Source organism: Nautilia sp. (assembly GCF_053994455.1).
On the sequence record NZ_JBMYAU010000093.1, the window covers coordinates 1 to 56,735 of the forward strand.

The following is a 56,735-nucleotide window of genomic DNA, read 5'->3' on the forward strand; positions in this document are numbered from 1 at the left end:
TTATACCAAAACACAAAACAAACCTTACGTCTTTCACCCTTTTTCACCTATGGTTGGTTGGGTAGGTTCACCCTCTTTCACTTTACGATATTTCGGTGAAAAAAGGTGATTAGTGAAAAAAGGTACTAATGTTGTATTATTTATGTGGATTGGTATTATTGAAATAATTATCCCCTAAGATGTATATAAGTAATGATATTAATTAGTTTTATAAAATAATTTCTTCAAATGTTAAAAAAATAAGAGAAAAAAGAGGATTGTCCTAGCTTGAATTAGCCCTTAATCTTGGATATAAATCCGTAAGCGTTATATCTCTTGGAGAAATCTATAAAAATAAAAAACACTTTAATATAACTCAACTCGCTAAAATTGCTAAAGAACTAAACACAGATATCTGCGAATTTTTCGAAGGTGTAGATAAAATTATACAAAATTATTAATTAAAATATTCTAAACTTTTAAATTATTTTTTTAGTTTTTTAAGAGTTTTAATCGGTAAAAACATTTTAGTGAGAAAGGTTTTTGTATCGGTTTTTATTTCTTCAAATCCGTATTTTTTATAAAAATCTACCGCTTTCGGTTTGCTGTCGACCACTATTCCCACACAGCCTAAATTATCCGCGAGTTCCAAAGCTTTATTAATTGCAAATTTCAAAAGCTCTTCACCAAATCTCTGTTTCCGATACTTATTGTCCACTGCAAGTCTTGCTATTAAAAGAACCGGCAGTTCCTCATAAGGTTTGTTTTTATCTATTGAATTTTTCTGTATTGAAGAAACACTCAAAGTAATATAGGCGAGTATATCGTTGTTTATATCGGAAATCACATAAGTAATTCCGACTAAATATCTTTTCTGGTTTTGATAAGCATACCTTTTCAAAAATAAATTTAAAAATTCGTCTCCGCAATCAAAACTTTCTTTATTATGGACTTTTGATAATTTTTCAATTTTAATCATTCAAAAGTCTTTTTAAACTTTCAGTAGGTTTAACTTCTAAATTTTTGATTCTTTCAAATTCTTTTTCGTTTACATATATCGGTTTTATAATATATTCTTCCGGTATTTCCTGCAGTGTATCAAAATACATTTTTAAAGCTTCGTTTATAATAAAATTTTTTTTAAGCCCTTTTAAGGATGACAGTCTGTCTAATTTAATTTTATTTTCTTCTTCGAGCTGTGTATAAAAAGATATCATACTCATTTTAATATCCTTTAATATTTTTTTATATTTTAAATCATAAAACAAAAATTGTCAAATGTTTTTAATAAAAATATAAAACCGGACTAAATAAGCCTATTTCCCCACACAGAAACTTCCGAACATTTTATCAAGCATTTCGTCATACTCAAAAGGTCTTGTAATTTCACTGATTGCCTTTATGGCGTCCTGAATCTGGTAGCTGAAAAGTTCAAGCTCGCCCGTTATTAAAAACTCTTTTGATTCGTTAATGGCATTCAGAGCTTTTTCGACGGCTTTTATCTGGCGGGTGGAAATTAAAATATGCTCGTCTTCGCTTGTATATGAATCTAATATGTTTTTTAGACTCTCTATAAGGGGTGAAATGTCTTCTTTTGCGGAAATTTTAACAATCGGATAACCCTTGAAATCTTCCAAATCAATATTTATACCCTTGTCCGTTTTGTTAATTACGATAATTACGTCTTTATCGGAGTTTTTTATAATATCGAGTATTTCCTTGTCTTCTTCGGTAAATTCGGATGCGTCGAATACACAAAGGACGATATCGGCTTCTTTTATGGCTTCTTTGCTTCTCTCAACCCCTATTTTTTCTATTTCGTCCTTAGCCGCCCTTATACCCGCCGTATCAATTATCCTTATTAAATGAGAGCCGATTTGAATGTCTTCTTCGATGGTGTCCCTTGTTGTACCGGCTATATCGCTTACAATCGCCCTTTGTCTGTTCAAAAGAGCGTTTAAAATAGAGCTTTTACCGACATTAGGCTTTCCGATAATGGCGATTTTATACCCTTTAAGCATACCTTCCCTTCTTTTGCTTACATCAAGAGTATGGTTAAGAAGGGATTCTATTTTTTTAAGCCTCTCTTCTATTTCGTATCCGAGGGTTTCGGGCAAATCCTCTTCAGCATAATCTATAAACACTTCGGTATAAGCCATTATTTCTATCAGTTTTTCCCTTACTTCATCAACGAATTTCCCGAGATCGCCTTCAAGCTGGCGTGAAAGAAGTTTCGCCCCTTCACGTGAGCGTGTTTCTATCAGTTTTGCTATCGCCTCCGCCTGAGATGCATCGATTTTTCCGTTTAAAAAGGCCCTTTTAGTAAATTCCCCCGGCAGTGCCGTCCTCGCACCGTAATCAAGAAGTGTTTCAAGCACGATTCTGCTGACTGCAACACCCCCGTGACACTGAAACTCCACTATATCTTCGCCCGTAAAGGAGTTCGGGGCTTTAAAATAGATTACAATTCCTATATCTATAAGTTCGCCGTTTTTATCATACAGTTTTGAAAGGGTTGCGGTTCTGGGATGAAGATCTTTTTTCGTCAGTTTTTTAGCTGTCTCGTAAGCGTCGGCGCCCGAAAGACGCACAATCGAAATCGCACCCACACCGTTAGGTGTGGATATTGCCGCTATCGTGTCCATGTCTTTCGCCTATAACTACAAATTTCTCTCCGTTTCTGTCTTTTATGGCCACATATCTGTCCGGAAATTCCTCTCTTAAAATTTCCAGAGCGATAAAAGCTAAAATACCGTCGAAAGGCTTGGTTTTGCCGTAACCTTTTTCTTTTACCCGTTCTATAAAAGGAGCCAAAAAACTTCTTAGCATTTCCTCCTGGGTTTTCAAAAACTCGGCGATTTCAAGCCTTACTTTAAAACCGTATTTCTGATTAATCCAGCTGTAAAGCATAAAATTAAGGGCGTTGTATCTGTACCCTTCTTTTCCTATAAGCAGTGCGGCGTCTTTACCGTCAATCTTAATATACACCGTTTCTTCGTCATATTTTTCAACGACAAACGTATCAAGTTCGAAACACGATTTTGAAAAAAGCTTTTTAAGCCCTTCCTTTATAGACGGTATTACGTCTTCTATATCCCTTTGTATATCCTCTTTTACCTCTATAACGGCATTTTTCGCGAAAAGGCCGAAAAGCCCCCTGCTCGGATACTGTATAATGGTTACTTCAAGATCCGTTACGGAACAGTTTAGTTTTTTAGCAGCTTCATAATAAGCCTCTTCCAACGTTTTAGCTTCAATTCTCATTTTTTAACCTTTGAAGCCATAATTTTATTAATCATCCACTGCTGCGCTATAGAAAGGATATTGTTTGTCGTCCAATAAAGCACAAGTCCCGCAGGGAAAGTAGCCATCATAAACGTAAAAATAAGAGGCAGAAATTTGAAAATTTTCTCCTGCATAGGATCCTGAAAATTCGTAGGCGTAAGTTTTTGATGAATATACATACTCACACCCATAAGCACTGGAAGTATAAAATAAGGATCCATCACGCTTAAATCGTGTATCCATAAAAACGAAGCGCCTTTAAGTTCAATTGCATATAATAAAAGTTTGTAAATTCCGTAAAACACCGGTATTTGCAATACCAGAGGCAGACATCCGCCAAGAGGGTTCGCCCCGTGCTCTTTATAAAGTTTCATCATATGCATCTGGAGCTTTTGAGGATCTTTTTTGTATTTCTGCTGGATTTCTTTCATTTTCGGGGCAAGCTCTTTTAATTTGTACATACTCACCATTCCCTTGTATGTAAGAGGGAATAATACAAGTCTTACCAAGATAACTAAAAGTATGATTGCTATACCCCAGTTTCCGACTAATTTATAAAACCAGTCAAGTAAAAAGAACAGGTTTTTAGCAAAAAAAGTACCCACACCGTACTGAACCACATCCACAAGCTCTTTATCTATCGAAGCGAGCGTGTCCACGAATTTAGGACCTATATACCCGGTTAACTCCTCATTACCGACAGCCTTTATATACGCCACCGGATTTTCTTCCTTATCCGGCGCTATAACGACCGTAAAAGGTTTTTTCGAAAACAAAAGCGTAGTGTAGTATCTGTCAAACGCAGCGGCGAATATGGCATTTTCCACCGTTTCGTTTTTAGCATCCGAATCTTCGACTATTGTAAGCGTACCGTCGTTTTTTTTAACCACAAGACCGTGAATGGTGAGTTTGTCAACCGCCACATCGGGTCTGTATCCGGGAGAAACGTAATATACGGCGGGTTTGGAAACGCTGATTTTAACGTTATAGTGCCCGTCCGGATAAAAAGTGATTTTTTTACTCAGAATCAATTTTTTAAGGTTTTGGGTGATTGTCAACGTCTGAGGCGTATCTGAAAGTGTTATGACATTTTTATCGGCTTTTACCGGCACCGAAAACGCAAGTTTGTTTATTTCCTGATCTTCAAACCTTATTTCGAGAGGTTTTGGGAGTTTTTTGTTTACAAGTTCGAGATGTTTCCCGCTTTTCGTATTGAATTTATTCTGCTTTAATTTAAAACTCGATATTCTTCCTAAAGAATCGATTTTTATTTCGAAGTTTTTTGAATTAACAGTGGCAACCGTTTTTATATTTTGAAAAGTCTTTTTATTTTCGGATATCTGTGTATTCGAAGTTTTCTTTTGCACCGTCTGCTTCGGAGTCTGTTTTGAAATTTCTGAAGCCTGCTGCTGCGGGGTCAGAACAAAATAGTCATAAGCCACAAAAAAAACAAATGAAATCACCGTCGCAATCAAAATCCTTCTTAACTGTCCGCTATTTTCCATAATCTACCTTTATTATCATATATTCGTCTTTTTTATCCGTCGGAACAAGCCAGTATTTTATATTGGGCTTTTTAATAAAAAAAACCGATTTCATCTCTTTTTTAACAACCGGAAAATCTATACCGCCTCTAAACAACTGGTTACATGTCAGAAATCTTTTGCCCGATTTATACAAAGCCCTAAAAAACAGATCGTTTTCAAATTCTATTTTAGTATATTCGGAACAACTCGGATAATATCTGCAATTATTCCCTAACAGGGGACTTATGTATAACTGATAAAAATCAATCGATTTTATTATTAATTTTTTCAAACTCTTTTTTAAGTTTATCAAAGTCGCTTTCCGAAATATTTTTTTTCACTACCACGGCAAAGCCGCCACGTTTGAAGACACCGTATGCGATATGTCTTATTCTTCTTTTTATTTTATTTCTTACAACCGCCTTTTTGGATATCCTCTTAGACACCACCGGCGATACTTTAAGTCCGTTTAAAGGAAGGTAGTAAACAAGCACGTTTTCGCTGTTTATTTTCCTTCCTTTTTTAAAAACGGTTTCTATCTCTTTTTTACTTAAACCGCTAATCTTTTTCTACCTTTTGCTCTTCTTCTTGCAAGCACTTTTCTTCCGTTTTTAGTCTTCAGTCTCGCTCTGAACCCGTGAGTTCTTTTTCTTCTTATATTACTCGGCTGATATGTTCTTTTCATTTAGTCTCCTTTTTTGGACGGAATTTTATCAAAAAAATCAATATAATCCTAATTTTCCGTCTTTTCTTCTGTAAATAACCCTTTTTTCGCCTTTTTCATCTTTGAATACCATAAAATAAAGGCCGGATTTTTTAAATTCTTCCTTAGCTTCTTCTATACTCAGAGGTTTTTCGATATCAAGAGGCATTTCGACTATTTCGTCCTGTTCTTCTTCTACGATAAGCTCTTCTATTCTGTCTTTTTTACGATGGTCGGTTATCTTGTCGTGATACCTTCTTAAAAGTTTTTCGAGTTTGTCTTTGGCTTTGTCAAGAGCCGCATACATATCTTTATCTTTATAATGTACTACCGCCGTTCCTTTATCCGGTATATTCATTATTATTTCCACTGTAAAAAAATCTCTTTTGTCTTTTTCGATAGTTACTATAGAATGCAGTATTCCAAGATTATATTTTTCTACTTCGCTTACGACTTTAGAAATGTGATCTTTCATAGCTTCGGTAAGTTCAACATTTCTGCCAACTGTTGTTACGTTCATGTTACTCCTTTCTGTTTAAATAACAACCGGCATAAACCGTTTGTTAATTAAATTATAACCTATATATTAAGGATTTTGAAGGGTAAAACGGACTTTTCTTACATGAAAATTTGGATTTTTGGAAGTAACGGTCACATAAATAAGCACACTGCCGTTGGTGTCCGGAGTATTTATATCGCTGCATTTACAGCCGCTCCATATCGAAGGGTTGCTCGTACAGTCCGTTACGAAATAGTGATACGTAATGTTTATATCGAAAAGATTATCGTTCATATCGATTTTATTAAGGCACTTACTTGTGGAATTAATCTCATGCCCTTGCAAAGCAAGTATTGCGTATTCGGTGGCGCTTCTTAACATAAGTTCGGCCCTTGTATTTATAAAACTTCTTGAAATATGCGTATTGGAAGCCCCGCTAAATTTTAAAATCATAAAACCTATCACCGACATAACGACCATAAAAACAATTGTGATAATCAGACTGAACGATTTTCTCAAAACACCACCTTTTCTTTACATAAAGTCAGATTATAATCGCTTAGTTTCACCTGGGGGGATGTGATACATAAATAAATCCTCATAACGCCGCCCTGCTCTTTAAACTTAAACTGCGTAACATGGGATGCCAACAGTGTCGAATTCCCCTCCATATACATCTGGTGAGGGTTCGGATTCGGATCCGCAGACGTTCTGTCGGAATTAACCGAAACGTTCCAAGGAAAATAATTGAACCTTAAAGTCAGATTGTAATCTTTGTATTTATCGTCGTAAACGGGCACTATCGCCATAGCGCCTCTTACTATATAATACCCTTCGTATACGGTGGTTGAATTGGACTCCGTTATGGCTTTTACCGTCAAATTCGTATCGGACGTGGCATTGATTTCAAAAACCCTGCTCGCATTCGTATCGTAGTATCCGTAAGAATTGTTTATATCTTCAAAATCCCCCCGCCCGTCGCTTCCGCTGAATACCAGCACGTCGAACTTATCATTAAAAACATTGCCGCTTCCGGATACGTTCCATTCGTCAATCCAGGCCTGATCCACCGCATTGACAACAGTGAAATTACTCTCCGGCGTGGTTATGTTGTATTCATCCCCTGACGGATACGGCCGCGTCAGTTTCAGATCCACAAAACCGCTCCAGCCCGGCTGTACGTAGTTTTCACTTTCGTTCCACATCCCCCTTTTGGAATAGTAAGAAACATAAAGCCATTCCAAAACGGGATAGAGGGAGCTGTTTGAAGAGTTTATTTCGTTTACGGAAATGAATTCTTTATTCGCATACGTTAAACAGCTTCCGTCGGAAGTGTTGCATTTTACCGCAATAACACTGTTTTTAATTCTATTACGAAGTTTGGCGGCGATAATGTTCAAAGTCAGATCCGTTTTTAAAGCAAGTTTATTGAGTTCTCTCGTTTTTACATAGTTTTTATATGTGTTTTGCAGAATTTCTATGGATATGGTACCCAAAATCCCCATTATCATAATAACCAAAAGCAGTTCGATTAAAGTAAAGGATTTTTTCATCTGCTTATTTCCTCTAAAGATAAAAATTTGCTCGCCCCTATATTCGAGGCCGGATATCTTATTGTTATATTCGTATCCCCGGCTTTACACCATACCGTAATAAGTTTGATGTTCGACACCGCAGGGGACGAGTTATAATTAAACCTGAAATCTGTTATGTTCTGGTCCGAATATGTGGCGTTGTCGTCAATATATTTTACGTTTACGGTTATATTGTAATCCAGAAACGATTCGGAATACCCGTTAAAATCGTCGATATCGTCAAGGGTTGACGTATCGCTTAAAACTTCCCCGCTGCCGTCCCTTCCTATGCGGGAAAGGGTGTAAGAGCTTCCGCTTCTTAAAATGTTGTTGTTAAACTGAGATTTTCCGATTCTGCTGTGCTCTCCGGCATAATTGGAAGCATATTCGTTCAGTAAAGCGGGATCTCCGCTTTCTGCCCCGTTTGTGGCGTTCAAGTCTTTGTAAAAATTTTCCCCCACCGTATTGTTTTCGTCAAAATACCTTGTATTAACAAGAGACAAAAGCGAAAACTCTTCAAAAAAAACCTCTTCTTTCATAAGCCCCTTCTGTGCCCCCGTCATTGTTTGAAAAATCATGGGAAAAGAGCTCATTATAATTCCGATGATAATTATTGAAATCAGCAGCTCCAAAAGAGTGAAAGCTCTATATTTTTTTCGATTTATCATACGTCCTTCTCACAGCTTTTATAATCTCACCCCTCACACCGTCCTCTTCCAAAGAATATATCCCCTCCGCCGTCGTGCCTTTCGGGGACATTACGGAGTCTTTTATCGAAGAAAATCCCTCTTCCATCGCCGCAAAACTTTTAAAAAGCCCCCTTGTAAGTTTAACGGCGGTTTCCCTTTTAAGCCCGATATAAACTCCGCCGTCGCTGAACGCTTCCGCAATTAGGGCAAGGTATGCCGGTCCGCTTCCTATAAGTGCGGTGGCCATATCTATTTCGTCGTCGCTTTCCATCCAGACGGTTTGCCCTATTTTCGAAAAAATTTCAACCGCCAGTTTTTTAGCCTCTTCATCCCCCGTAAGTGCGGTTACTGATGCTTTGTATTTCGCAGCCACGTTCGGCATAGCCCTGATATAGGCTTTCGCTTTTATTTTTTTCAGTTCCTTAAGGCTTTTTCCCGCAAGGATTGAAATAAGGGTTTTGGCTTCTCCTTTTAATTTTGAAGCCACCTCTTCCAAAGCGTAGGGTTTTACCGTAAGCAGAATGTTTTTTCCTTCAATATCGAAATTTTCGAGTTTATAACCGTCACAGCCGTATTTTTTTGCGAATTTTTCAAGTTTTTCCGTATTCCTGCCTACAACCGCAAATTCCGTTTCGCCTTTTAAACCTTCGGCAATGGCCCCCGCCATCGCCCCGTAACCGATTATATAAACCATTTCACTGCCTTATAAAATTTTTCAAAGGTTCCGTCAGTCCGTAACCGTATTTTTCAAGTATCACCTGTCCCATTATTTTTTCATCGAAATTGAATATCAGAGGCGCAGCGAAATTAACCGTCGATTCTATAAAGGGTTTATTTAAGATCATAATATTCAATACCATAAAGTTCGTGTTTTCTTTAATTTTCAGCAGTTCCTGTTCCTTTTGACTTATTTCGAAATCGTAATCTTTTCTTATTAAAAAAGGATTTATCAGCGTAAAAGTCGTTTCGCCGTTTTTCAGCGTATAAAAATTGTCGTCTATTTTTTCCAGTTCAAAATTCTTTATATTCTCAAAACCCAGTACGGGCAGCACAACATCGAAAGTCATAATCTTCCTTTTTTAAAATTCAAGCAATAAACATTCCTAATTATAACAAAACTTTTAATCATTTTTTATAATTTTACCGGTGTGCATTTTCCGTAAGCTCCGCCGTACTTTTTTCTTTTGACAATACTTTCGCCACTCTCTTGCATTTATAGTATAATTGCACGAAAAAAGGATTTTTTTATGAAAGAATACAATCCTCACGAGATAGAACAGAAGTTTTATAGTTTATGGGAAAACAAAGGTTTTTTTGAGGTGGATTATTCAAAAAAGAAAAATTTCTGCATAGTAATGCCGCCTCCAAACGTAACGGGAAGCCTCCATATAGGGCATGCACTTACGTTTACGCTTCAGGACATAATGGTAAGATACAAAAGAATGGACGGATACGCCACACTCTGGCAGCCCGGAACGGATCACGCCGGAATTGCAACGCAAAACGTAGTTGAAAAACAGATTTTGGCCGAAGGTAAAACGAAAGAGGACCTCGGACGTGAGGAGTTTTTAAAAAGAGTATGGAAATGGAAGGAATTCAGCGGAGGAACGATAACAAAACAGCTAAGACACCTCGGTGCTTCACCTGCATGGTCCAGAGAGAGGTTTACGATGGACGAAGGGCTTCAAAGGGCCGTAAGAGTCGCTTTTAAAAAGCTTTATGATGAAGGCCTTATCGTAAAAGGCAATTATATGGTTAACTGGTGTCCAAAAGACGGGGCGCTCAGCGATATAGAAGTCGAATACGACACACACAAGGGGCAGCTTGTGCATATCAAATACCCTATTAAAAACAGCGATGAATTTGTAGTGGTCGCCACCACAAGACCGGAAACTTATTTCGGTGATACTGCCGTTATGGTAAACCCGGAAGATGAAAGATACAAACACTTAATAGGTAAAAAAGTAATACTTCCGCTCGTAAACAGAGAAATTTCTATTATTGCGGATGAATACGTGGATATGGAATTCGGAACGGGATGCGTAAAAGTTACACCTGCACACGACCCCAACGACTACGAAGTGGGAATCAGGCACAACCTCGAACTTATAAAAGTATTCGACGAAAAAGGTATTTTAAACGAGCACGCGCTTGAATTTAAAGGAAAAGACAGAATAGAAGCCAGAGAAGAGATTATCAAAAAATTAGAAGAAAACGGATTTATCGAAAAAATCGAAGAGCACACCCATCAGGTCGGACACTGCTACAGATGTAAAAGCGTAATCGAGCCGTATGTTTCGACCCAGTGGTTTTTGAAAAAGGAAGTTGCAATCCCCGCAATTGAAGCCGCAAACAGAGGAGATGTGAAGTTTCATCCGAAACAGTGGAAAAACAACTACGACGCATGGATGAGGGAACTAAGGGACTGGTGTATCTCAAGACAGCTTTGGTGGGGGCATCAGATCCCGGTTTACTACTGCGACGAATGCGGACATGAGTGGGCAAGTGTGGAAGAGCCGACGGAATGCCCGAAATGTAAAAGCAAAAATTTCCATCAGGACCCTGACGTGCTTGACACGTGGTTCAGCTCGGCCCTCTGGCCTTTCTCAACGCTCGGATGGGAAAACGGCGAATGGGGCAAAGGAGAAAAATGGAATCCTGAAGATTTAGAAAGATTTTATCCAAATGATTTATTGATTACGGGGTTTGATATTCTCTTTTTCTGGGTTGCGAGAATGATGATGATGGGAACGCATTTTTTAAAAGAAGTGCCGTTTAGGGACGTTTATCTCCACGCCCTCGTAAGAGACGAACACGGTCAGAAAATGAGCAAAAGCAAAGGAAACGTAATCGATCCGCTCGAAATGATCGAAAAATATTCGGCAGACGCACTGAGATTCACCCTTGCGATACTCGCCGTACAAGGAAGGGATATAAAACTAAGCGAAGCCAAGCTGGTTGAGAGCAGAAACTTTACGAACAAACTGTATAACGCCGCCAGATTTTTAAAAATGCACAGGGATAAATTCGAAGATCTGGAAAACACCGAAATCAAAACCGAACTCGGCAAATGGATGCTTTACAAACTAAACGAAGCCGTTAAAAACGTAAGACGCGAACTTGACGAATACAGGTTTAACGACGCGGCCATGACGCTTTACAGGTTTTTGTGGCAGGATTTCTGCGACTGGGGTATTGAGCTCAGCAAAGTGAGCAAAGAGTCGATTGCGGAACTCGGAAGTATCTATAAAGAGGCTATGAAACTGCTCCATCCGTTTATGCCGTTTATTACGGAATTTTTATATCAGGAACTCTCGCTTACCGATGCGGCCGACAATTCCATTATGCAAAAAGAGTTTCCTGAAATTAAAGAAGTGGAAAAACCTGCAGACTTTGATTTGATTATTGAGGCGATCGTGTCCCTAAGAAGAATCAAAGCCCTCACGGGTGCGAAAGAAATCAAAAAAGCCTATGTTTTGGCGGACCTTCCGGAACTTGCAAAAGAATATATAAAAAAACTCGCCCGAGTAAAAGAGGTGGAATTCGTAAATTCACAAATCCCGAACGCAATAAGGGATATCAGCGACAACCTCGAAACGATGGTAAGCAAGGAAGAAGTCGATATTACGCCTCTTATAGGAAGGCTTTCGAAACAGAAAGAAAAATTAGCTAAAGAAATCGAAAAACTCGAAAAAAAACTTTCAAACAAAAATTTCGTTGAACGCGCCCCGAAAGAAGTCGTCGAAAAAAACAGAAACGAACTAAACGAACTTAAAGAAAAATTCCAAAAAGTAGAAGAAGAATTAAGGAAACTGAATGATTAAAAAAGCGCTTTTAACCCTGCCCCTTGTTTTCTTTCTCGGATGTGCGTCAAAAAACGTAAAACACAACGAAAACCTCACCGCCCTTAAATGGCACCAGAAAATATATGAAGACATTCAAAATTCGAACCTTGATCAGGCGGACGACGATTTTTTATCGCTCGAAGCGGAACATCCGTCTTCGATTTATATTAAAACGGATCTTCTCACGCTTTTTCTTGCCCATCAGCAAAACGAAGAATATGACCTCGCACTTTTTTACCTTAACGAATATGAAAAAAGATACGCAAGCGGAAGCGAAATTCCATGGATTGAATATCAGAAAATAAAACTCGGATTTTTCAAATACGACAATGCGTATACCGACCAGGAAATGCTCTTGAATCTTATAGCGCAGTGTAAAAATTATCTATATAAATTTCCCGCGTCCAAATACACTCCCGAAGTAAACACGATACTTGCAAAAACGGAGTTGACAAACAGATATTTAGATGATAAAATAAGTAAACTGTATAAAAAGCTCGGAAAAGAAAAAGCTTCGAAACTTTATGAAACCAAAATTCCGAAAAATTCCAAACCGCCCGTTATTCCATGGTATAAAAAATTATTTTACTAGTAAGGAGAGACATGACATTAGAAAATTACAGCGAACTGCCGAGTATCATACCGGTGCTTAAAGAAAAAGAGCTTATTTACCCTTTTATGATAATACCTATTTTTCTTGAAAACAAAAACGACATAATAGCCGTTCAAAAAGCGATCAACGACCATTCCCTGCTTTTCATTTCCGTAAACGACGAAGCGGGCACATACGGAACCATAGGAACAATCATAAGAAAGGTAACCCTTCCGGAAGGAAGGGTCAAAATCCTTTTTCAGGGGCTTACAAGAGGAAAAATCCTAGAAATTACGGATAAAAACCCCACCCTCGCCCTTATTGACAAAGTGGAGCCTTTTACCAAAGCCGAACAAAAAGAGATAAGCGCCCTTCTTGAAACCCTTAAAGAACACATCATAACTCTGAGCGAACTGAGTCCATTTTTCCCTAAGGATTTTATAAAAATAATAGACAACAACTCCGACGCCGACAGAATCATAGACATAATAGCAAGCTCGCTCAAACTGCCCGTTGAAAAAGGGTACGAACTGTTCAAAGAGACGGACACGCATGAAAGGCTTATAAAATTAATACATTTTATTCTCGAAGAGATAGAATCGATAAAACTTAAAAACGAACTTTCAAAAAAAGTTATGGAACAGGTCCAGGAAGCGAACAGGGAGCATCTTTTAAAACAGCAGCTTAAACTCATCCAGCAGGAGCTCGGTATAACGAACGAACTCGAAGAGGAAATCAAAGAGTATTATGAAAAATTGGAAGAGCTCAAACCCCATATGCCCGAAGACGCTTATGTGGAAATAAAAAAACAGATAGACAGGCTCTCAAGAATGCACCCGGACAGTGCGGAAGCGACAACAACGCAGAATTATATAGAATGGGCGCTTGAGATACCTTTCGGAAAATACGCCAAAGAGGATTTCAGTATCAAAGAACTCCAGCAAAGACTCGATACGGATCACTGGGGTCTGAAAAAGCCGAAGGAAAGAATCGTAGAATATTTCGCCGCTAAAGAACTTGCGAAACTCAGGGACAATGAATTCAACGGAGCGATACTCTGTTTTGTAGGACCTCCGGGAGTGGGTAAAACATCCCTTGCGAACTCCATTTCAAAATCCCTCGAAAGGGAACTTGTAAGAATAGCCCTCGGGGGACTCGAAGACGTAAACGAGCTGAGGGGACACATAAGAACATACATCGGTGCAATGCCGGGGCGTATCGCACAGGGGCTTATAAACGCAAAACAGATGAACCCCGTAATGGTTTTGGACGAAATAGATAAAATCTCAAGATACAGGGGCGATCCCACAGCCGTTTTACTTGAAATATTAGATCCCGAACAAAACAGCGAATTCAGGGATCTGTATCTTAATTTCAACCTCGATTTGAGCAAAGTGCTTTTTATTGCGACGGCGAACGATCCGAGCACCATCCCCGCACCCCTTAAAGACAGAATGGAGATGATTTTCGTGGGAAGTTACACTCCTCAGGAAAAATTCGAAATTGCAAAAAGATACCTAATTCCACAGGAGATGAAAAAACACTCGCTTAAAAAAAGCGAAATAGTGATAACCGACAAGGCGCTAATCGAGATCATAGACAAATACACCAAAGAAGCCGGAGTGAGAAACCTAAGACGCGTAATTGCAAAAATTATGAGAAAAGCCGCTTTAAAAATAATTCAGGGGGAAAAACAGGTTCGGGTGAGTATTAAAAACCTTGAAGAGTTTTTGGAAAAAGGATATTTCGGAGTCGACACCATTGATAAAAAAGACAAAATCGGAGTCGTAAACGGCCTTGCCTGGACACCGGTAGGCGGTGACGTCCTTAAAGTCGAAGCCGTAAAATACAGGGGAAGGGGCCAGGTGATTCTTACGGGACAGCTCGGCGACGTTATGAAAGAGAGCGCACATATAGCATATACGCTTATTAAAGTTTTAATAGACGGTAAAAAATTAAAAGTAGCCGAACGCTCAAAAGAGCCGGTATATTCCAAATACAACATACATATCCACGTACCGGAAGGCGCCATTCCAAAAGACGGTCCGAGCGCAGGTATTACCATGACCACCGCAATAGCGAGTCTGTTTACGAACAAAAAAGTAAAAGCGGACGTGGCGATGACGGGGGAAATAACCCTAACGGGCGACGTTCTTCCGATAGGAGGGCTTAAAGAAAAACTTATTGCGGCTTTTAAAGCAAAAATAAAAACCGTGCTTATCCCTCAGAAAAATTACGAAAGAGATTTGGACGACATTCCGGACGAAGTGAAAGAAGGGCTTGAGATAATACCCGTTAAAAGAATCGAAGAAGTGCTAAAACACTCGTTAATTAATTGAAAATGGAGAATGGAGAATTGAGAATCATTGTTTTTTTCATTCCTCTTTTTCTTTTTGCTTCCGTCAAAAAAGAAATAATAAACTTTTACAAAAAACACTATCCTGCAATAAAAATCGAAAAAATAACCTCAAACAGGCCGTTTCCCGAAAAATACAAACATATAAGTTTTAAACTTGCAAATTACAAACTGCCCTCCTCCACCCTGATAATAGACGGAAAATACTATTTTTATACGATTAAAGCCAAAATAAAGGTTTTTACGGCCCGGAAAATAATCCGAGTCAACGAACCCATCAAACCGAATGTGACGCTTAAACTGATAAATTTCAGAACCTTTTACTCAAAACCGCTTGATAAAATACCTGAGAACCTTATCGCATCGAAAATCATTTCTAAAAATTCGGTCATCAATGAATCGAACACCAAAATAAGACCGTTAATACTAAAAGGCGAAACCGTAAACGTCGTTTTTGAAAACAAAAACATCGAGATCTTTTCAAAAGGGGAAGCGTTAAACGACGCAAACGCGAACGAAACCGTAAAAGTTAAAATAAACGCCAAAACATACACGGGAATTGCAAACAAAACGAAAGAAGTGGTAGTAAAATGAAAAAAACACTCGTATGTATAAGCGGGGCGAGCGGGGTCGCCCTCGGTCTTAAACTTTACAATTTAATCCCGCCGAATTACGAAAGATACCTAATCGTAAGCGAACACGCGAAAACCGTGTTCGAAAGGGAAGAAAACATATTCTTAAACAGCGATATCGCCGCCCCTCCGGCAAGCGGGAGTTTCGGTATAGACATCACTTTTATGGTGCCGTGCAGTATGAACACGCTTGCGAAAACAGCCCTCGGCATTGCGGACAATCTGATTACAAGAAGCGCGCAGGTGGCAATCAAAGAGAAAAAAAAGCTTATCATAGCGCCGCGGGAAATGCCTTTTAGCGAAATCCATCTCGAACATATGCTAAAACTCTCCCGTCTGCAAAATGTTATAATAGCACCTCCGGTATTCGGCTATTACAACAAACCAGAAAGTATAGAAGATATTGAAATGTTTTTAATCGGAAAATGGTTCGATTTGGCGGGAATTGAAAATAATCTTTTTAAAAGGTGGAAATAAATGTATACAAAAGCTATATACCCGGGAACGTTCGATCCCGTTACAAACGGTCATCTCGACATTATTAAAAGGGCATGCAAAATGTTCGATAAAATAATCGTGGCCGTTGCCGACAACAAAGACAAAAAAACAATGTTTTCCCTTGAAAAACGGGTGGAATTTATGAAAAAAGCAACGGCTGACCTGCATAAAATAGAAGTGGAAAGTTTTAACTCCCTGCTTGTAGATTTTGCAAAAGAAAAAGAGTGCAAAATCATAATAAGGGGGCTCAGGGCGGTAAGCGATTTCGAATACGAACTTCAGATGGGGTATGCGAATAAAAGTTTAGACAGTGAAATAGACACGATTTATTTAATGCCTAATCTTGAAAACGCCTTTATCTCCTCAAGCGTGGTAAGAAGCATTTTGAAATACAGCGGCAACGTTTCACACTTGGTACCAAAAGAAATTATTAAGGATTTATAATGTACATTGCAATCGAAGGCATCGACACCGCCGGTAAATCGACCCAGATAGAACTTTTAAAAAAAGAGGTTAAAAACGTTCTGTTTATAAAAGAGCCGGGATTCACACCTTTCGGAAAAAAAGTGAGAGAAATTATTTTCAACGACGAAATATCTAAAAAAGCGGAACTTTTTATGTTTCTCGCGGACAGGGCGGAAACTGTTGAAAAAATCGTCAAACCCAATATCGGCAAAAACATAATAACGGACAGAAGCGTCATAAGCGGCATAGCGTACGCCATGGAGTTTTTCGATTTCAATATGCTCGTAAACCTGAACAAATTCGCCACGGACGGCATTTTCCCCGAATTGGTGATAATTTTAAAACTTGACGAAAACACCCTCAAATTCAGACTTTCCCAAAAAACACACGACAACATAGAAAAAAGAGGTGTGGAATATCTTCTAAGAATTCAGGACAATATGATTGAAGTGTGCAACAGACTTGAAATTCCCTATCTGCTGTTAAACGCATCCAACAAAGAAGACGAAATACATTTTCGGATAAAAAAGGTTATCGGTGAGTATATGGAAACTTATTAAAAAGGATTTTGCCGCGGTAAAAGACAGGGACCCGGCTTTTAAAGACAAAGCGGAACTTTTTTACGCCTACCCCGGAATATGGGCGCTTGTCAGTTACCGAATCGCAAACACCGTATATAAAAAGGGTTTTAAAAGGTTTGCGCGATTTATAATGGCGCTAAACCAGTTTTTTACGAATATGGACATACATCCCGGTGCTACGATAGGCGAAAACGTATTTATCGACCACGGCATAGGCGTAGTTATCGGTGAAACGACAGTCATAGGAAACAACGTAACAATTTATCAGGGTGTCACCTTAGGAGGGGTCAGCCTCAATCCCGGAAAAAGGCACCCCACTATAGAAGACGACGTAACAATAGGAGCTGGTGCCAAAATACTCGGAAACATCACAATAGGCAAAGGAAGCAAAATAGGTGCGAATTCCGTCGTCGTAAAAGATGTACCGCCATATTCCACCGTAGTCGGCATTCCGGGCAAGGTGATAAAAAGAAAAGACTACTCCCCGCTCGGACACGACAAACTGCCCGATATTGAAAAAGAACTTTTCGAATATCTGATGGACAGAATAAGAATACTTGAAGAAGCCGTCATAAACAGCGACAAAAATATCATCGAAAAAGACGAGGAGATAGAAAAAAAATACAGAGACTATCTCGAAGCCCTCAAAAACCGTTAATCGAGCTGAAGATTTTTTCTGTGATATCTCTGTACCACATCCGGATCCGGATGTAGTGAAACTTTCGCCTCTTTTTTACCCTCATAAGGTATTTGAGACAGAACGTACCTGATACTTTCGAGCCTCGCCGTTTTTTTATCGTTGGAATTGACTATTATCCATGGCGAATAGCTCGTGTGAGTACGGCTGAACATCTCCTCTTTATAATGGGTTATTTCATCCCACATTTCCTGCGCTTTCTTATCAACCGGTGAAAGTTTCCACTGCTTAAGAGGGTTTTTCATTCTCTCTTCAAATCTTTTTTTCTGTGTTTCCTTTGAAATGCTGAACCAGAATTTAATCATTATTATACCGTCGTCTATAAGCGCGTGTTCGATTTCCGGAACCTCCATCATAAATTTTTCATACTGCTCGGGCGTACAGAATCCGAAAACCGGCTCCACTATCGCCCTGTTGTACCAGCTTCTGTCAAAAAAAACAATCTCCCCGGGATCCGGCAGATGTTTGAAATATCTTTGAAAATAAAACTGTCCGCTTTCAACTTCCGTAGGTTTCGGAAGCGCCACGACCCGATATTTTCTCGGATTGAGATGCTCCGTAAAACGTTTAATCGCTCCGCCCTTTCCTGCGGCGTCCCTGCCCTCGTATATAATCATAACCCTTTTTTTGTTTTCAAACACCCAGTTTTGAAGCTTTATAAGTTCAATCTGCAGCCTTATAAGTTCTTCTTCGTATTCAACGTCTCTTAAAACCTTTCTGAGTTTTTTTCTTCTTACCAGACCTTTAAGCCCCGTTTTAGTCCGCAGTTTTCTGAACGCATCTTCTAAAAAATCGAGCTTTTTAAGAAGTTCTTCGTTTTTAATCTCTTTTTTTAATTCCTCAATTGTGTTAAACAGTGTTTTCATATATATCCTTTTTTTAACCTTCATATAATAAATCGGCAAAATCGAAAAAATATTATATAATTATGATAAAAATATAAGGGTAAGAAATGTTAAGCAAAAGAATTGAAAAACTCTCCCCCTCGCTGACAATAGCGATATCTCAAAAAGCGAGAGAACTTAAAAGTGCGGGAAGGGACATTCTGGCGTTCAGTGCCGGGGAACCCGATTTCGACACACCCGAAATAATAAAAAAAGAAGCCGTAAAAGCCATAAACGAAGGATTTACGAAATATACATCCGTAGCCGGAATTCCGGAACTTTTGGAAGCGGTGAAAATCAAACTCAAAAGGGACAACAACCTTGAATACTCCACGGACGAAATAATCGTCAGCAACGGAGCGAAACAGTCGCTGTTCAACATTATGGCTTGTCTGATAGAAGACGGCGACGAAGTTATTATTCCGGCGCCTTACTGGGTAACCTATCCGGAGCTTGTGAAATACCACGGCGGTGTTCCCGTAAGCATTGAAACAACCGAGAAGACATATTTTAAAATCACACCGGAAATGCTCAAACAGGCAATAACTTCCAAAACGAAAATGCTCATTTTGACAAGTCCGAGCAATCCGACAGGGGCGGTTTATTCAAAAGAAGAACTAACAGCGCTTGCAGAGGTTTTAAAAAATACGGATATTTGGGTCGTAAGTGACGAAATGTACGAAAAACTGATTTACGAAGGCGAATTTACGGCAGCGGCAAGCGTAAGCGACGATATGCTTCAAAGGACGATAACCGTCAACGGCCTGAGCAAATCTCACGCAATGACCGGATGGAGATTCGGTTACCTCGCAAGTAAAAACAAAGAACTTGTAAAAGCTATGATAAAACTGCAGTCCCAAATGACTTCCAACATTAACTCAATCACCCAGAAAGCCGCCATTCCGGCACTTCTCGGAAAAGCCGACGCGGATGTGGAAATGATGAGGAAGGAATTTAAAAAAAGAAGGGACTATGTATACAAAGCCTTTAACGACATAGAAGGCTTAAGCGCGGCAAAACCTCAGGGCGCATTTTATATATACGTAAACCATAAAAACATAATGGAGGAATCAATGGCTTTTGCCATGACGCTTTTAGAAGACAAAGGCGTGGCCGTAGTGCCGGGTATAGGCTTCGGAAGCGAAGGATACTTCAGATTTTCTTTTGCAACAGATATGGAAACAATCGAAAAAGGGATAAAAAGAATAGAAGAATTCGTAAAAGGTCTTAAATGATAAGGCATGTGGTTCTTTTCAAAACGGAAAAAAACGCGCCCTTGCAGGAGTTTAAGGAAAAAATAGAAAATTTAAAAAACCTGATTGACGAAATCGTTAAAATAGAAGTTGGAATAGACATAAGGTTTGATCCGGATTCTTCCGATTTCTGCGTCATTACGGAAGTAAAAAGTTTAAACGATTTAAAAATTTATGCACAGCATCCGGAACATCTTAAAGTAATTTCTTACGTAAAACCTTATATAAAAGAAAGGAAAGTGGTAGACTTCAAGGTATGATATGTTATTAACAAAACGGAAAAAGGTGGGGGTTTCAAACCATATACTCGTATTGCTCCTTGCCATACTGGGTATAATGGTGTTCAACGTTTATCTTCTGATAAACAAATCGGTATTATACAACGAAACCTGTCTGCTATACAAAATAAACCAGATAAAAGCGGCTGTTCAGAAATATACAAAACTGAAATTTATTGACAAAGAAACGGAATATTTAAAAAACTCGATAGACAACGATATAAACATCGTACACGAACTTATGCTTAAAAAATTAGAAAAAAACGGCACGAAGCATTATGTTTTTTACTATAAAAGCATCCTTAACAGCTGGAAGAAAATCAAAAACTCAAAAGACAAAAACGAAGTTTTAATTTACAGCGAAAAAAACTGGCGCAGCATAAACAAACTTTCCTCCCTTTTACAAAAAAACTATGAGTACCGGAATAACGAAATTATGAAAAAAATATCGTTTATCACCATTGTGATTACACTTTTGATTCTTGTAATAATACTAATCGTATACTTTCTGATTAAACACGGCCTTGAAAAAGAAAAAATAACCGACCCCCTTACAAAGTTATACAACCGAAGGTTTTTTATAGACAATTTCCACTATTTCGTCGAACTTTACGACAGATACAAAAGAACGTTTTCGATTATATTCTTAGATGTCGATAATTTTAAAAAAATCAATGATACTTTCGGACATCAAAAAGGCGACGAAGTTTTAACCGCCATCGCCAAACAGATAAAATCCCAGCTCAGAAAAACCGACCTGGCCTTCAGATACGGGGGCGAGGAGATAGTCGTCATACTGCCGGAAACGGAACTTGAAAAAGCGTATAAAATTGCAGAAAGAATAAGAAAAATAGTAAAAGAAAAAATAATAATAAACTCAAAGCCCGTAACAGTAAGCATAGGTGTAGGAACATACAGGGGAGAAGGGATGTTCGAATTTATCGAAAAAGTGGATTCGGCCGTTTACACCTCCAAAAAAGCAGGAAAAGACAGAGTCTCCCTCAGCGGTTAAGTTTGGTTTTTCTCAAATCCAAAAACACATAAACGGAAGCGATAATTATAACTCCCCCGAGTAAAAAAAGGCTTCCGTATACGGTTTCTTTGTGTGCGTGCTCCCCCGCACCGAAGAGATACCCAATCATTATCATAAAACCCACCCATATCAAATTGGCACTGAAAGTCAGCGGTACGAACCATCTAAGAGGCATATGAGACATTCCCGCAGGTATGGAAATATACTGTCCCAATCCAGGGGTAAGGGGGGCTAAAAACGCGGAAATTTTTCCGTGCTTGTTCCAAAAAACGTTTACCTTATGTAAAACCGGCTTGTCTTTTAACAGCTTTCCGGCCAGGTATTTCGCCAGAAAATAGTTAATTAAAGCACCGCTTAAAGAGCCGGCCGCACCGCAAAGCCATAAAAAAAGCAGATCTTTTTCCCCTTTTGCGGCGAGATATCCCGCCGGAAGCAAAACAAGTTCACTCGGTACGGGAATAAAAGTACCGACTAAAAGCATATAAAAATAAACTCCCGCATAACCTATGGAATTACAAAAATTAACCAGAAAATTCGCTATTTCGTTAAGCATAAACCGGCCTTACAGTTCCAAAACAACGGGTACGTGATCAGAAGGCGTGGGTTTTCTTTTTCTCCTTAAGGAAGTGAGAATTTTTAAATCCTTGACATTCCCGGCCAGAGCGGAAGAGAGAAAAATATAATCGAGCCTCATTCCTTCGTTTTTATAAACCTTAGCACCCCTATAATCGTAAAAAGTATAAACTTTTTCATCACCGTAGAATTTTCTTATAACATCAACAAACCCCATATTCAAAAGCCTGTTGATCATAGCTTTTTCCTCCGGCAAAAACGTAACTTCACCCTCCCAGATTTCCGGATCCCATACGTCAAGGTCGCTGTAAGCTACGTTCATATCCCCGCAAAGTATGACTTTGTCTTTTTTTAAATCGAATTTTTTAAGAAATTCAAAAAGTTTGTTGTAAAAATACATCTTATATTCAAATCTCTCCCCGTAATTGTCTCCTAAAGGAACATATACGTTTATAATGTGAATATCATCGATTAACGAATATATAAACCTTGCTTCTTCAAGCTCGCCTTCAAAGCCCTTTTGATATTTTTCAATAGGAAGTCTCGAGCAGACGGCCACACCGTTTAATTTTTTCTGTCCGTGAACTATGCATTCGAATCCGTCATCTATTTTGGGAAATTTTTCCTCCTCAACCTTGATTTCCTGCATACACAATATGTCAATGCCGTACTGGGCAATCAGATTTTGAACAATTTCAAGCCTGCTTCTTATCGAATTTACGTTAAACGTGCATATTCTCAATTTTCAATTCTCCATTTTGTATTTTTAAAGCCCCATTTTTCCGGGGTTCAGTATTCCGTTCGGATCAAAGGCGTGTTTTATTTTTCTAAAAAGATTCAGCTCCGCTTCGCTGAAAGCAAGTTTCATAAAAGGGGCTTTGCTTAAACCTATACCGTGTTCGCCGCTGAGTGTTCCGCCGAGTTCTATAACAAATTTGAAAATTTCCTCAACAGCCCGATAGCCTCTTTTCACCTCGTCTTCGTTGTTTCCGTCAACCATTACGTTTACGTGAATGTTTCCGTCCCCCGAATGTCCGAAACAAGGTGCCAGCACATCATATTTTTCGGCTATTGCGTAAATACCTTTTAAAGCCTCCGGAAGTTTGCTTCTCGGAACGGATATGTCTTCGTTGATTTTCTTACTGCCGTACATTGTAATGGAAGGCGATGCGTTTCTTCTTGCATACCAAATTTCATTTGCCTCTTCCTCGTTTTTAGCAATTCTGAACTCTTTCGCACCCTCTTCTTTAAAACTTTTCTCAAGTATCGAAAGCTGGTAATCAATCTCTTCTTCCACGTTTCCGTCAACATCCCCCACAAGCAGCGCCCCGGCCCAATCAGGCAAATCCACCCCGAGTTTCTCCCTTAGGGCTTTAACGACAAGGGCGTCCATAAATTCCATAGCGACGGGCATAGCCCCGCCTGCAAGCGACTTATAAACTGCATTCATCGCCTGTTCTACGTTTTCAAAAATTCCCATATATGTCTTTTTAAGCTTAGGCTTAGGAAGAAGTTTCATAGTGATTTCAGTAATTACCGCAAGCGTCCCTTCGCTCGCAATCAGTATTCCGGCCACGTTATAGCCCGCCACGTCTTTAATCGTTCTTTTTCCGGCTCTTATAATGTCACCGTTTGGCAATACAGCTTTTAAACTCATTACATAATCTTTCGTAAGCCCGTATTTAGCCGCTCTCATCCCGCCTGCGTTTTCACTGACATTACCGCCTATCGTGGAATAGTCCATACTTGCCGGATCAGGCGGGTAAAAAAGGCCTTTTTCCTCAACGGCCTTTTGAAGATCCGCATTAATAACACCAGGCTGTACCACGGCGACCATATCTTTTTCGTCAATTTCCAAAATTTTATTCATATACTTTTCAAGCGCTAAAACTATCCCCCCGTTTACAGGCAGAGCCCCTCCGGTAAAACCGCTTCCGGCACCCCTCGGAACGATTGATATTTTATTGTCGTTGCAGTATTTTAAAACTTCGCTAACCTCCCTTTCATCGGCGGGAAACACCACCGCATCGGGTTCGAAATGCTCTTTTGTGGCGTCATAAGAATACGCCCTCAGGTGCGGTTTGTCAATTTTCACGTCTTCTTCACCGACAATTTTTTTTAAAGCCTCTATATGTTTTGAATCAATCATTTTATTCCTTTATAAGACTTTTGTAATATTTGATCATATTTTTGCCATTTATACCCAATTTAGGATAAGTTGTAAAGAATACACCCTTGTATTTTACCCCGTTTCGGCCGTATTTTTTTACAGCGTAAAAACTAAAAGCATCCGTTTCGTAAATTTTGTCAAGAACAAAAACAATTCTGCCTATGTTAAGTTTTTTGGCAAAATTGACAAAATCCTTTTTTGTCGGAACTTCTTTTAAAAAAACGGCGAAAACGTCAGGATTTACAACCGTAAAGTTTTTGTATTTTTCCCTTGTTTTTAAATATGTCTCCTGATTAGGGGCAATTATCAAAACTCTGTCGTAGTCTTTTTCAAAAATTATCCTGTCGCCTTTTTTAACATGTACGAGAGGCAGGGCGAAAGCATTGTTTTTCAAATCGTCATAAACATACAGCTTCGCCGAATTACCGAGGCTTACAGCCCTTGCACAAATTATTTCTTTCCCCTCATACGGGCACATTACCACGCCGCTTACGCCTTTTTTGACGTATCCGTCCAAATTAACCGTATTGCCGTTTACGTTTTTCACCTTAACTTCATAACCGCTCAGCAGCACCGCTGCAAGCACCAAAAACAACCATCTCATAAGCATACCTCTTTTTTGGTACAATTATATCAAAAAGGACGTTAATGAAATATGATATTTTGGTAATAGGAAGCGGTATTGCCGGAATGATGGCTGCAATCGAAGCAAAAGAACTCGGCAGCAATATTGCGATAGTTACGAAAAAATCTCCGATGGCAAACAACTCGTTTATGGCAAAAGGCGGAATTAACGCCGCTTTAAACAATATGGAAGACGGAGATTCTATCGAACACCACATTCAGGACACGCTAAAAGGCGGGGTCGGAATAGCCGACGAGGAAGCGGTGAGGATTTTCTGTGAACAGGCCCCCCAGGTTGTCAGGGAGCTTCACAGGCGTTTTAAAGTACCTTTTAACACTCTTCCGAACGGAAAACTCGCGCAAAGACCCTTCGGCGGGACAAAATTCAAAAGAACGGTTTACGCTGCGGACGCAACGGGACCCGCAATTATGAAAGCGTTAAACAAAGCTCTCAAAGATCTCGGTATCGACGTAATCAAAAACCATCTTGCAATAAACCTGCTTGTTAATAACGGAAAAATTGCCGGTGTCACGTTTTTGGATGAAAAAACAAATGAATTAACGGTAATTCAGGCAAAAGCCGTAATTGTGGCCACCGGGGGATACGCCGGACTTTACAAAAGTTACACCACAAACGTAAACGACGCTACGGGCGACGGCGTGGCAATGGGGTTAAGAGCCGGACTCGAGGGGATGGATATGGAGTTTATACAGTTTCACCCTACGGGACTTGAAGGAAGCAACTATTTAATAAGCGAAGCCGCAAGGGGAGAAGGGGGAAAACTAATAAACAGCGACGGAAAGGAATTCGTAGACGAACTGAACACAAGGGATTTCGTAACGCGTGCGATTGTAAAACAGCTTCAAAGAGGCAAAAAAGTGTATCTTGATCTAACGGATATACCGGAAGAAATTATAAACACAAAACTTGTAAACCTTAAAAAAAGGGTAAAATCACTAAAAGGCATAGACATAGCAAAAGAACCCATCCCAATCACCCCTCTTGCACACTATACGATGGGAGGAATTAAAACGGACACATACTGTTTCACCAATATAGAAGGACTTTTTTACGCCGGAGAAGCCGGAAACAACGGCGTGAACGGGGCAAACAGACTCGGAGGAAACTCCTTAAGCGAAGGTGCGGTGTTCGGTAAAATAGCCGGTTATCAGGCGGTAAAATATTCCCACAGGCAGCGGACGTTTGCAGATCTTCCGAAAGAACAGATAGAAAAAGACAAAGAGCTGCTAAACAGACTTAACACCACCAGAATAGACGCTAAAGAACTTAAACACAGACTCGGAGATCTGCTCTTTAACAAAGTCGGAATAATTAGAAACGGATATCAGCTTAAAAAAGCAATCGAAACATTAAACGATATAAAAAACAATCTCGAAAGCGACAAAGATTCGTCAATTCAGGAAAAAATCGAACTTATAAACGGAATAGACATCGCCACGGCCATCGCAAAAGCCGCGCTTGACAGGGAAGAGAGCAGAGGGGCGCACTTCAGACTCGATTATCCGGAAAGCGACCACGCGTTTTTGAGGCACACTTATACGAAACTCAATTGACAATTTCCCTTATCCTCTCCTCTTTTTCTACCAAAAGTTCTTCAATTGTTTTGGGCATGGAAAGATAATACCCCTGAAGCAGATCCACACCGGCGTTTTTTAAAAATTCGAGAGTTTCTTTGTCTTCTACGAATTCGGCCACAAGATGAAGGTTAAATTCTTTTCTGAAACCAACTATAATTTTAACCGCTTTTCTTAGGTATTCGTCGTTTTTTATACCTTTAACAAGCGTCCCGTCTATTTTCAAAACCCTTATCATATTTTTTCTTAAAAGATTTATAACCAGAAGAATAGAAGAATATCCGCTTCCGAAATCATCCACCGCAAAATAGCTGTTCGTGTTTTTGTTTATATTCTCTATCAGTTCCAGGTTTTCAACAAATCTCTGCTCCGTCAGTTCCAAAACGATATCGACTTCTATTTTTTGAATAATGGAATTCAGCTTTTTTATATAATCATCGTTTTTTAACGCTTCAAATGAAATGTTTAAAAAAATTCTTTCCGTAATCTGTTTGATTAAATGTTCTTTTTCCAGAATTTTATCTAGTACAATCATATCGAATTCGGCTATTTTATCCATCGCATATATATGGTCTATAAACATACCAGCGGGAATAAGCTTGCCTCCGTCGTTTATCCTTCCTAAAACTTCGAGGGAGAAAATTTCATTGTTATCGGCTTTAAAAATAGGCTGAAACATTATGTCTATTTCTTTTTTTTGAATTTTTTTCTTTATAAATTTAATGTTTATCTGATTTTTTATCCACTCTTCAAGATGGTTTTCCTTATTGTTGAGTATTATGTTTTTATGTTCTTTTTTTGCCGCCTTTTTTAAAAACCTGAAATAATTTATCAGATCTTTTATCTGTATCTGTGAGTATTTGTCAAGTTTTATTCCCAGTATTACGGCATCGAAATTTATTTTTTCATCGTTGATTTCAATCGTTTCCCTAATCATTGAATAGAGGTTTTCAACCTCTTTTTCAAACATACCGAAATCTATATCGATTCCTATAAAATAAAAATCGTTACTCGAACCCTGAATAATAAGATAATTTTTTTTATCCTTATAAACATTGTGCAGTTTATGGTAAAGTATAAGTTTGGCATCCGTTACGGTGTTTTCGTTTATGAGGCTGTTCATTACTTTAAGACTTTTCAAATCTATCACCGCGACATAAAGGGTTTTGCTTTTTACGAGTATTTCTATAAGTTCGAAAAAACTCTTTTCCACGTTCGAAAACGTTGCTATATAAAGTTCGTTTAAAGTATTGTAAAATTTCAGAACCTGCTCTTTTAAATCCCTGAAAACAAAATATGATTCCGCATAATAGCCCTTTTTATAAAAAATATAAAAGGAATTGGCAAGCGTGTGTATCAAATTATGCAAATCGTGAATGTAAATGCATAAATTCACGTCAAGACATATCATTAAAGATTCAAGATACGAAAGGTATTTTGAAAATTTGCAGTTTTTCGCCTCTATAAGAGGATATGTCTTTAAATCGTCGTTTTTTACGGACGAAATTATATTGTCAATCCACTCTTCATGTGCTTTAAAAAGCATAAAATCGTGTTTTCGTTTTTCCAGCAGCAGCGTTTTTAAAGAGGAAATTTCCTTTTTTATATAAACCTTAGCGGTGATGTTTAAAAGTTTGTCAAGTTTTTTATTTAATTTTTCATCCCTGATTTCGGATTTTATAAGACCGAACGACCTGTAAACTACAGAATAAGGTAATTTCATCCTTTTATAAAAATCGTAACATACTTTTTCGTCAACCGTTTCCGTTGTTAAAAACTCTTCCACTATTTCCGCAATACGTTCTATATCGTTTCTGCTAAACGAATCTTTGACTATTTCGTCATTTAACAATTTTTTGCTTAAAAGTTCCTTTATATTCATAATTACCACCTATATTGAGTTACTTTTAATTATTATACACCTTTTGAGAACTTTTTACAAATAACGGTTTTATCGGTACTAACTAAATACGCTCAACAAGAGTGCAAATTATTTAACACTTAGAAAAAGCTAAAAAGTGCAAACGGGAGAGCTGTTAAAAATAACAACAACTGCTTGTAGTTTTTAGGCTCGCACAGCAATGAAAATGTGCAAACTTGCACTTCATACGCCCGTAGGTTAAGTATACTTTTTTTAACGCTTTTTCTCCGTTTAAATTTGCAATTGTTTCACTTTATTTAACCAGTACCGTTTTATCATATGTTTTAAATTTTGAAAATTAAAAGAAAGAGAAAGGTGAATCAAATCTGTTCTATCTTGATTTTGTCCGTTTTAAAGTGTTTTCTCATTTCGTCTTCTATGGCAAGAAGTGTGACTCCCCCGCTTGCACAGGTCGCACAAGCACCCATATATCTGATATATACTTTCGTAATACCGTCTTCTTCTCTTATATCGAGAAGTTCCAAGCTACCTCCGTCCATTGCAAGCATAGGCTTGATTTTGGTATCCAAAAACTCTTCAATGGCTTTAATTTTTTTAATCAGGCTCATTTTTTCAAAATCTTCAGTTTGACTGGCATTTTTGAGGTTTTCTTTTTTCATCTGCTCCTGAACCTCTTTAATTATATCCACAAGGTAAACGGGTTTTTCCTCATGCCCGCCGGGTGCCACGCAGCTTTTGCAGTATTTTCCGGCATCCGTGTATTTTTGAAGTTCTTCAACCGTTTTTACGTTATGCTCTCTTATAATATCCTCTATTTCTTTTCTCGTAACCCTCGCACATTCGCACACGATTTCACTGTCTCTCAGTTTTTCAGCGTCTTCACCTTTGTATTTAGCCGCAGCTTCTATAATTACGTCATAAGCCATTACGCTGCAGTGCATTTTCTGCGGCGGAAACGCAGGGGTGTTGGGTTCATCCCTCAACGCCTTTTCAACATCGAGGTTTGTGATTTTCATAGCCTCATCCACCGTTTTTCCGATGGTAAGTTCGGTCATCATATCCGAAGACGCTATCGCCGTTCCGCACCCGAAACTTTTGAACCTCGCATCGACGATTTTATCGGTTTTCGGATCCACAAGCCAGTACAGCCTTACGGCATCCCCGCACGCCTCGCTTCCGAAATCGGCGACCACAAGTTTAAGCCCTTTTTGTTTTGCGTCTTCTTCGGTAAATTCCCCTAAATATTTCGGATTATTCATTCTTTCAATTACCTTGTTCGAATACTGCTCCCATACGTTTCCCGTTATCAGGTCGTTTCTTCCCATTTTATCTCCTTAGTTAATTTGTACATTAATGTATTAATATATTAATATATTTTGGTTATTATTGAATAATTCTTAATTCTCAATTCTACCTCAATTTATTTAGGCGCCACTTTCGCGTATGTCATGGATATGTCTCTTAATCGTTTAACAATTCCCGGCAGTTTTTCTATAACATAGTCTATTTCCTCTTCCGTTGTAAAACGGCTTAATGAAAATATAATTCCGGTATGGGCTATTTCCGGATCTTCACCGAGCGCTTCAAGAACCTCGCTGCCCTCAAGCCTTTCGCTGCTGCAGCTGCTGCCCGTTGCAGCGTATATGCCGTTTACGTTAAGATCCCAAAGCATCGATTCGCCTTCGATTCCCCTGAATGACGCAACCACCGTATTAGGAAGTCTGTATTTTTTGTCCACATAGCTTTTCGTATCCGGGATACTAAGTATCGCCTCTTCAAGTTTGTCTCTTAATTTTGCGACCCTCGTATGCATTTCCTCAAGATGTTCGTTGGCAAGTTTTACAGCCTCGGCCATTGCAATCATTCCGTTTAAATACACGCTTCCGCCTCTTTTGCCGCCCATCTGGTTACCGCCGTGTATCAGGTTCACATAAGGGGCGCCTTCTCTTACATAAAGGGCGCCCACACCTTTCGGTCCGTGAAATTTATGCGCTCCGAACGTAAAATAATCAACTCCGAGATCCCTTACATCCACTTTCACCTTTCCGACCGCCTGTGCCCCGTCGCAGTGAAAAGGGATACCGTGTTTTCTCGCTATTTCGCTTATCTCCTTAATAGGCTGAATCGCACCGCTTTCGTTGCTTGCGAACAAAACGCTTATCAAAGCCGTATCTTCCCTTATGGCGCTTTCAAGTTCGTTAGGATCAATCCTTCCGTTTTCATCGGTGTAAAGATATGTAACTTCCATTCCTAACGTTTTTGCATAAGCGCACGGCGCTTTTATTGAAGAGTGCTCACTTACCGTGGTAATAATATGTTTTTTACCGCTGCCTTTTAAAAAAGCGTCTATAAACGTTTTAATTACGGTATTGTTTCCTTCGCTTGTAGAAGAAGTAATGATAATATCGTCTTCATCCGCGGCGCCGATTCCCGGGTATAAAATGTCATAAGCCTCGTTCATTGCGCGTCTTGCGTCTATACCGAGCTGATAAATAACGTTTACGTTACCGAACAAATCGGTACTTTTACAATAAATATCCCTTACTTTTTCATCCATAGGCGTTGTGGAATTGTTATCTAAATATACTTTCATTACCGGCCTTTATGTTTATTTTGATTAATTGTATCGAAAGAGGAGAAAAAAAGATTGATTTATGTCAAGATTTTTTAAGAAGTCTGCTTAAAAGCCCCTGGAGTTTCAGCCACTGTTTATGCGGCATAATAGGAAACCCTCCGTATACACCGGGTTTCTTGATACTTTTGCTCACCCCTCCCCTCGCGGCTATCGTCGTCATCGGCGCAATTTCGAGATGTCCGGCCGTCGCGCTCTGACCGCCCATTATTACGTGGTGTCCTAATTTAGTACTTCCGGCGAGCCCAACCTGACCCGTCAAAATGGAATACTCTCCTACCTCGCAGTTGTGGGCTATCTGTACAAGATTATCTATTACGGCTCCTTTTTTAATTACGGTTTTTCCGAACACTCCCCTGTCAACGGCCGTATTGGCTCCTATTTCCACATCATCCTCTATTTCCACATATCCAAGATGATAAATTTTGATATGTTTTCCGTCTTTGGTGTGAGCATATCCGAAACCGTCGCTTCCTATAACCGTCCCCGCATGTATTTTAACCCTGTTTTTGATTTTAGTATCTCTGTAAACGGTTACATTAGGATATATTACACACCCCTCGCCTATTTCAACATCGGGGCCTATTACACATCCGGGCATTATTACGGTATTTTTACCTATTCTCGCACCTTTTCCTATCCTAACGGAAGGATCCACATCGGCACTGAACGCAATCTGATATCCGCCATCTTCCCACGGCTCTTTCGCAAAAAGCTCTGTTAAATAAGCCAGTTTTAAATAAGGTTCGTCCGTTATAAGCGGTATCACCCCATCGGGCAGTTTGTCGGCGTCTTCTTTTCTAATTAAAACGGCCGCCGCCTTCGTATCCGTAAGATACTTTTCATATTTAGGATTTTCTAAAAAGCTAATTTCCCTCTCACTTGCATCCTGAAGCGTATTGATTCCCGTAATTTCAATATCTTTATCACATTGTAAATCCAAATATTTTGCTATTTCTTTTAATGTGTATGTTTTTCCGCTCTGATTTCTCTCGCACATTATAAACCTTTATGATTTTTTTTATTATACAATAAATATAATTACGAATTATCCTTACATATGGGATTTTGAAAAAGAATGAATAAATTATCGGATATTTAACTTATACCAATTCCAATACATTTATACCTCATCTTTTCCCTCTCTCTTCCTCATCTCTTCCTTATTTTTCCCCCTCTTTTCCCATTTAAAGGCTGCGAATAAATTAACTTTGATATTATAAGCGCCAGACACCAATATCAACAACAAAAAGCAAAACGTTATCTTTCGATAACGCTCGCCCCGCTTCTGACTATTTCAAGAGGTTTGTATTTTTTTATGGCTTTTAAAAAGTTATCGATTCTCACGGGTCTGTCCACTACGCTTACAATTACGTGTTTTTCCCCTACGTTGCTTATGCTTCCGTTATAGCACCTTGCGAGGGCGTCTATGTCGGCTAAATGGTTTTCAATAGGAAATTTGACCATCGCCATCTCTTTTTCTATAAAATCCTCGCTTTCTATAACCTTGTAAACCGGTATAAGTTTGTGAAGCTGTTTTACAATCTGTTCGAAAACCTTCGGATCACCCTCACTGACGATAGTCATCCTTGAAAATTCACTGTTCGGAATCGGAGCGACGGTCAGGGATATTATATTATACCCCCTTCCGGCGAACATATTGACTATTCTGGCCAGAACCCCGTGTTCGTTTTCCACTATTACGGATATTATTCTTTTCATTTGTCTTCCTTAAATATAAGCATATTTTTCAGCGGCGAATTCGGCGGAACCATAGGAAGGACGTCTTCCCTTCTGTCAATCTGTACATCTATAAAAGTGACTTTTTTGGCATCGAGCGCTTTGTTTAAAGCGTCTTCAAACTCTTTTTTGGTGTGCACCCTGTAACCGATTCCTCCCATGCTTTCCGCAAGTTTGACGAAATCGGGCTGCACGTCGCTGAGATCCGTTTCGCTTAGTCTGTCCTCATAAAACATCGTCTGCCACTGTCTCACCATTCCGAGATAATTATTATTCAGAATAATGTTGATAACCGGAAGATTATATCTGTAACCGGTAAGTATTTCCTGTATATTCATCATAATGCTTCCGTCGCCGGTAAAATTTATAACCGTTTTATCTTTTACGGCTTCTTTAGCACCCAAAGCCGCCGGAAAACCGAACCCCATCGTTCCGAGACCACCGCTTGTCAGAAGCTGTCTGGGATACGTAAACGGATAAAACTGCGCCGTCCACATCTGATGCTGTCCCACATCCGTAGAAATAACGGCGTCTTCCGGCACCATTTCCCCCGTTTTTTTTATAACCCACTGGGGTTTTATAACGCTATCGTCGTCGTTATATTTCAAAGGGTAAAGTTCCCTGTATCTGTCTAATACGGCTCTCCATTCCTCATATTTTTCAGGTTCTATCTCTTCAATAAGCAACGGCAGCATATCTTCAAGGACGTTTTTCAAATCACCCACAATGGGATATTTCGTAGGCACCACTTTTCCTATCTGGCTCGGATCTATGTCTATATGAACAATGTCCGCGCGTTTTGCGAATTCGTCAAGTTTACCGGTAACCCTGTCATCGAACCTGGCACCGAGGGAAATAATCAAATCGGCGTCGTTCATGGCCATATTCGCCGCATAGGTACCGTGCATCCCAACCATTCCGAAAAGATAAGGGCAGTCGTATCTCATAACACCTCTTGCCATCAAAGTTTCCACGACAGGTATGCGGGTTAATTTAACCGCTTCCCTTACAAGTTCGTAAGCACCGCTTAATACGGCCCCTCCGCCTACATAAAAAACGGGTCTTTTTGCTCTTTTTATAGCGTCAACCGCTCTTTTTATGGCCCTTTTGTTACCTTTGTACGTAGGCTTATACGTAATCAGCTCTATAGTTTCGGGATATTCGAATTTAGCCTTATCAATGGTTACGTCTTTGGGAATATCTATATGAACCGGTCCGGGTCTCCCGCTTTTTGCAAGATAAAAAGCCTCTTTCATAATAAAAGGCAGATCTTTTACGTCTTTTACAAGAAAATTATGTTTCGTTATGGGCCTTGTGACACCCACGGCATCAACTTCCTGAAAAGCGTCTGTTCCTATCGCCGTTGTGGGAACCTGTCCGGAGATTACGACCAACGGAATCGAATCGGTATAAGCGGTGGCGATGCCCGTAAGTGCGTTTGTAAGTCCGGGGCCGCTCGTAACCATTGCCACTCCGACCTTACCGCTCGCCCTTGCATAACCGTCAGCCATATGAACCGCCCCCTGTTCATGCTTAGCCAAAACGTGTTTGAAATATTTCTGTTTGTAAATTTCATCGTAAACATTCATAATCGCACCGCCCGGATATCCGAAAACAACTTCCACATTTTCTTTAATCAGACTTTCAATTACAATTTGAGCACCGGTCAATTTCATAAAAAACCTTTTTGTCGGAATTATAGCAAATTTAAAAAATTTATTTTTACGTTAAATTTTCACATTCGCTTATGGCCACACCTTCTCTCAGTCCGTCATCGCATACTATACACTCTTTGTACTTTGCAAGTTTGAATATTTCTTTAAAAATATAAATCCCGCTTATTATCAAATCGCCTCTTCCCACACCGACTAACGACTCTCTTTTTTTCATTTCCATTTTCATAAGTTTTTCCGCCCAGTAATCCAAATCCTCAACGGTTACTATCGTCCCGTTTACTTTTTCTCCGTCGTATGTCGAATAGTCCATTCCGAGTTTCAACGCGGCTATCGTGGTGGGCGTGCCGCTGCTTGCAACGAAACGTTTAGGTTTTCTTAATGTGTTAAAAGCAAAATCAAGAAAGTTTTTAATCTCTTTCCCTCTTTTTTTTACGGCCGTTTTAATGGCTTCGGGAGTTTTGTGTCTTTGCGTAAGCGTTACAATACCGAGCTTAAAGCTTTCGCTTAATATGTTCTCTTTGTTTTTGATCGTAACTTCCGTACTTCCCCCTCCTATATCGACCAGCAGAAAATGGCTAAAATCCCCGAATCCGCACTTTTTTAGACAGTGTTCGACGGCTATTGCCGTATATTCGGCTTCTTCGGCGGGCGTTATGATTTCAAATCCGATACCGGTTTGTTTTTTGATCGTTTCAATAACCAAATCCCTGTTTTCAGCTGCCCTCAGCGCTTCCGTAGCAACGGCTTTTATTTTTTCATTTTCCGTTATGTTAAACCTGTTTTTCATATCGTTGAGGGCGTTTATCACCCTTTTGAGCGCCTCATCCGTAATACCGTCCGTTTTTATGAGTTTGTCCGCAGTTTTTACTATTCTTTCGAACTCGTCTATCTTGGTATTTGTAGCACAGTCGAATTTTACCGCCCTTAACGTATTGCTGCCTAAATCTATAGCTATCACTCGCTCTCCTTACATTCGTTTATTTTCCGGTTTTCACCGTTTATTCCCTGATTTGACCGTTTCCGTATATTTTATACTTATATGTGGTTAAATCGTCTATTCCCATAGGTCCCCTCGCATGAAGCTTATTAGTGGAAATTCCGACTTCGGCTCCGAATCCGAATTCCCCCCCGTCCGTAAACCTCGTCGAGGCGTTAACGTATACGCAGGCGCTGTCGACCATATTTAAAAATTTTTCCGCCGTTTTATAATTATCGGTGATAATAGAGTCACTGTGCCCCGAACCGTATTTTTGAATATGCTCTATTGCCTCGTTTACGTTCGAAACCACTTTAACCGATAAAATTTTATCCAAATATTCGGTGTTCCAGTCATCTTCCTTAGCCTCTTTTATCTTTATTATTTTAAGCGTTTTTTCACAGCCCCTAAGCTCCACGCCCTCCTTTTCCATTTCATCTTTTAACAGAGGCAAAAACTCTTCGGCTATTTCATCGTCCACAAGAAGCGTTTCAACCGCATTACACACTCCGGGGCGCTGAATTTTTGCATTAAGCGAAATTTTGAGCGCCTCTTGCTTGTCCGCGTCTTTGTGAACGTATATGTGACAAAGCCCTTTATCATGTTTAACCACCGGAACTTTCGAATTTTCGCTTACGAATTTTATAAGTTTTTCACCGCCTCTGGGTATTATCAAATCCACATATTTATCTTCCTGTATAAGTTTAGACACGCCCTCCCTTGAATAATCGGGCAGTAAGGAGACCGCTTCTTTGGGCAGCCCGTTTTTTTCCAATACTTCCTGTAAAAGATTTACAATGGCTATATTCGAATGCATAGCCTCCTTTCCGCCTTTTAATATACACGCGTTTCCGCTCATAAAACAAAGCCCCGCGGCGTCGCTTGTAACATTGGGCCTGCTTTCATATATTATTCCTATAACCCCTATCGGTATTTTTACCTTTTCAATCCTAAGCCCGTTGTCAAGCATCCATCCTTCTATAACCTTTCCCACCGGATCGTTTAATTTTTCTATGGTTTTTAAGGCGCCTGCCATTGCCATAACTCTTTTTTCGTCGAGGTAAAGCCTGTCAATCAGGGCTTCGGAAAGATTTTTTTCTTTAGCGAAATACATATCTTTTTTATTTTCACTTATTATATAAGAACTGTTGTCAATGAGGGATATGGCCATTTCCCTTAAAACTTTTCTCTTTATGCCGCCGTTCAAAGCCGCAACCGTCCTTGAGGCTTCTTTTACTTTTTGTAACACTTCAACCATAATTTTCCTTTTTTATATATTATTTTACCAAATTAAATAAACAATGACAAAAATATCGGATTTACCGTGAATAAATATTCATTTATAATATCTCCCGAAACATCTTTTTTTTCAAGTGTTACTTTTTTACACGTATACGCGTATGAATAAAGACAATATGTAACAAAAGACGAACATATAACTTCCGCTGCGTTATAATACAAATAAAAAAGGAGAAATAATGCCTTGTGATAAATTACAGGATTTAGTTATAATCGGAGCCGGTCCGGGAGGAATCGCAGCAGCGGTTGAAGCAAAAATAGCCGAACTTAACAAAGTACTTATTTTAGAAAAAGCCGACAATCATAATGATGTGATTAGAAAATTTTACAAACACGGAAAAAGAGTGGACAAAGACTGGCAGGGTAAAAAATTCGAATTTAAAGGAAACGTAACTTTTGATGAAGGAACAAAAGAAAGTTACCTGCAACAAATGGATAATTATATTGAAAAATACGGATTAAAAGATCACATCCATTACAATCACCATATTTATGCCGTAAAACCTGTATGCCAGGGGGTTTTTGCAATAGCGAGTGATCATGAACTCGGTGCCGTATTGGCAAAAAAAGTTATAATTGCAATAGGAAGAATGGGCAAACCGAATAAACCCGCATATAAATTCCCTCCTAAAATAAGGCCGAGACTTAATTTTAATCTTGACAAAGTACAACCCGGAGAAAAAGTATTAATAGTTGGCGGAGGAGACACCGCCGGAGAATACGCATACGGGTTAGTAGATATGCATATTAACTGTGACGTTACATTAAACTACAGAAGAAGTGAAATATCTAAAATGAACAATATTAATAAAAAAATTGTTTTAGATTATGCAGATGAAGGAAAACTTAAATTAAAATTAGGGTTGGATATTGAAAATGTCGAACCTTATGAAGAAGATGGAGTAACACCGCCTAAAGTAAAAGTAAACTTTAAAGACGGTACAAGCGAAATATACGACAGAGTCATATATGCGCTCGGCGGAACCACTCCTGTAGATTTTCTTAAAAATGCGGGAATAGAACTTAACGAATGGAAAGAACCGGTTTATAATCCGGAAACATTTGAAACAAACATTCCAGGACTTTATGTAATAGGAGACGTTGCGGTAAGCAGCGGAAGCATTGCCCTTGCGATGAATCATGCATACGATGCGGTAAAAGATATTGCATCAAAAAAATAAACAACCCTTTTTCTCTTTTCTTTTACAGCTATAAAACGGTAAAAAAACCGGACGCCTCTTTATAATTCGACTCAGGTTTTAATGTTCACACCACAGCGGTTTAACATACCCGCTTTCAAAATCTTCTATATATGAAATTAAAATATGTTAAAATTATTTCAAACAAGTATAAAAGGGTATTTATGAACGCTACATACAACAAAGCCGCACTGTTAATAAAAAACTCTAAAAAAACGGTCGCGTTTACGGGCGCCGGAATATCGGTGGAAAGCGGTATTCCCACTTTCCGGGGGCCTGAGGGTCTTTGGAGCAGATACGATCCGGAAATTCTGGATATCGATTATTTTTTAAAAAACCCGAAAAGCTCGTGGGAAAAAATAAAAGAAATTTTTTATGATTATATGCAAAACGTCAAACCTAACAGCGCACACTATTTTTTAGCCGAACTTGAACAAGCAAACCTTCTTAATGCCGTAATAACACAAAACATCGACAATCTACACCAGGAAGCCGGAAGCAAAAATGTCATCGAGTTTCACGGAACCGCAAAAAAACTCGTATGTATGAACTGTTTTAAAAAATATGACAAAGAGGAGATAAATTTAAACGATTTACCTCCGGTGTGTCCTAAATGCTGGGGTCTTTTAAAACCGGACTTCGTATTTTTCAAAGAACAGATTCCCCAAAAAGCCCTTGAAAAATCTCTCGAACTCGCCCAGGAATGCGATCTGATGATAGTAATAGGCACAACCGGGGAAATACAGCCTGCAAGCCGTATACCATTTATTGCAAAACAAAGCGGGGCTAAAATCATAGAGATTAATATTGAAAAATCCAATTATACCGATTCCGTTTCGGATATTTTTCTGCAAAATCGTGCTACAATTGTCTGTGAAAACTTAAAAAAAGAATTAAAAGGACTGTAATGAAAACGGCATTCCCTACTTCAAACGAAAAAACTATCTGTGAATACATTCCGTTTTGCAAATACTTTTTAATATACGACACCGAAACGAGAGAAAAACAATTAATAAAAAACCCTATGTTTGAAACTGTTAAGGAAAAAAACATAAAAAAAAGGGATTGCGGGGAAAACGCCCTTCACACGGGGGAAATCATTCCTCCGCTATTAAAAGATTACGGCGTTACTCTTTTAATAGCAAGGAAACTCGGTGAAGGAATGCTGGACAATCTTGAAATATACAATATCAAATACAGACTCACCGACGAAATGCATATAGAAAAATTCCTTTAACTCTCGGTACTTCTTTTTATTGACATATGTTCAAAAAAGTTGTATAATAACATTGAACATATGTTCAAGGAGTTACTAATGCCAAGACGTGTAAGACGCAGAATCAGGGGAAAATTCAATCATTTATGCTTTAAACCGTGCGGTATTCCGGGACACAGTCTCGAAGTTGTCGAACTTACAAAAGACGAAATGGAAGCGATAAGACTTGCCGATTTTGAAGGTATGTATCAGGAAAACGCGGCCGTTGAAATGAACGTGTCACGTCCGACATTCGGCAGGATACTTTCAAATGCAAGGGCGAAAATTGCAGATGCCCTTATAAACGGAAAATCAATAGAAATTTTAAATTAAACTTTTAAGGAGGGTAAAATGAGAATAGCATTTCCGACAAACAATCAAAAAACCTTATCACCACACATCGGATTGGCAAAAGGTTTTTTAGTCGTGGATACAATTACAAATGAAAGATTTTACATTACAAATCCCGTAATGGAAAAAATTCAGGAAGAACACATAAACCTAAAAGATCTTCCCGAAGGTAACAGGGGTTTCGGAACGGGAAGAATTATACCGCCTCTTCTAGCGGAAGCCGGAGTTGATGTTTTGGTTGCCGACGAATTCGGTGACGGAATGGCAAGAAATTTGGAAGCCGAAGGTATTTCTTATTATGTCACCGATAAAAAAGATATAGAAGAAATATTAAAAGAGATTAAGGAGGGTGATATGCAAACAAACAGTGCAAGAGAATTTTCAAGAGGTTACGGATTCTCAAGAGGAGCCGGGTTTGGCAGAGGCAGAGGATATGGTTTTGGAAGGGGACAAGGTTTCGGACGAGGTCTTGGCAGAGGATATGGAAGAGGCGCAGGATGCGGAAGAGGCAGAGGATTCGGAAGAGGTTTCGGTTTCAGAGGCGGATGGGAAGATTAATCCCTCTTTTTACCGCCTGTTTTTACTTTAATTAATAATAGTGTCTGTCACTTTTATTTAAACCAAGAAGGCATTTATTATGCCTTCTTATTAATTATTCCGGAACACAAACCTGTCTGTTTAATGCCGCAATAACAGTTTTATACGCTACAAAAACGATAAGTGCGGTCGTAAACCATAATAGTCCGTTTGCTATATAGTAAAAAACTACGTCTTTTTGAATACCGAAAACATAATCGATTTTCATTATTCTTTTTTCGATAGCCACTTTGTTTAAATGGTAATTAAGTATAGAAGCTATTGTCATAGCTGCCATAGGGAATGTATATGCCCACCATGTAATCGCATAAGGAACTTTTACAAACAGTCTGAACATAAAAAACACAAGCAGTGTAAAAAAGAATCCCACGTCATATAAAAAGTGCGCGAAAAAATCAAAAAGTATATACTGTATATGAACGACTCCGCCGGTTATTTTTTCAATTCCCTCCGCAATTTTTACGTAAGAAATAAAACCTACCGCCGCAGGCGCTATAAAAATGAATAATGTTGGAAGAAACTTAGCAGGGAACTGATGATGGAATATTATTCTGTATAAAACTATGGTAAATAAAATCACCCAGAAGAATATACCGATTGAAAAATAAAACTGGGCGACTTCCACCCCTCCGTAATAAACCCCCGTAATCGGAACAAGCACGTTACCTACGATAGGAATAAACCATGCGGGATTGCTGTGATGAATTTCAAGGTTTTTTACGATCCAGTATCTTATTACGTAAAGCGTGAAAAACAGATGCAAAGGCGCACCGATATACCATAATATTTTTGATGCAGTTGGTGAAATTTTGTGAAGTGCAATCGAAAACAATAACAAACAGATTGAAATAGCCGGGAAAAAGTTAATTCTGATAGGATGGGCAAACTCATGTTTAACCGCATCGGGATACTTAATCCATTTTAGTAAATAAGTGACTGCGAAAACTGTAAAAACGGCAATTGCAAAATATACGAGAGACGTTCCTATTATTTTAGGATATCCGAAAAAGTGAGCAGCCTTCTGATATGCGATTGCAAGGCCGGTCAGACCCATAACGACTGCAAACAGAGGTGCCGGAAAGTGTTTAAGTCTGCTTTCCATTTTAACTCCTTTATTATTAAATTTTGCGGAAGTATAACAGAAATTTATAAGGTGTCAATAAATATAAGATAAAATTATAGTTTTTATGTTACAGGTTTAAAGTCGTGTTCTTTTTATATAAACCAAAGTGATTACAAAAACACCCACAAGTATAAAAAATGTCAGTTCTTTTATATATTTATGCACGAGATACCCTTTTTCTCCTATAAAATAACCGGTAAACTCCAAAACAAAAACCCATATGCCGGTCCCTAAAGCCGTAAAAAGCGTAAATTTTAAAGGATTCATATTCGCAAGTCCGGCCGGGAACGAAATATACTGCCTCATCCCCGGAATCAGTCTTCCGTTAAACGTTGAAATTTCTCCGTGCCGTTCGAAAAATTTTTCAATTTTTTCAAGATGATGTTTTTTTAAAAATTTCAAAACAGCCTTCCTTCCAGCACTCTTTGCAATAAGATAATTAAACCATGCCCCCGCCACAGAACCTAAAACACCGCTTAAAAAAGCGGCGGCGAAACTCATTTCCCCCCTGCTTGCGAGATAGCCGGCCGGCACCATTACTATTTCACTCGGAAAAGGAAAAAAGCTGCTTTCAAGAAACATCATAATAAAAATACCCGCATATCCCCATTCCCCGACAGTATTTACAATAAAATTTACAATATCCCCCATCAGGTAGCCTTAAGCCTCGTTGCAAAAAAGAGACCTGTCAAAAGCATACAAATCGTAAATATATACAATACGTTATAGCCGAATTTTTCAAGTATGAAGCCCCCGGGTATTGCAAAAAACAGCCCTATTGAGGTAAGATTGTTCTGAAGAGCGACATATATCGGCCTTTTATCTTCCGGAGCTATTTCAAACAGCAAATTCAAACCGCTTATTTTAAAGCCGTCCATTGCAAAACCTATCAGAAAAAAAACAAATCCGTACATTACCGCACTGTTTGCAAAAAAAGCGGTTATAAACGCCAAAATTACGCTTACAAACGAAAAAATGATTATCTTTTTATACTGAGGAGCCAATTTTTTCCAAAAAAGGTTTCCTATCAGCGCCCCGAACATCTGAACGGTAACAAAACCCCCTATCAGCCATCCGGTTAAATGAATACTTTGATTCGCTTTTAAAATCACAAAAGGAAACGCAAATAAAAAAGAATAACTAAAAAATATAGTTAGTATCTGTATCTGAAGCGCCTTGTCTGTTCTTAAAAATTCAAAAGCGTTTTTTAAAAACTTCCAAAAACTTTCCTCTTTAACCCTTACCTTTTCCTTTACCGGTTCTTTTATTGTGGCGAATGCGAAAAGTCCGAGTCCGAGAAGAAACGAGCTTATCATAAAAAGATACGCGTAACTCTTAGGAGGTTCGAAATTGCTTAAAACCCATCCTGCTATCCCACCGCTGATTATGGAAGCGATTGCGGCGAAAAACTGTCTGTTAGCCATTGACTTTCCGCGTTCGGTTTTGTTAAAAATCTTCGCCACTATTTCACTGAAATAAATACTTCCGAAACCTGCGGAAAAACTGAAAACAAAAAGCCCTATTCCGAAAACCCAGAGAGTAAGAGCGGGATTTTTATCCCCTACAAGCAGTATGGCAAGCCCTATCATAAACCAGCTTACAAACCTTGCCAAAAAAACTTTTCTCATATAAGGCATAACCCTTTTATACCCCTGGGCGTAAAAAGCCGCAAAAAGCTGCACTGCAATAGCCCCTCCCCTTAACAGGGAGGCAAAAACACCCACAAGTATTACGCTGTCGCTGAAATGGTGTACGATAAGCGGCAGAATGGTGCTCGGTTCCGCAACCGCCATCGCAATTGCAAGAAAAAAACCGTGAAGAATGTTTTTTAGATTGTTTTCTTTATAATTAGGAGACAATATAATCCTTTTTTTGGAGCGAATTGTATCATAAATACACTATTCTTTACCGCTGCGTTATTATAAAACTCAACTTATTTTTTTACAATTTCCACAACAACTCTTCCAGCCGTGCCCGTTGTGAAATAGATCGTCGCGTCCTTTGCCGCCACAGCCGTTTTTACAGCTTTTCCGTTAATTTTAACAATATATTCACCTTCTTTTAAATCCGCAACGAGATGATTAAGATTAACCGGTGCGTTATTTAACGTATATACGACCGTATCTCTTAATAATTCGTCCCCGGCAAACATAACAGCCCAGTTTCCTATCATAAGACCGTTACTGTCATTATTTTCCACAACTTCCAAAGTGTCAAAATCGTTTAAAGCACCGCCGCCGGTTTGCATTAGATTTAATATGTTCAGATTTTTTCTTGCTCCGAAATCTATAACGCTTTGCCATTTTCTCTCTTCCGGAGGGACTTTCCAATCCGGAAGGTTTTTCCATAAATCGGTTTCGTCAACTTTCGTCACGGTAATATTTGAAGGTATGACTGTTTTGTGAAGAAGTCTGGAATTTCCGCTTACAGAATTCTGCAACAACATATTTTGCCTGATTACGGGTTCGGTCAATGATCTGATCCGGTATTTGATATCTGCCGGATTTTTTAATCTTATTCTGTCAAAAACAACAAAATATTCCCCGGTATGAAAAAAATGCCTCCTGTAACTTATTACATTCAAATTGGCGGACGTCTTATCCGGATTATCATTCCACTGACCGTCGGCATTCATCATAACATAGGCGAATTTCGGATTAAAAGATATCCTCACTCTCGTGATTTCCGCAGGTTTTTGGGAATCGAATATGGGGGTTCCCTTGCAGGACTCGCCGTTAACCTCGCAGCCGTTTTCAATTGACAGAATGTTGTAAAAATCTCCGTTTGTTAAAGAATCGTAATTCCTCGCCCCTTTTGTAAGATACTCTCCGTTTCTGTATATGGAAAAATGCCCCTGATCCATACCCTGCTGATCCAGAGGTACCGTGCCGTCCCCTCTAAAAACACACCAGCTCGAATTCTCTTCCCAGCTCTGTCTGTATAACAGAAAATCAGGGTTTTTTGCAAAATACACCGAAGGCAGATTTTCATAGGAAACCGCCTTTTCATACTGATCAGGCACATTAAAAAACAGTTCCAAGAAAGGATCGTTTTCATATCCCACATTTGTGTTGTCGCGAAAATATTTTCCGTAAGCGCTTCGTGTATCGCCAGCCGTGTAGGCAAAATATTCGGCGATACTTAAGGCTCTGTAAAACCAGGGCTGAGTCGAAAGTGTGCTCGGATCCTGCCATGAACCATAATCTTCAATTATTTTCTTTTTCGGATCCGTCAATGAAATAAACGCCTGTATCAAATTTCCCCAAAAAGCTTTAAGATCCGTTTCGTTTTTTTCAAAATCATAACCGCACCCCGTTTCCAGTGAAAGCTGATTTTCGGCAATCGCTTTAATATCTGTGGAAGCAAGATAGGCCATACCGGTAAAATAAACTCCCCCTATTCCGGCTTTTATAATGTCTCTGTTGCTGATCTTGGAATTATAACCGTTATTCCATCCTTTCCAGCCCCTTTCCAGAATTACTACGGCATCTTCATAATCCCCGTATAACGCTATTCCGTACATTAAATGCAAAGCTCCCGTTAAAAGATTTAAATCGCTGTCAGTACCGGATGCGTTTATATTGTATCCGTTCCAGAACTTATCGCTTATTTTTTTCATAAGGGAATGAAATTTGTCCCTGACATCTCTGTTAAACCCGCCGTACCCGTAAAGCCAGTCGTAGGCAAGGGCCAGCATTTCGTATCCTTTATGATCCGGATCACCGTAATGGGAAAAATCGTCACTGCTTTTTTCCATTAACTCTATGGATTTTTTCGCATATTTTTCATCCCCCGTCAGATAATACATCAAAGCAAGAGGTGCCGTAAACTGCTGGGGCACGTAATTAGCCCTGTCCGATTCATCAAGTCCGTACGGATCATTCGAAGGATCTCCGTCCGTTATCGAATCGCACATGCGCTTAAATTCAACCCATTTGCGGGTGTTGTTTGCCCTATGGAATTTAAGCATATTCAAAAGATCGTTTCTAATCCACAGTCTCGGATGTTCCTTTTTTTTACAGTAAGGCGTTATATAAATCTCGTTGGAAGAGTTGTCAGAAACGGCGGTTTCATCTGTCTGTGTCCGGGAACCGCCGCCCCCGCAACCGGTAAATACAAAAAATGTTACAATTAAAAACAGATATATTTTCATATCGGCTTGCCTTAAAGTTACGGTTATTATTAATTATAACATATTTAAACAATTACAAACACGTTAAAACAAGTCCGCATTAAAATTTTATTCTTTTATTCTATAACCGGCTTCATATAAAAACCTGCTGGGCTCATACGTTAAATTTCTCATCCTGTCGTTTTTGGCAAGACACAAAAAAAGCCTGTCTTTGGCCCTTGTGACGGCCACATAAAAAAGACGCCTTTCCTCCTCGATGCCTCCGGCCGGTTTGGAAAGCTTGATATTAGGAAACCTCTTTTCCATAAGATCCACAATATAAACCTCTTTAAATTCAAGCCCCTTGCTTGCATGGACGGTAAGAAGATTCACCCCTCTGCCTTCGCTCATCTCATTCGCACCCAAAACCATAGCGTTTAAAAATTTTTCCAAATCACTGTAATGTTTTAAAAGATTTCCGAGAACCTTTACTTTGTTTTCAATTTTCTCAACGGATTGAAGATATTTCTCCTCTACGATTTTACCGTTTTTATCCCTGCTTCTCTCTTTTGCTATATTGGAAATTATATGTCCGAACGTTTTACTTTCAATGATTTCATTATAAATGGAAACAGGGTTTTTAAGCCTGTTAACCCTTTTTAAAAGTTTGTAAAAATTGAATAAAAACTCCCCTCCCTCCTCGGACAGTTTGGGATGTTTAAGTACCGGATTCGACAAAAACCCCTCTTCTATATTCAGATGTTTGAATTTGGCGACACTTCCAAGCTGTGAGAAATCCTCAAAAAGTCCGAGCTGATAAGAGGTTTTTTTCTTTGTAAAAATTTTTTTCGAAGTGTCGGGGTTTAAAAAGCCCTTTTTCACATCTCCGTCCCCTAAAATTAAAAGCGCTTCAAAAAGCTCGCCCGCAATCGCGCTGCCTATTCCTTTTGCATATTCGAATATATGGATAAAAGCCATAATATCCTTAGGGTTTACCATAAAAGTAAGCAAATCGAGGGTGATTTTAATCTCTTTCGAATCGAAAAAACCCACGCCTCCTTTTCTTTTGCACTCTATTCCCTTCTCCCTCAACATCGCCTCAATGGCGTCCGCACTCGAATTGTTCCTGAAAAGCACCGCTATTTCGTCTCTTCGCACCGGAGAGTTTAAAATTCTGTTCGCCACGTCCCTGTATTCTTCAAACGTGTCGTTATAATAAAGCACCTTAGGCCATTCACCGGAAAAACCCCTCGTTACTTCAAGGTTTTTAGGATAAATACGCGGGTTGTTGGCAATCACCTTATTGGCGATTTCAAGTATCTCCCCGTAACTTCTGTAATTTTTGGTTAGGGTAAACACGTTCGCATCCGGATATCTTCTATCAAATGTGGAAATAATGCTTATATCCGCCCCGTTAAACGCGTAAATACTCTGATCATAATCCCCCACACAAAAAAGCGACGTTCTTTTTATATTTTCAATAAGTTCGTTTTGAAGAGGATTCGTATCCTGGTATTCGTCAACCAGCACCTCTTTAAAAGGCACGTCAATCCCGTTTTTAAGCTCCTCTATCATTCTTATGAGCAGTGAATTGAAATCGACCAGTCCGTGGGCTCTTTTAATTTCTTCATATTCGTCGAATATGCTTTCGTAAACCAAAGCGTACTCTTCTTGCAACGGCGCCCTTTTTACAAGCCATTCCCCGAAATCTTTTTCGTTCGAATTTAAAAACAGGGAATAAACGTCGAAAAGATAATTCGCACCGTAAGGTTTTTCCTCCCCCCTAAGTCTTAAAAAATCACGTTTGTCATACACCGATTTGAATAAAATTTTTAAATCTTTCGGCTGCTTTAAAACAATGTTTTTATTGAGTTTTTTAAGCCACCTGTAGCTTACCGCATGAAACGTTCCGGCTTCGATGTGCCTCGCTTCGGGAAGCACCCCGGCAACCCTCTCTTTCATCTCATTAGCCGCCTTGTTTGTAAAAGTAAGAAGCAAAATTTCCTCGGGTTTTATACCTTCTTTTAAAAGATATGCGATTCTTCCGACAATGGTGGACGTTTTGCCCGTTCCCGCGCTTGCAATCACAAGATTGTGTCCCAAAGGGGCCGTAGCCGCCCGGAGCTGCTCTTCGTTTAGTTTAGAAAGCGGCAATATTTTTTCCTTTATAATTTTTTTGAAAGCGTTATTTTACCCAAGAAGAAAAAAAAGGGGAAGTTATTTCAAAAATTCTCCGAGTTTCGCATATCCTTCGTCATCGAGAATAACCTGTGCACACGTACCGTTTTCAAGATTAAACAAAAACGGAGCCTTAAAATTAACAACCGATTCCGTTACGGGTTCTTTCATAACAATATTGTTATACACCTCTATTTTGGATTTTTCGTTAATATCAAGAAGCGCTTTTACATCGGCCGGCACGTCAAACGAATATTCCCTGAGAACAAAAGGGTTTATAAGGGAAAACAAAACCCTTCCGTTTTCGTCTTTCAATACCGCTATGGACTCGTCAACCTTACTTAGCTCGACCGTATTTAAGCTTTCAAACCCCGGGATAGGTTTTTTTACCTTAAAATGCATTCTCTCTCCTTTAAACGTTTGCTTTATTTTAACATATTATTTTCTATTTCCAAGATATATCGGTTTATACCATTTTAACAGGGTCGGTACGGAAATGTTAAGTAAAAACGTGGTAAACATCAAAATATAAAACTCCTTTTGAGTAATAAGGCTGTTCTGAACGAAAGCGATGTTTATCACAATAAAGGCCAGTTCGGCCCTCCCGAGCATTCCCAAACCTATTAAAACGGAATCCTTCACGGAATACCCTCCGGTAAACCTGGCGGCTGAGGCGGCCGAAAGAACCTGAAGCACAAGCACGCTTGAAAAGAGCATTAAAGTAGGAAAAAACACTTCTTTAAACATATTCAAATCAAAAAGTATCTTACCTCCGAGAAGTATAAAAAACACGGGTCCGAAAACCGTATACGCCATTACGGATGTGATTTTTTCAACTTCTTTAGCCCTGTTCTGGTTTCCCACCCCGAAATATTCCGCTTTTAAAATAAGCCCCGCAAAATAAGCGCCTATTGCTGGATGAAAACCGAGCGTATGCGCTACGCTGCCAAATAAAAACACGAGTATAAAAACACCCAAAACCGCATAATGCCCTTTGTTTACGACAAACAGGTATCTTATCCCCTTTTTGTGGGGAACGATAAATTTGGCGACGAGAAACACAAAGCCGAAAAACAAAACGACATCAAGCATCGTTCTTACAAGTTTTGCGATATCTATATTGAGTTCTTTTTGGGTGCCGTTTAATATTATCGGCAGTAAAACGGCAACACCTATTAAACTCAGTACGTCGTCGACAACAGCACTTGTCATAATTCCGGTTGCGGCCGGCGTTTTTTCAAGTCCGAGAGACTTTAAACTGACCATGGTCAGGGAAACGGCCGTCGCCGTCATCGTAAGGCCCCATATAAGGGCGGAAGTGGTGGAAAAACCTGAAATTTCGGCACTGAAATACCCTGCCATAAAAGGAAAAACCGCCCCTATTACTGCGATTCCCCACGCTTTTTTCACGCCTTTTAAAAAATTGCCGAGATCTTCTTCAAACCCCAGGGCAAACATAACCAAGATTATCCCTATCTCACCTAAGAACTCTATCCTGTGATCACCGCTGAAAAGCCCTATGTTACCGAGAACCGCCCCGAAAATTATAAACCACAAAACGTCAACGCTTTTGGTTTTTTTAGCCGTAATTTTTGAAACGAAAACCGTAACGAAAAGAATAAAAAGCTCCGTCCATATATAATGCATTATCCGTCCTTGATTTCGGTTCCTATACCCTCGCTCGTAAGGAGTTCCAACAGAATCGAATGTTCTATTCTTCCGTCGATAATATGCGCTTTTTCCACACCTCTTTTCACCGCTTTTAAAGCCGCATCCACCTTAGGAATCATACCCCCGGCTATAGTACCGTTTTTTTTAAGCGTTTGTATTTCATCTTTCGTAAGGGAACTTATCAGGTTTTTTTCCCTGTCAAGCACCCCAGGAGTATCTGTCAGGAAAATCACCCTTTTAGCGTCTATGGCTGCGGCTATTTCGCTTGCGGCCGTATCGGCGTTTATATTATACCCCGGATGAGTGGCGCTCTCCCCCGCCGCAATAGGGGCTATTACCGGAATAAGACTCTCGCTTAACAGTTTATTGACAAAAACACCGTCTATCGAAGTGATTTCCCCCGTATACCCCACGAGGGATTTGGCTTTCATAAAGCTCATATCCTTTCCGTTAATCCCTATCGCCTTAGCACCGTGCTGATTTAGCATATTTACGATTTCTTTGTTAATTTCTCCACTTAAAACCATCTCCGCTATTTTGATTGATTCTTCGGTAGTCACCCTAACACCGTCCTTAAATTCCGTTTTTACGTTAAGGGCCGTGAGAATCTCCGTTATCCTTTTGCCTCCCCCGTGAACGATTACGGGCTTTATCCCGACCATATAAAGCATTAAAATGTCTATTGCGAAACTTTCTTTGAGTTTTTCATCTATCTGCGCAGCCCCGCCGTATTTTATCACTATCGTTTTTCCGTAAAATTTTCTTATAAACGGAAGGGAATCAAGCAGTGTTTTTACTGTTTCTATCTTTTTTTTCATATTTCTCCTTTTTTTTAAAAATTAACCGGATACCGTTTCAGTTAACATAACATTATTTCTTTTTATAAGGTATTTTGTCTTCAATGGCCGCCTTTTCGAAACCTTTGAGTCTTAGTCTGCAGCTGTCGCATACCCCGCACGCCTCATCTTCGTATTTATAGCAACTCCATGTAAGATGAAGCGGCACGTTATATTCAACCGCGGTTTTTACGATGTCTTCTTTTTTTAAATGAACAAGAGGCGTTTTTATCTCAATATTCGTCTCGGGTTTTGTTCCGGAATTGATCGCCTTTTGCATATTTTGAATAAAATCCTCCCTGCAGTCCGGATACCCGCTTGAATCCTCTTCAACCACGCCGATGTATATCGCTTCGGCACCCTCCTTTTCAGCTACGGCAGCGGCTATAGAAAGAAAAATACCGTTTCTAAAAGGCACGTATGTTACGGGTATACCCGGTTTAACCCCGTCAATAGGCACATCGATGTTTTCATCCACGAGAGCGCTTGCACCTATCTGCTTAAAAAAAGGTATGTTGATTATGTATCTGTTGTCTAAATCCAGATAAGAGCATATGTCGTTAAACGCTTTTAATTCCTTTTTTTCGGTTCTTTGGGAATAATTAAAATGCACGGGTATTATTTCGTACCCTTCGCTTTTGGCTATAAACGCGGCCGTTGTGGAATCCATACCGCCGCTTAAAATCACTACCGCTTTTTTCATCTGACGCCTTTTTATATTAAAATTAAAATAATTGGCATTGACTAAATAATTTTTTATTATAATTTTACTAAAAAAGGCTCTTTAATGATAGATTTCGACAACAGAACGTCTTATGAACTTGACATAAACAAACTAAATGAAATATATAATCTGCTCACAGACAAGGATATAGAGCTTATTTTAACAGATGACGAAGAAATAAAAAAAATAAACAAGCGGTTCAGAAACAAGGACAAAGCAACAGACGTACTCAGCTTTCCACTCGAAGATATGCCCGGAATGCCGCTTGGAAGTATAATAATATCAATCGATACGGCAAAAAAAGGCGCCGAAGAATTCGGCCACGGCACGGATGATGAAATAAAACTTCTTTTTCTGCACGGACTTTTACATCTGCTCGGATACGACCACGAAACGGACAGAGGGGAAATGAGAGCCAAAGAGGAGGAAATTATAAAAAAACTGAATTTACCGGAAAGTTTAATAATAAGAAACGAAGATTAAAAACCGATTTCCCCTCCGACTTTATAAATCCTTTTTCTTTCCCTGCTTGTAGGGATTTTAAGCTGGTCCCTGTATTTCGAAATGGTGCGCCTCACAAGGTTCAGGCCGTATTTTTTGTTGATGATTTCCGTGAGTTTGTCATCGCTTAGAGGTTTGTTTCTGTCTTCGTTTTTTATAAGCTTTTTAATTTCCTCTTTTATCTGGTTCGAGGACGTTTCCTCGTCAAGGGCAATTGAAAAAAAGTTTTTTAGGGGAATTATCCCCCTGTCACAAAGCAGGTATTTATTTGAAATGGCCCGGCTGATGGTGGACGGAGCATATTCGAGCTCATCGGCTATATCTTTTATTTTCATCGGCTTTATCACTCCGCCCTGAAAAAACTCATATTGCAATTCAACAATCATAAGCGCTATTTTTTTAAGTGTGGCTTTTCTCATTTCAAGCGCGTCTACGATGTTTCTCGCTTCTTTAAACTTTTCTTTAGAAAAGCCGTTTTTGTTCTCGGGATCTTTTATATTAACTTCCGGATAATGTTCGTCGTTGATTCGTATATCAAGCTGTCCGTCTATATTCAAAACGATTATTTCGGGAATAATTTCCTCGTCTTTTATATATTCCGCCGCAGGAACGGTTTTTAACTGTTTTATTATTTTCATAGCCTCCGTATACATCGGTTCGTTTACAAACCTGTCTATATTTTCAAGATAGGTTACCATTTCTTTTGCAAGTTTATAAACGTTTTCGGGCATATCGATGTTTTGAAGCTGGAAAATCATACATTCTTTCAAATCTTTCGCTCCCACCCCTGCCGGGTTTAAATACATAAACCTCTCCCTTACCTTTTTAACTTTTTCGGCCGTTACCCCGAGTTTTGCGGCTATGGTATCTTCATTCCCCTCAAAAAAACCTTCGTTGCTGATATCCTCTATTATCTCAAGGGCTATCTTTTTTGATTTTTCCGTGGGGAAAAGATTCGAATTTTCAATCTGTTTCAAAAGGGATTCGTATAGCGTCTCCTCACTTAACGTAAGCGCCTCTATTTCATCCGCATTGGCGTTTTTAAGGTTGCTGATTGTTACAAACCTTCTGTTTCTGACCTCAATATAAGGGTTTTCCTTACTGATTTCCTTTATCTCTTCAAAAAGTTCGTCCACCCCCGCTTTAAGTATGGGAAGAAATCCGAGCAGTTTCGTCGAAAGTTTGTTCGCCGTTTTTACTTTCAGCTTCATAATTTAAAATCTTCCCCGAGATAAGATTTCTTAACTTCCGGATGATTTACTATAAATTCGGCGCTTCCCTCCGTTAATATCATTCCGTCTTTAAGTACGTACGCCCTGTGACATATCGAAAGAGTCTCCCTTACGTTGTGATCGGTGATTATAACCCCTATGTTTTCCTTCGCAAGCAGTTCGACCAAATGTTTTATATCATTTACATTCACAGGGTCAACCCCAGCAAAAGGCTCGTCTAAAAAAAGAAACTTAGGATTAGGCACAAGGGCCCTTGCAATTTCCACCCTTCTTCTCTCACCCCCGCTTAAATTTATCCCTTTTCTTTTACGTATGGGCTCTATATTAAACTTTTCAAGCAGATCCTCAACTATTTCGTTCTGTTTTTTTTTGTCGTAATACTGTTCCGCCACTATGTATAAATTGTCTTCAACACTCAAATCCCTGAATACGGAACTCTCCTGCGGCAGATACCCTATACCGAGCCTCGCTTTCTTATGAAGAGGCAGTTTCGTTATGTCTTTTCCGTCCATTTCCACTTTTCCCTCATCGGGCTGAAGCAGTCCGCAGATAAGATAAAAAGAGGTGGTTTTCCCCGCTCCGTTCGGACCTAAAAGCCCCACGACCTCACCTCTTTTCACAGTCAGCGAAACACATTTTATTATAAGTGTTTTTTTAAACGCCTTTTTTAAATTTTCGGCAACTAACTTTGACATTCGAAAATCCTTTTTTCACCTTCGAGCGTAATTTTTATTTTAAGATATTCAAACCCGTACATATTAAAAACATCTTCGAGCCCTTCTCCCCATTCGATAAAATGGTACCCCCTCTTTTCAAGTTCCTCAAGCATTCCGAGGGCTAAAAATTCATCCGCACCTTTATTATACAAATCGTAATGGTAAACAGTCTGCCCGTATATGTTCTGAATTGCAAAAGTGGGAGAGGTAACCCCATCTTTTAATCCGAGTGTTTTGACGAATTCCTTAACAAGGGCTGTTTTACCGCTTCCGAGCGTACCGCTGAGTATTATTATGTTTTTTCCGCTTTTTTTTATACAATCTATTACTTTTTGTAAATCTTTAAAACTTTTCACCTCAAAACGCATACTTCTCCCCGTTTTTTTGTTATTATAAAATTATATCAAACAAAGAGGCCGTATGAAAAAAGCGATTATATTTCTGTGGGTTTTTCTGTTTGCCGACATAAAAGACTATAAAGCGGTTTTTTACTGTATAAACCCTTCCACGGCGGTTATAAGAACGTTTGTAAAAAACGGTGAAAAAATGCAGCTTGAAGTAAACACCCGTACGCTTCAAACAAAAATCACCCCCTTTCAAAACGTCGAGCATATAAAATGCCACCCCGATTCGAAATACTTAAAACTTCTTGCATTAAGCGCAAAACCTCCTTATCCTTTGCAAAACGACGGTATAACCCACGGCAAAAAAGGAATGTATATAACAACCGACCTATGTCCGTCTTCAAAAGAAGGTTTTGAAAAAAAAGCGTACGAAGAAATTATAAAAAGTTTTAAAAACCCCGCCCCCGTAACCGTTTTTATAACTTCGGGGTGGATTAAAAAACACAAAAAAGAATTTTTTCAGCTGATAAAATGGAAAAAAGAAAAAAAGCTGGATCTTAACTGGGGCAATCACACCGCAACCCATCCGTACAAAAGAAGTCTTCCTTTAAATAAAAATTTCGTTTTAACAAAAGGCTACAACCTGAAAAAAGACACACTGAATCTGGAAAAAACATTAATAAAATACAACCAGACGCCTTCGGTGTTTTTCAGATTTCCCGGACTTGTAAGCGATAAAAAAGCGATAATGACGGTCAAATTCCTCGGACTGATCACAATAGGCGCTGATGCATGGCTTGCAAAAGGAGAAACACCGGGAAAAGGCTCAATAATACTTATTCACGGAAACAAAAACGAACCGAAAGGTATAAAAATATTTTTACAGATGATAAAAGAGGGAAAAATAAAAAATATAAAAAACCTCAATTTTATTTAAAGGAATTCGAAACCTCTATTATTTTTTCAAGATGTTTTATCGCCCTGCCGCTGTCTATCACCTCAGCCGCCATTTTAACACCTTCTTCAATAGAGCTAACCTTACCGTCGACGAACAGTGCCGCACCCGCGTTTAAAAGTACGGCGTTTCTTTTATCGTTTTTAATCTCACCGCTTAATATTCCTCTTGTAATTTCGGCGTTTTCTTCCGCATCGCCTCCTATTAGGTTCTCTTTTTTCCCTTTAAGTCCGAAACTTTCCGCCCTTATTTCCATATCTTTAAGATTCACACCGTTAAAATAAACGGCTTTTGTAGGGCCCTCCACGCTTATTTCATCCATACCGTCAAGCGAACTTACCACCAATGCGCTCTTTACATCCATTAAAGCCAGCGCGCTCGCTATTTTTTCCACAAAATCCGGTGAAAACACCCCGAGCAGATATTTTCTCGCCCCCGCAGGATTTGTAAGGGGCCCTAAAATGTTAAATATCGTTCTGTGGCTTAGAGACTTTCTGATAGGCATAATATATTTCATTGCCGGGTGGTGGTTAATTGCGAATATAAACGTAAACCCCGTCTCTTCAAGCATTTTTACCTGGTTTTCAGGGCTTAAATTAAGATTGATTCCGAGTGCCTCAAGCATATCGGCGCTTCCGGATTTACTTGTAATGCTTCTGTTTCCGTGTTTTGCCACATAACTTCCGGCAGCCGCAAGCAGCAGGGCGGCAGTTGAAGAGATATTGAAACTGTGGCTTTTATCCCCGCCCGTTCCGACTATGTCTATAAGTTTGTCTCTCAGTTCTTCACTGACGGGCAGTTTAACGCTGTATTCCCTCATTACATCCGCAGCGGCCGCAATTTCAGCAGCCTCTTCACCTTTTTCATATAAACTTACAAGCAGCCCTTTTGCTTCAACTTCGCTCATTTCGTTATTAAAAAGTTTTTCAAATTTTTCTTTTGCTTCATTGTATGTCATTTTTTCTCCTTAAACTTTTCAAAAACATTATTAAAATTTATTCTCAAAGGACATTTTATATCAAATTCAACCTGTTCTTCCCTGAAAGTACCTACTTTTTCATAATTTTTACCGTGAAGTCTGTAAACTTTTGCAATCAGTTCGTTTGGAAATATAATAATATAATATTTAACCTTTTCTTCTTCGTATAGTTCGAATTTCAAGTTAAGATCTTTATGCAGCGTTGAAGGAGAAACAACCTCAACCACAATTTCAGGCGTTTTTGTAATTTTTTCACTGTCATCGTCACATATAAGTGCCACATCCGATCTTAAAACGGTTTCATCGTCGATTATGTAATCCGTATCGATGGTAACTTCACAGTTTTCGCATTCCAAATTGTTATCCATCTCTTTTGCCATAATAAAAATTATCTGCTGATGTTTTTTAACGGGACTCGGCGCCATGGCAAAAGGAACGCCTTTTATCAATTCCCACTCTCCCTCCCATCTTTTGTAATCATCAATCTTATATCTCGGAAGATATTCGTATTTTATAGCCGCCATTTCAACTCCTTAACTCACAAATTTTCCGCTTCTTATCCTGTCGGCTTCCATTATTTCTATTTCCCTCGCGCCGCTTACGACTATCCCGTCATCAGGTACGTAATCAAGCTCTTCGTTTCTGTCCGGGTAATCCACGGCGTTTAAAATCACCTTCATCGCATTTAAACGCGCAAGGTGTTTATTGTCGCTTCTTATCACCGTCCACGGTGCGAAATGGGTATGCGTGGCCTTTAACATTTTATATTTCATTTCCGTAAACTCGTCCCATTTGTCCTGTGCCTGAAGATCTATTTCACTCAGTTTCCACTGTCTGAGAGGGTCCCTTCTTCTTTTGTCGAATCTCTTCGCCTGTTCCTCTTTCGAAATGGAAAGATAAATTTTTACGAGAATTGATCCCTCCATTACAAGAGATTTTTCAAACATAGGCACTTCCTGCATAAACGTTTCATACTGTTCGAGCGTACAGAAACCGAAAACCGGTTCCACCATTGCACGGTTGTACCAGCTTCTGTCAAAAAGCACGACCTCGCCACCTCTCGGGAGCTGTTCTACGTATCTTTGAAAATACCACTGGGTTTTCTGTACGTCGCTCGGTTTCCCGAGTGCGACTACACGGTAATGTTTTTCATTCATATATCTGACTATTCTTCTGATTGTCCCGCCTTTGCCGGCCGCATCCCGGCCTTCGAAAAGCACAACCATTCTTTTTTGATTGTCCTCAAGATATTTTTGCATTTTTATAAGTTCCGCCTGATAAGGCTTTAGCTCCTGCTCCTGGAGGTATTTTTTTACGGCTTTTTTATTTACCTTTTTTAAATTTATATATTCGTTAATCAAATCGTTTAAAACCATTTTTTTATTGCCGACAAGCACATATTCCGGATTTTGAAGTTCGTTTATGT

61 protein-coding genes (1 of these 61 running past the window's edge) are annotated in these 56,735 nt (G+C 39.2%); 19 read left to right on the forward strand and 42 right to left on the reverse strand.

Annotated features, from left to right (window positions below):
- Positions 1-463: 463 nt before the first annotated feature.
- From ACXJIE_RS06785 to fliW (ACXJIE_RS06850), 14 genes are all read right to left on the reverse strand, one after another.
- On the reverse strand, positions 464-958 hold the full coding sequence (locus tag ACXJIE_RS06785) for a GNAT family N-acetyltransferase (RefSeq protein WP_456480209.1): 495 nt from the start codon (positions 956-958) through the stop codon (positions 464-466).
- A complete protein-coding gene (locus tag ACXJIE_RS06790; protein WP_456480210.1) occupies positions 951-1,202 on the reverse strand; it encodes a hypothetical protein in 252 nt (83 codons plus the stop codon). The genes ACXJIE_RS06785 and ACXJIE_RS06790 overlap by 8 nt, the downstream gene beginning before the upstream one ends.
- A 93-nt stretch (positions 1,203-1,295) precedes the next feature.
- Positions 1,296-2,624: a tRNA uridine-5-carboxymethylaminomethyl(34) synthesis GTPase MnmE gene (mnmE, locus tag ACXJIE_RS06795; RefSeq protein ID WP_456480211.1), complete on the reverse strand. Its 1,329-nt coding sequence runs from the start codon at positions 2,622-2,624 to the stop codon at positions 1,296-1,298.
- Entirely contained in the window at positions 2,593-3,243 is a 651-nt protein-coding gene (locus ACXJIE_RS06800; protein ID WP_456480212.1) for a Jag N-terminal domain-containing protein, read from the reverse strand. Before ACXJIE_RS06800 ends, mnmE begins: the two co-directional genes overlap by 32 nt.
- The gene (yidC, locus tag ACXJIE_RS06805) at positions 3,240-4,769 is read right to left on the reverse strand and encodes a membrane protein insertase YidC (protein WP_456480213.1); all 1,530 of its coding nucleotides are present in this window, start codon (positions 4,767-4,769) and stop codon (positions 3,240-3,242) included. Before yidC ends, ACXJIE_RS06800 begins: the two co-directional genes overlap by 4 nt.
- Complete coding sequence (gene yidD, locus ACXJIE_RS06810) at positions 4,759-5,082, reverse strand: membrane protein insertion efficiency factor YidD (protein ID WP_456480214.1); 324 nt, start codon at positions 5,080-5,082, stop codon at positions 4,759-4,761. The genes yidC and yidD overlap by 11 nt, the downstream gene beginning before the upstream one ends.
- The gene (gene rnpA, locus ACXJIE_RS06815) at positions 5,054-5,284 is read right to left on the reverse strand and encodes a ribonuclease P protein component (protein ID WP_456480215.1); all 231 of its coding nucleotides are present in this window, start codon (positions 5,282-5,284) and stop codon (positions 5,054-5,056) included. Before rnpA ends, yidD begins: the two co-directional genes overlap by 29 nt.
- A gap of 56 nt (positions 5,285-5,340) precedes the next feature.
- Positions 5,341-5,475 carry a 50S ribosomal protein L34 gene (gene rpmH, locus ACXJIE_RS06820; RefSeq protein WP_456480216.1) on the reverse strand — a complete coding sequence of 45 codons (135 nt, stop codon included), beginning with the start codon at positions 5,473-5,475 and terminating at the stop codon, positions 5,341-5,343.
- A gap of 37 nt (positions 5,476-5,512) precedes the next feature.
- A complete protein-coding gene (gene hpf, locus ACXJIE_RS06825) occupies positions 5,513-6,013 on the reverse strand; it encodes a ribosome hibernation-promoting factor, HPF/YfiA family (protein WP_456480217.1) in 501 nt (166 codons plus the stop codon).
- A 66-nt stretch (positions 6,014-6,079) separates the two neighbouring features.
- Positions 6,080-6,511 (reverse strand): hypothetical protein, encoded by a 432-nt coding sequence (locus ACXJIE_RS06830; RefSeq protein ID WP_456480218.1) that lies wholly within the window; start codon positions 6,509-6,511, stop codon positions 6,080-6,082.
- Positions 6,508-7,545 carry a prepilin-type N-terminal cleavage/methylation domain-containing protein gene (locus tag ACXJIE_RS06835; protein WP_456480219.1) on the reverse strand — a complete coding sequence of 346 codons (1,038 nt, stop codon included), beginning with the start codon at positions 7,543-7,545 and terminating at the stop codon, positions 6,508-6,510. Before ACXJIE_RS06835 ends, ACXJIE_RS06830 begins: the two co-directional genes overlap by 4 nt.
- Positions 7,542-8,234, reverse strand: a complete 693-nt coding sequence (locus tag ACXJIE_RS06840) for a prepilin-type N-terminal cleavage/methylation domain-containing protein (RefSeq protein ID WP_456480220.1) — start codon at positions 8,232-8,234, stop codon at positions 7,542-7,544. Before ACXJIE_RS06840 ends, ACXJIE_RS06835 begins: the two co-directional genes overlap by 4 nt.
- Positions 8,212-8,949: a pyrroline-5-carboxylate reductase gene (locus ACXJIE_RS06845; RefSeq protein WP_456480221.1), complete on the reverse strand. Its 738-nt coding sequence runs from the start codon at positions 8,947-8,949 to the stop codon at positions 8,212-8,214. Before ACXJIE_RS06845 ends, ACXJIE_RS06840 begins: the two co-directional genes overlap by 23 nt.
- A gap of 1 nt (position 8,950) precedes the next feature.
- Positions 8,951-9,322, reverse strand: a complete 372-nt coding sequence (fliW, locus tag ACXJIE_RS06850; RefSeq protein ID WP_456480222.1) for a flagellar assembly protein FliW — start codon at positions 9,320-9,322, stop codon at positions 8,951-8,953.
- A 180-nt stretch (positions 9,323-9,502) separates the two neighbouring features.
- Between fliW (ACXJIE_RS06850) and ACXJIE_RS06855 the strand changes: the two genes are divergently transcribed.
- The 8 genes from ACXJIE_RS06855 to cysE are packed head-to-tail and all read left to right on the forward strand — an operon-like array spanning position 9,503 to position 17,882.
- Entirely contained in the window at positions 9,503-12,079 is a 2,577-nt protein-coding gene (locus ACXJIE_RS06855; protein ID WP_456480223.1) for a valine--tRNA ligase, read from the forward strand.
- Complete coding sequence (gene bamD, locus ACXJIE_RS06860) at positions 12,072-12,692, forward strand: outer membrane protein assembly factor BamD (RefSeq protein WP_456480224.1); 621 nt, start codon at positions 12,072-12,074, stop codon at positions 12,690-12,692. Before ACXJIE_RS06855 ends, bamD begins: the two co-directional genes overlap by 8 nt.
- An 11-nt stretch (positions 12,693-12,703) precedes the next feature.
- Positions 12,704-15,031 carry an endopeptidase La gene (gene lon, locus ACXJIE_RS06865; RefSeq protein WP_456480225.1) on the forward strand — a complete coding sequence of 776 codons (2,328 nt, stop codon included), beginning with the start codon at positions 12,704-12,706 and terminating at the stop codon, positions 15,029-15,031.
- Positions 15,032-15,048: 17 nt separating this feature from the next.
- Positions 15,049-15,642 (forward strand): flagellar basal body P-ring formation chaperone FlgA, encoded by a 594-nt coding sequence (flgA, locus tag ACXJIE_RS06870; protein WP_456480226.1) that lies wholly within the window; start codon positions 15,049-15,051, stop codon positions 15,640-15,642.
- Positions 15,639-16,157, forward strand: coding sequence for a UbiX family flavin prenyltransferase (locus tag ACXJIE_RS06875; protein WP_456480227.1), 519 nt, complete (start codon positions 15,639-15,641; stop codon positions 16,155-16,157). Before flgA ends, ACXJIE_RS06875 begins: the two co-directional genes overlap by 4 nt.
- The gene (gene coaD, locus ACXJIE_RS06880) at positions 16,158-16,622 is read left to right on the forward strand and encodes a pantetheine-phosphate adenylyltransferase (protein ID WP_456480228.1); all 465 of its coding nucleotides are present in this window, start codon (positions 16,158-16,160) and stop codon (positions 16,620-16,622) included.
- Positions 16,622-17,203 carry a dTMP kinase gene (gene tmk / locus ACXJIE_RS06885; protein ID WP_456480229.1) on the forward strand — a complete coding sequence of 194 codons (582 nt, stop codon included), beginning with the start codon at positions 16,622-16,624 and terminating at the stop codon, positions 17,201-17,203. The genes coaD and tmk overlap by 1 nt, the downstream gene beginning before the upstream one ends.
- On the forward strand, positions 17,181-17,882 hold the full coding sequence (gene cysE, locus ACXJIE_RS06890; protein WP_456480230.1) for a serine O-acetyltransferase: 702 nt from the start codon (positions 17,181-17,183) through the stop codon (positions 17,880-17,882). The genes tmk and cysE overlap by 23 nt, the downstream gene beginning before the upstream one ends.
- Here cysE and ppk2 (ACXJIE_RS06895) read toward each other — a convergent pair.
- A complete protein-coding gene (gene ppk2, locus ACXJIE_RS06895; protein ID WP_456480231.1) occupies positions 17,879-18,787 on the reverse strand; it encodes a polyphosphate kinase 2 in 909 nt (302 codons plus the stop codon). The genes cysE and ppk2 (ACXJIE_RS06895) overlap by 4 nt on opposite strands.
- An 86-nt stretch (positions 18,788-18,873) precedes the next feature.
- Between ppk2 (ACXJIE_RS06895) and ACXJIE_RS06900 the strand changes: the two genes are divergently transcribed.
- From ACXJIE_RS06900 to ACXJIE_RS06910, 3 genes are read left to right on the forward strand one after another with little or no spacing between them, the layout of a single operon-like run.
- Positions 18,874-20,040 carry a pyridoxal phosphate-dependent aminotransferase gene (locus ACXJIE_RS06900; RefSeq protein ID WP_456480232.1) on the forward strand — a complete coding sequence of 389 codons (1,167 nt, stop codon included), beginning with the start codon at positions 18,874-18,876 and terminating at the stop codon, positions 20,038-20,040.
- Complete coding sequence (locus ACXJIE_RS06905) at positions 20,037-20,318, forward strand: Dabb family protein (protein ID WP_456480233.1); 282 nt, start codon at positions 20,037-20,039, stop codon at positions 20,316-20,318. The genes ACXJIE_RS06900 and ACXJIE_RS06905 overlap by 4 nt, the downstream gene beginning before the upstream one ends.
- A gap of 1 nt (position 20,319) precedes the next feature.
- Positions 20,320-21,348 (forward strand): GGDEF domain-containing protein, encoded by a 1,029-nt coding sequence (locus ACXJIE_RS06910; RefSeq protein WP_456480234.1) that lies wholly within the window; start codon positions 20,320-20,322, stop codon positions 21,346-21,348.
- On the opposite strand, the gene ACXJIE_RS06915 is transcribed toward ACXJIE_RS06910, so the two are convergent.
- The 4 genes from ACXJIE_RS06915 to ACXJIE_RS06930 are packed head-to-tail and all read right to left on the reverse strand — an operon-like array spanning position 21,338 to position 24,716.
- Entirely contained in the window at positions 21,338-21,922 is a 585-nt protein-coding gene (locus tag ACXJIE_RS06915) for a DedA family protein (RefSeq protein WP_456480235.1), read from the reverse strand. The genes ACXJIE_RS06910 and ACXJIE_RS06915 overlap by 11 nt on opposite strands.
- A gap of 9 nt (positions 21,923-21,931) precedes the next feature.
- Positions 21,932-22,684, reverse strand: a complete 753-nt coding sequence (gene xth / locus ACXJIE_RS06920; protein WP_456480236.1) for an exodeoxyribonuclease III — start codon at positions 22,682-22,684, stop codon at positions 21,932-21,934.
- 24 nt (positions 22,685-22,708) lie between these two features.
- Positions 22,709-24,091, reverse strand: a complete 1,383-nt coding sequence (locus ACXJIE_RS06925; RefSeq protein WP_456480237.1) for an FAD-binding oxidoreductase — start codon at positions 24,089-24,091, stop codon at positions 22,709-22,711.
- A gap of 1 nt (position 24,092) precedes the next feature.
- A complete protein-coding gene (locus tag ACXJIE_RS06930) occupies positions 24,093-24,716 on the reverse strand; it encodes a plasminogen-binding N-terminal domain-containing protein (RefSeq protein ID WP_456480238.1) in 624 nt (207 codons plus the stop codon).
- Positions 24,717-24,760: 44 nt separating this feature from the next.
- On the opposite strand from ACXJIE_RS06930, the gene ACXJIE_RS06935 reads away from it, so the two are divergent.
- Entirely contained in the window at positions 24,761-26,311 is a 1,551-nt protein-coding gene (locus ACXJIE_RS06935) for an L-aspartate oxidase (protein ID WP_456480239.1), read from the forward strand.
- Here the strand turns inward: ACXJIE_RS06935 and ACXJIE_RS06940 are convergent.
- From ACXJIE_RS06940 to ACXJIE_RS06975, 8 genes are all read right to left on the reverse strand, one after another.
- Positions 26,304-28,214: an EAL domain-containing protein gene (locus tag ACXJIE_RS06940; protein ID WP_456480240.1), complete on the reverse strand. Its 1,911-nt coding sequence runs from the start codon at positions 28,212-28,214 to the stop codon at positions 26,304-26,306. The genes ACXJIE_RS06935 and ACXJIE_RS06940 overlap by 8 nt on opposite strands.
- Positions 28,215-28,573: 359 nt before the next feature.
- Positions 28,574-29,539, reverse strand: a complete 966-nt coding sequence (locus ACXJIE_RS06945; protein WP_456480241.1) for an iron-sulfur cluster assembly scaffold protein — start codon at positions 29,537-29,539, stop codon at positions 28,574-28,576.
- A 95-nt stretch (positions 29,540-29,634) separates the two neighbouring features.
- Positions 29,635-30,807, reverse strand: a complete 1,173-nt coding sequence (locus ACXJIE_RS06950; protein ID WP_456480242.1) for a cysteine desulfurase family protein — start codon at positions 30,805-30,807, stop codon at positions 29,635-29,637.
- Positions 30,808-30,871: 64 nt separating this feature from the next.
- Complete coding sequence (gene lpxD / locus ACXJIE_RS06955; RefSeq protein WP_456480243.1) at positions 30,872-31,846, reverse strand: UDP-3-O-(3-hydroxymyristoyl)glucosamine N-acyltransferase; 975 nt, start codon at positions 31,844-31,846, stop codon at positions 30,872-30,874.
- 260 nt (positions 31,847-32,106) lie between these two features.
- Positions 32,107-32,568, reverse strand: a complete 462-nt coding sequence (gene ilvN / locus ACXJIE_RS06960) for an acetolactate synthase small subunit (protein ID WP_456480244.1) — start codon at positions 32,566-32,568, stop codon at positions 32,107-32,109.
- The gene (locus tag ACXJIE_RS06965; protein ID WP_456480245.1) at positions 32,565-34,262 is read right to left on the reverse strand and encodes an acetolactate synthase large subunit; all 1,698 of its coding nucleotides are present in this window, start codon (positions 34,260-34,262) and stop codon (positions 32,565-32,567) included. The genes ilvN and ACXJIE_RS06965 overlap by 4 nt, the downstream gene beginning before the upstream one ends.
- 46 nt (positions 34,263-34,308) lie before the next feature.
- A complete protein-coding gene (locus ACXJIE_RS06970) occupies positions 34,309-35,220 on the reverse strand; it encodes a Ppx/GppA phosphatase family protein (protein WP_456480246.1) in 912 nt (303 codons plus the stop codon).
- Positions 35,221-35,260: 40 nt separating this feature from the next.
- Positions 35,261-36,496, reverse strand: coding sequence for a glutamate-5-semialdehyde dehydrogenase (locus ACXJIE_RS06975; RefSeq protein ID WP_456480247.1), 1,236 nt, complete (start codon positions 36,494-36,496; stop codon positions 35,261-35,263).
- Positions 36,497-36,716: 220 nt separating this feature from the next.
- Between ACXJIE_RS06975 and ACXJIE_RS06980 the strand changes: the two genes are divergently transcribed.
- From ACXJIE_RS06980 to ACXJIE_RS07000, 5 genes are all read left to right on the forward strand, one after another.
- The gene (locus ACXJIE_RS06980; protein ID WP_456480248.1) at positions 36,717-37,718 is read left to right on the forward strand and encodes an NAD(P)-binding domain-containing protein; all 1,002 of its coding nucleotides are present in this window, start codon (positions 36,717-36,719) and stop codon (positions 37,716-37,718) included.
- Between the two features lie 182 nt (positions 37,719-37,900).
- Positions 37,901-38,644 (forward strand): NAD-dependent protein deacylase, encoded by a 744-nt coding sequence (locus ACXJIE_RS06985; RefSeq protein WP_456480249.1) that lies wholly within the window; start codon positions 37,901-37,903, stop codon positions 38,642-38,644.
- Positions 38,644-38,973, forward strand: coding sequence for a NifB/NifX family molybdenum-iron cluster-binding protein (locus ACXJIE_RS06990; RefSeq protein ID WP_456480250.1), 330 nt, complete (start codon positions 38,644-38,646; stop codon positions 38,971-38,973). The genes ACXJIE_RS06985 and ACXJIE_RS06990 overlap by 1 nt, the downstream gene beginning before the upstream one ends.
- Before the next feature lie 78 nt (positions 38,974-39,051).
- Positions 39,052-39,324: a DUF134 domain-containing protein gene (locus tag ACXJIE_RS06995; protein WP_456480251.1), complete on the forward strand. Its 273-nt coding sequence runs from the start codon at positions 39,052-39,054 to the stop codon at positions 39,322-39,324.
- 18 nt (positions 39,325-39,342) lie between these two features.
- On the forward strand, positions 39,343-39,900 hold the full coding sequence (locus ACXJIE_RS07000) for a NifB/NifX family molybdenum-iron cluster-binding protein (RefSeq protein ID WP_456480252.1): 558 nt from the start codon (positions 39,343-39,345) through the stop codon (positions 39,898-39,900).
- 94 nt (positions 39,901-39,994) lie between these two features.
- Here the strand turns inward: ACXJIE_RS07000 and ACXJIE_RS07005 are convergent, their stop codons facing one another.
- The 9 genes from ACXJIE_RS07005 to queC form a co-directional block, all read right to left on the reverse strand.
- Positions 39,995-41,041 (reverse strand): SLAC1 anion channel family protein, encoded by a 1,047-nt coding sequence (locus ACXJIE_RS07005; protein ID WP_456480253.1) that lies wholly within the window; start codon positions 41,039-41,041, stop codon positions 39,995-39,997.
- 96 nt (positions 41,042-41,137) lie between these two features.
- Complete coding sequence (locus ACXJIE_RS07010) at positions 41,138-41,713, reverse strand: DedA family protein (protein ID WP_456480254.1); 576 nt, start codon at positions 41,711-41,713, stop codon at positions 41,138-41,140.
- The gene (locus tag ACXJIE_RS07015; RefSeq protein WP_456480255.1) at positions 41,713-42,921 is read right to left on the reverse strand and encodes an MFS transporter; all 1,209 of its coding nucleotides are present in this window, start codon (positions 42,919-42,921) and stop codon (positions 41,713-41,715) included. Before ACXJIE_RS07015 ends, ACXJIE_RS07010 begins: the two co-directional genes overlap by 1 nt.
- Before the next feature lie 74 nt (positions 42,922-42,995).
- A complete protein-coding gene (locus tag ACXJIE_RS07020; RefSeq protein WP_456480256.1) occupies positions 42,996-45,215 on the reverse strand; it encodes a hypothetical protein in 2,220 nt (739 codons plus the stop codon).
- A gap of 87 nt (positions 45,216-45,302) precedes the next feature.
- Complete coding sequence (locus tag ACXJIE_RS07025; RefSeq protein WP_456480257.1) at positions 45,303-47,327, reverse strand: ATP-dependent helicase; 2,025 nt, start codon at positions 47,325-47,327, stop codon at positions 45,303-45,305.
- Between the two features lie 63 nt (positions 47,328-47,390).
- Positions 47,391-47,753 (reverse strand): flagellar assembly protein FliW, encoded by a 363-nt coding sequence (gene fliW / locus ACXJIE_RS07030; protein ID WP_456480258.1) that lies wholly within the window; start codon positions 47,751-47,753, stop codon positions 47,391-47,393.
- Positions 47,754-47,789: 36 nt separating this feature from the next.
- Positions 47,790-48,998, reverse strand: a complete 1,209-nt coding sequence (locus tag ACXJIE_RS07035; protein ID WP_456480259.1) for a cation:proton antiporter — start codon at positions 48,996-48,998, stop codon at positions 47,790-47,792.
- Positions 48,998-49,840 (reverse strand): acetylglutamate kinase, encoded by an 843-nt coding sequence (gene argB, locus ACXJIE_RS07040; protein ID WP_456480260.1) that lies wholly within the window; start codon positions 49,838-49,840, stop codon positions 48,998-49,000. The genes ACXJIE_RS07035 and argB overlap by 1 nt, the downstream gene beginning before the upstream one ends.
- A gap of 52 nt (positions 49,841-49,892) precedes the next feature.
- Complete coding sequence (gene queC / locus ACXJIE_RS07045) at positions 49,893-50,561, reverse strand: 7-cyano-7-deazaguanine synthase QueC (protein WP_456480261.1); 669 nt, start codon at positions 50,559-50,561, stop codon at positions 49,893-49,895.
- Positions 50,562-50,645: 84 nt separating this feature from the next.
- Here queC and ybeY point away from each other — a divergent pair, with 84 nt between their 5' ends.
- Entirely contained in the window at positions 50,646-51,065 is a 420-nt protein-coding gene (ybeY, locus tag ACXJIE_RS07050) for an rRNA maturation RNase YbeY (RefSeq protein ID WP_456480262.1), read from the forward strand.
- Here the strand turns inward: ybeY and ACXJIE_RS07055 are convergent.
- Genes ACXJIE_RS07055 through tsaE form a run of 3 tightly spaced genes read right to left on the reverse strand, consistent with a single transcriptional unit; the run spans position 51,062 to position 53,399 of the window.
- Positions 51,062-52,294, reverse strand: a complete 1,233-nt coding sequence (locus ACXJIE_RS07055) for an RNA polymerase factor sigma-54 (RefSeq protein ID WP_456480263.1) — start codon at positions 52,292-52,294, stop codon at positions 51,062-51,064. The two genes, ybeY and ACXJIE_RS07055, sit on opposite strands and share 4 nt — an antisense overlap.
- Complete coding sequence (lptB, locus tag ACXJIE_RS07060) at positions 52,291-53,010, reverse strand: LPS export ABC transporter ATP-binding protein (RefSeq protein ID WP_456480264.1); 720 nt, start codon at positions 53,008-53,010, stop codon at positions 52,291-52,293. Before lptB ends, ACXJIE_RS07055 begins: the two co-directional genes overlap by 4 nt.
- The gene (gene tsaE / locus ACXJIE_RS07065; protein WP_456480265.1) at positions 52,998-53,399 is read right to left on the reverse strand and encodes a tRNA (adenosine(37)-N6)-threonylcarbamoyltransferase complex ATPase subunit type 1 TsaE; all 402 of its coding nucleotides are present in this window, start codon (positions 53,397-53,399) and stop codon (positions 52,998-53,000) included. Before tsaE ends, lptB begins: the two co-directional genes overlap by 13 nt.
- A gap of 52 nt (positions 53,400-53,451) precedes the next feature.
- On the opposite strand from tsaE, the gene ACXJIE_RS07070 reads away from it, so the two are divergent.
- The gene (locus tag ACXJIE_RS07070; protein ID WP_456480266.1) at positions 53,452-54,312 is read left to right on the forward strand and encodes a polysaccharide deacetylase family protein; all 861 of its coding nucleotides are present in this window, start codon (positions 53,452-53,454) and stop codon (positions 54,310-54,312) included.
- Here ACXJIE_RS07070 and trpD read toward each other — a convergent pair.
- The 3 genes in view from trpD to ppk2 (ACXJIE_RS07085) are tightly spaced (at most 9 nt apart) and all read right to left on the reverse strand, a layout consistent with a single transcriptional unit that may run on beyond the window.
- A complete protein-coding gene (gene trpD, locus ACXJIE_RS07075) occupies positions 54,305-55,288 on the reverse strand; it encodes an anthranilate phosphoribosyltransferase (protein ID WP_456480267.1) in 984 nt (327 codons plus the stop codon). The genes ACXJIE_RS07070 and trpD overlap by 8 nt on opposite strands.
- Positions 55,285-55,833: a Uma2 family endonuclease gene (locus ACXJIE_RS07080; RefSeq protein ID WP_456480268.1), complete on the reverse strand. Its 549-nt coding sequence runs from the start codon at positions 55,831-55,833 to the stop codon at positions 55,285-55,287. Before ACXJIE_RS07080 ends, trpD begins: the two co-directional genes overlap by 4 nt.
- Positions 55,834-55,842: 9 nt before the next feature.
- A protein-coding gene (gene ppk2 / locus ACXJIE_RS07085) for a polyphosphate kinase 2 (RefSeq protein ID WP_456480269.1) crosses the window boundary here: on the reverse strand, positions 55,843-56,735 show its 3' portion. Its footprint extends 13 nt past the window's final position; 893 of the gene's 906 nt are visible here — the last part of the coding sequence; its start codon lies beyond the right edge, outside the window; it ends in the stop codon at positions 55,843-55,845.

Excerpts from the sequence above, each read along its gene's own strand:
- ACXJIE_RS07000 (WP_456480252.1), top strand. The coding sequence starts at position 39,343 with ATGAGAATAGCATTTCCGACAAACAATCAAAAAACCTTATCACCACAC.
- ACXJIE_RS06965 (WP_456480245.1), bottom strand. The coding sequence starts at position 34,262 with ATGAAATTGACCGGTGCTCAAATTGTAATTGAAAGTCTGATTAAAGAA.
- ACXJIE_RS06950 (WP_456480242.1), bottom strand. The coding sequence starts at position 30,807 with ATGAAAGTATATTTAGATAACAATTCCACAACGCCTATGGATGAAAAA.
- ACXJIE_RS06925 (WP_456480237.1), bottom strand. The coding sequence starts at position 24,091 with ATGATTGATTCAAAACATATAGAGGCTTTAAAAAAAATTGTCGGTGAA.
- ACXJIE_RS06945 (WP_456480241.1), bottom strand. The coding sequence starts at position 29,539 with ATGGGAAGAAACGACCTGATAACGGGAAACGTATGGGAGCAGTATTCG.
- ACXJIE_RS06900 (WP_456480232.1), top strand. The coding sequence starts at position 18,874 with ATGTTAAGCAAAAGAATTGAAAAACTCTCCCCCTCGCTGACAATAGCG.
- ACXJIE_RS06990 (WP_456480250.1), top strand. The coding sequence starts at position 38,644 with ATGAAAACGGCATTCCCTACTTCAAACGAAAAAACTATCTGTGAATAC.
- ACXJIE_RS06935 (WP_456480239.1), top strand. The coding sequence starts at position 24,761 with ATGAAATATGATATTTTGGTAATAGGAAGCGGTATTGCCGGAATGATG.
- ACXJIE_RS06930 (WP_456480238.1), bottom strand. The coding sequence starts at position 24,716 with ATGAGATGGTTGTTTTTGGTGCTTGCAGCGGTGCTGCTGAGCGGTTAT.
- fliW (WP_456480258.1), bottom strand. The coding sequence starts at position 47,753 with ATGCATTTTAAGGTAAAAAAACCTATCCCGGGGTTTGAAAGCTTAAAT.
- ACXJIE_RS06995 (WP_456480251.1), top strand. The coding sequence starts at position 39,052 with ATGCCAAGACGTGTAAGACGCAGAATCAGGGGAAAATTCAATCATTTA.
- lon (WP_456480225.1), top strand. The coding sequence starts at position 12,704 with ATGACATTAGAAAATTACAGCGAACTGCCGAGTATCATACCGGTGCTT.
- rpmH (WP_456480216.1), bottom strand. The coding sequence starts at position 5,475 with ATGAAAAGAACATATCAGCCGAGTAATATAAGAAGAAAAAGAACTCAC.
- ACXJIE_RS06785 (WP_456480209.1), bottom strand. The coding sequence starts at position 958 with ATGATTAAAATTGAAAAATTATCAAAAGTCCATAATAAAGAAAGTTTT.
- ACXJIE_RS06840 (WP_456480220.1), bottom strand. The coding sequence starts at position 8,234 with ATGATAAATCGAAAAAAATATAGAGCTTTCACTCTTTTGGAGCTGCTG.
- lptB (WP_456480264.1), bottom strand. The coding sequence starts at position 53,010 with ATGTCAAAGTTAGTTGCCGAAAATTTAAAAAAGGCGTTTAAAAAAACA.
- ACXJIE_RS07005 (WP_456480253.1), bottom strand. The coding sequence starts at position 41,041 with ATGGAAAGCAGACTTAAACACTTTCCGGCACCTCTGTTTGCAGTCGTT.
- queC (WP_456480261.1), bottom strand. The coding sequence starts at position 50,561 with ATGAAAAAAGCGGTAGTGATTTTAAGCGGCGGTATGGATTCCACAACG.
- ACXJIE_RS07070 (WP_456480266.1), top strand. The coding sequence starts at position 53,452 with ATGAAAAAAGCGATTATATTTCTGTGGGTTTTTCTGTTTGCCGACATA.
- tsaE (WP_456480265.1), bottom strand. The coding sequence starts at position 53,399 with ATGCGTTTTGAGGTGAAAAGTTTTAAAGATTTACAAAAAGTAATAGAT.
- ACXJIE_RS06980 (WP_456480248.1), top strand. The coding sequence starts at position 36,717 with ATGCCTTGTGATAAATTACAGGATTTAGTTATAATCGGAGCCGGTCCG.
- ACXJIE_RS07055 (WP_456480263.1), bottom strand. The coding sequence starts at position 52,294 with ATGAAGCTGAAAGTAAAAACGGCGAACAAACTTTCGACGAAACTGCTC.
- trpD (WP_456480267.1), bottom strand. The coding sequence starts at position 55,288 with ATGACATACAATGAAGCAAAAGAAAAATTTGAAAAACTTTTTAATAAC.
- ACXJIE_RS07010 (WP_456480254.1), bottom strand. The coding sequence starts at position 41,713 with ATGGGGGATATTGTAAATTTTATTGTAAATACTGTCGGGGAATGGGGA.
- lpxD (WP_456480243.1), bottom strand. The coding sequence starts at position 31,846 with ATGTGCGAGAGAAATCAGAGCGGAAAAACATACACATTAAAAGAAATA.
- fliW (WP_456480222.1), bottom strand. The coding sequence starts at position 9,322 with ATGACTTTCGATGTTGTGCTGCCCGTACTGGGTTTTGAGAATATAAAG.
- ACXJIE_RS06975 (WP_456480247.1), bottom strand. The coding sequence starts at position 36,496 with ATGGTTGAAGTGTTACAAAAAGTAAAAGAAGCCTCAAGGACGGTTGCG.
- tmk (WP_456480229.1), top strand. The coding sequence starts at position 16,622 with ATGTACATTGCAATCGAAGGCATCGACACCGCCGGTAAATCGACCCAG.
- ACXJIE_RS06845 (WP_456480221.1), bottom strand. The coding sequence starts at position 8,949 with ATGGTTTATATAATCGGTTACGGGGCGATGGCGGGGGCCATTGCCGAA.
- ACXJIE_RS06800 (WP_456480212.1), bottom strand. The coding sequence starts at position 3,243 with ATGAGAATTGAAGCTAAAACGTTGGAAGAGGCTTATTATGAAGCTGCT.
- ACXJIE_RS06910 (WP_456480234.1), top strand. The coding sequence starts at position 20,320 with ATGTTATTAACAAAACGGAAAAAGGTGGGGGTTTCAAACCATATACTC.
- ACXJIE_RS06905 (WP_456480233.1), top strand. The coding sequence starts at position 20,037 with ATGATAAGGCATGTGGTTCTTTTCAAAACGGAAAAAAACGCGCCCTTG.
- hpf (WP_456480217.1), bottom strand. The coding sequence starts at position 6,013 with ATGAACGTAACAACAGTTGGCAGAAATGTTGAACTTACCGAAGCTATG.
- ACXJIE_RS06875 (WP_456480227.1), top strand. The coding sequence starts at position 15,639 with ATGAAAAAAACACTCGTATGTATAAGCGGGGCGAGCGGGGTCGCCCTC.
- coaD (WP_456480228.1), top strand. The coding sequence starts at position 16,158 with ATGTATACAAAAGCTATATACCCGGGAACGTTCGATCCCGTTACAAAC.
- argB (WP_456480260.1), bottom strand. The coding sequence starts at position 49,840 with ATGAAAAAAAAGATAGAAACAGTAAAAACACTGCTTGATTCCCTTCCG.
- ACXJIE_RS06915 (WP_456480235.1), bottom strand. The coding sequence starts at position 21,922 with ATGCTTAACGAAATAGCGAATTTTCTGGTTAATTTTTGTAATTCCATA.
- bamD (WP_456480224.1), top strand. The coding sequence starts at position 12,072 with ATGATTAAAAAAGCGCTTTTAACCCTGCCCCTTGTTTTCTTTCTCGGA.
- yidC (WP_456480213.1), bottom strand. The coding sequence starts at position 4,769 with ATGGAAAATAGCGGACAGTTAAGAAGGATTTTGATTGCGACGGTGATT.
- ybeY (WP_456480262.1), top strand. The coding sequence starts at position 50,646 with ATGATAGATTTCGACAACAGAACGTCTTATGAACTTGACATAAACAAA.
- ACXJIE_RS06985 (WP_456480249.1), top strand. The coding sequence starts at position 37,901 with ATGAACGCTACATACAACAAAGCCGCACTGTTAATAAAAAACTCTAAA.
- ilvN (WP_456480244.1), bottom strand. The coding sequence starts at position 32,568 with ATGAAAAGAATAATATCCGTAATAGTGGAAAACGAACACGGGGTTCTG.
- ACXJIE_RS06940 (WP_456480240.1), bottom strand. The coding sequence starts at position 28,214 with ATGAATATAAAGGAACTTTTAAGCAAAAAATTGTTAAATGACGAAATA.
- ACXJIE_RS06855 (WP_456480223.1), top strand. The coding sequence starts at position 9,503 with ATGAAAGAATACAATCCTCACGAGATAGAACAGAAGTTTTATAGTTTA.
- ACXJIE_RS06835 (WP_456480219.1), bottom strand. The coding sequence starts at position 7,545 with ATGAAAAAATCCTTTACTTTAATCGAACTGCTTTTGGTTATTATGATA.
- ACXJIE_RS07035 (WP_456480259.1), bottom strand. The coding sequence starts at position 48,998 with ATGCATTATATATGGACGGAGCTTTTTATTCTTTTCGTTACGGTTTTC.
- ACXJIE_RS07080 (WP_456480268.1), bottom strand. The coding sequence starts at position 55,833 with ATGGCGGCTATAAAATACGAATATCTTCCGAGATATAAGATTGATGAT.
- ACXJIE_RS07020 (WP_456480256.1), bottom strand. The coding sequence starts at position 45,215 with ATGAAAATATATCTGTTTTTAATTGTAACATTTTTTGTATTTACCGGT.
- ppk2 (WP_456480231.1), bottom strand. The coding sequence starts at position 18,787 with ATGAAAACACTGTTTAACACAATTGAGGAATTAAAAAAAGAGATTAAA.
- mnmE (WP_456480211.1), bottom strand. The coding sequence starts at position 2,624 with ATGGACACGATAGCGGCAATATCCACACCTAACGGTGTGGGTGCGATT.
- ACXJIE_RS06790 (WP_456480210.1), bottom strand. The coding sequence starts at position 1,202 with ATGAGTATGATATCTTTTTATACACAGCTCGAAGAAGAAAATAAAATT.